The organism is Serratia bockelmannii, from assembly GCF_008011855.1.
Taxonomy (GTDB): Bacteria; Pseudomonadota; Gammaproteobacteria; order Enterobacterales; family Enterobacteriaceae; genus Serratia; species Serratia bockelmannii.
In genome coordinates this window covers 56144-113632 of the sequence record NZ_VOUX01000006.1, presented here as the reverse complement: position 1 = coordinate 113632, position 57489 = coordinate 56144, and the positions used below count along the sequence as shown (strand labels likewise).

53 protein-coding genes (2 of these 53 only partly in view) are annotated in these 57489 nt (G+C 60.6%); 26 read left to right on the top strand and 27 right to left on the bottom strand.

What is annotated here, in order from left to right; all coding sequences use genetic code 11:
- The 7 genes from FOT55_RS10670 to rpmH form a co-directional block, all read right to left on the bottom strand.
- Positions 1 to 71: the beginning of a 4'-phosphopantetheinyl transferase family protein gene (locus FOT55_RS10670; protein ID WP_147823461.1), read on the bottom strand. Its footprint begins 655 nt before the window's first position; only the first 71 of its 726 coding nucleotides appear in the window; its start codon is at positions 69 to 71; the stop codon falls past the left edge of the window.
- A 95-nt stretch (positions 72 to 166) separates the two neighbouring features.
- Positions 167 to 1480 carry a lysine N(6)-hydroxylase/L-ornithine N(5)-oxygenase family protein gene (locus FOT55_RS10665; protein ID WP_147823460.1) on the bottom strand — a complete coding sequence of 438 codons (1314 nt, stop codon included), beginning with the start codon at positions 1478 to 1480 and terminating at the stop codon, positions 167 to 169.
- A gap of 111 nt (positions 1481 to 1591) precedes the next feature.
- Positions 1592 to 2956 (bottom strand): tRNA uridine-5-carboxymethylaminomethyl(34) synthesis GTPase MnmE, encoded by a 1365-nt coding sequence (mnmE, locus tag FOT55_RS10660; protein ID WP_147823459.1) that lies wholly within the window; start codon positions 2954 to 2956, stop codon positions 1592 to 1594.
- Positions 2957 to 3052: 96 nt separating this feature from the next.
- Positions 3053 to 4690 carry a membrane protein insertase YidC gene (gene yidC, locus FOT55_RS10655; protein ID WP_025304756.1) on the bottom strand — a complete coding sequence of 546 codons (1638 nt, stop codon included), beginning with the start codon at positions 4688 to 4690 and terminating at the stop codon, positions 3053 to 3055.
- A 2-nt stretch (positions 4691 to 4692) separates the two neighbouring features.
- Complete coding sequence (gene yidD / locus FOT55_RS10650; RefSeq protein ID WP_004933881.1) at positions 4693 to 4950, bottom strand: membrane protein insertion efficiency factor YidD; 258 nt, start codon at positions 4948 to 4950, stop codon at positions 4693 to 4695.
- The gene (gene rnpA, locus FOT55_RS10645) at positions 4914 to 5273 is read right to left on the bottom strand and encodes a ribonuclease P protein component (protein WP_004933883.1); all 360 of its coding nucleotides are present in this window, start codon (positions 5271 to 5273) and stop codon (positions 4914 to 4916) included. The genes yidD and rnpA overlap by 37 nt, the downstream gene beginning before the upstream one ends.
- 17 nt (positions 5274 to 5290) lie before the next feature.
- Positions 5291 to 5431 (bottom strand): 50S ribosomal protein L34, encoded by a 141-nt coding sequence (rpmH, locus tag FOT55_RS10640; protein ID WP_000831330.1) that lies wholly within the window; start codon positions 5429 to 5431, stop codon positions 5291 to 5293.
- A 681-nt stretch (positions 5432 to 6112) separates the two neighbouring features.
- On the opposite strand from rpmH, the gene dnaA reads away from it, so the two are divergent.
- From dnaA to yidA, 5 genes are all read left to right on the top strand, one after another.
- Positions 6113 to 7507, top strand: coding sequence for a chromosomal replication initiator protein DnaA (gene dnaA, locus FOT55_RS10635; protein WP_071826153.1), 1395 nt, complete (start codon positions 6113 to 6115; stop codon positions 7505 to 7507).
- Between the two features lie 4 nt (positions 7508 to 7511).
- Positions 7512 to 8612 carry a DNA polymerase III subunit beta gene (gene dnaN, locus FOT55_RS10630; RefSeq protein ID WP_004933892.1) on the top strand — a complete coding sequence of 367 codons (1101 nt, stop codon included), beginning with the start codon at positions 7512 to 7514 and terminating at the stop codon, positions 8610 to 8612.
- A 45-nt stretch (positions 8613 to 8657) separates the two neighbouring features.
- Positions 8658 to 9743 (top strand): DNA replication/repair protein RecF, encoded by a 1086-nt coding sequence (recF, locus tag FOT55_RS10625; RefSeq protein ID WP_025304758.1) that lies wholly within the window; start codon positions 8658 to 8660, stop codon positions 9741 to 9743.
- 18 nt (positions 9744 to 9761) lie between these two features.
- Positions 9762 to 12176, top strand: a complete 2415-nt coding sequence (gyrB, locus tag FOT55_RS10620) for a DNA topoisomerase (ATP-hydrolyzing) subunit B (RefSeq protein WP_025304759.1) — start codon at positions 9762 to 9764, stop codon at positions 12174 to 12176.
- A gap of 125 nt (positions 12177 to 12301) precedes the next feature.
- Positions 12302 to 13117, top strand: coding sequence for a sugar-phosphatase (yidA, locus tag FOT55_RS10615; RefSeq protein ID WP_025304760.1), 816 nt, complete (start codon positions 12302 to 12304; stop codon positions 13115 to 13117).
- Between the two features lie 26 nt (positions 13118 to 13143).
- On the opposite strand, the gene FOT55_RS10610 is transcribed toward yidA, so the two are convergent.
- Complete coding sequence (locus FOT55_RS10610) at positions 13144 to 14085, bottom strand: ornithine cyclodeaminase family protein (protein WP_025304761.1); 942 nt, start codon at positions 14083 to 14085, stop codon at positions 13144 to 13146.
- Positions 14072 to 15040 (bottom strand): threonine/serine dehydratase, encoded by a 969-nt coding sequence (locus FOT55_RS10605; protein WP_089181466.1) that lies wholly within the window; start codon positions 15038 to 15040, stop codon positions 14072 to 14074. The genes FOT55_RS10610 and FOT55_RS10605 overlap by 14 nt, the downstream gene beginning before the upstream one ends.
- Positions 15041 to 15076: 36 nt before the next feature.
- Between FOT55_RS10605 and FOT55_RS10600 the strand changes: the two genes are divergently transcribed.
- Together FOT55_RS10600 and FOT55_RS10595 are read left to right on the top strand one after the other, a co-directional pair.
- Positions 15077 to 15478, top strand: a complete 402-nt coding sequence (locus FOT55_RS10600; RefSeq protein ID WP_147823458.1) for a hypothetical protein — start codon at positions 15077 to 15079, stop codon at positions 15476 to 15478.
- Between the two features lie 38 nt (positions 15479 to 15516).
- Positions 15517 to 16797: a DUF3748 domain-containing protein gene (locus tag FOT55_RS10595; RefSeq protein ID WP_147823457.1), complete on the top strand. Its 1281-nt coding sequence runs from the start codon at positions 15517 to 15519 to the stop codon at positions 16795 to 16797.
- A 30-nt stretch (positions 16798 to 16827) separates the two neighbouring features.
- Here FOT55_RS10595 and FOT55_RS10590 read toward each other — a convergent pair whose 3' ends face one another.
- Complete coding sequence (locus FOT55_RS10590) at positions 16828 to 17175, bottom strand: YceK/YidQ family lipoprotein (protein ID WP_016929593.1); 348 nt, start codon at positions 17173 to 17175, stop codon at positions 16828 to 16830.
- 309 nt (positions 17176 to 17484) lie between these two features.
- Between FOT55_RS10590 and ibpA the strand changes: the two genes are divergently transcribed.
- The 3 genes from ibpA (at position 17485) to FOT55_RS10575 (ending at position 20253) form a co-directional block, all read left to right on the top strand.
- Positions 17485 to 17898, top strand: a complete 414-nt coding sequence (gene ibpA / locus FOT55_RS10585; RefSeq protein ID WP_004933919.1) for a small heat shock chaperone IbpA — start codon at positions 17485 to 17487, stop codon at positions 17896 to 17898.
- A 100-nt stretch (positions 17899 to 17998) separates the two neighbouring features.
- The gene (gene ibpB, locus FOT55_RS10580; RefSeq protein WP_004933922.1) at positions 17999 to 18427 is read left to right on the top strand and encodes a small heat shock chaperone IbpB; all 429 of its coding nucleotides are present in this window, start codon (positions 17999 to 18001) and stop codon (positions 18425 to 18427) included.
- A 167-nt stretch (positions 18428 to 18594) separates the two neighbouring features.
- Entirely contained in the window at positions 18595 to 20253 is a 1659-nt protein-coding gene (locus FOT55_RS10575; protein WP_147823456.1) for a putative transporter, read from the top strand.
- Between the two features lie 10 nt (positions 20254 to 20263).
- Here the strand turns inward: FOT55_RS10575 and FOT55_RS10570 are convergent, their stop codons facing one another.
- The 4 genes from FOT55_RS10570 to FOT55_RS10555 form a co-directional block, all read right to left on the bottom strand.
- Positions 20264 to 20644, bottom strand: coding sequence for a type II toxin-antitoxin system VapC family toxin (locus FOT55_RS10570; RefSeq protein WP_025304766.1), 381 nt, complete (start codon positions 20642 to 20644; stop codon positions 20264 to 20266).
- Positions 20644 to 20865, bottom strand: a complete 222-nt coding sequence (locus FOT55_RS10565) for a ribbon-helix-helix domain-containing protein (RefSeq protein ID WP_025304767.1) — start codon at positions 20863 to 20865, stop codon at positions 20644 to 20646. The genes FOT55_RS10570 and FOT55_RS10565 overlap by 1 nt, the downstream gene beginning before the upstream one ends.
- Positions 20866 to 20938: 73 nt before the next feature.
- On the bottom strand, positions 20939 to 22189 hold the full coding sequence (locus tag FOT55_RS10560; RefSeq protein ID WP_147823455.1) for a valine--pyruvate transaminase: 1251 nt from the start codon (positions 22187 to 22189) through the stop codon (positions 20939 to 20941).
- 135 nt (positions 22190 to 22324) lie between these two features.
- Positions 22325 to 24388 (bottom strand): alpha-amylase, encoded by a 2064-nt coding sequence (locus tag FOT55_RS10555; RefSeq protein ID WP_147823454.1) that lies wholly within the window; start codon positions 24386 to 24388, stop codon positions 22325 to 22327.
- 196 nt (positions 24389 to 24584) lie between these two features.
- On the opposite strand from FOT55_RS10555, the gene FOT55_RS25420 reads away from it, so the two are divergent.
- On the top strand, positions 24585 to 24737 hold the full coding sequence (locus FOT55_RS25420; protein WP_162837931.1) for a hypothetical protein: 153 nt from the start codon (positions 24585 to 24587) through the stop codon (positions 24735 to 24737).
- 1 nt (position 24738) lies between these two features.
- On the opposite strand, the gene ghrB is transcribed toward FOT55_RS25420, so the two are convergent.
- The 8 genes from ghrB to FOT55_RS10515 all read right to left on the bottom strand — a co-directional run bounded on the left by ghrB (position 24739) and on the right by FOT55_RS10515 (position 32180).
- The gene (gene ghrB / locus FOT55_RS10550; protein ID WP_049204664.1) at positions 24739 to 25716 is read right to left on the bottom strand and encodes a glyoxylate/hydroxypyruvate reductase GhrB; all 978 of its coding nucleotides are present in this window, start codon (positions 25714 to 25716) and stop codon (positions 24739 to 24741) included.
- A gap of 73 nt (positions 25717 to 25789) precedes the next feature.
- Entirely contained in the window at positions 25790 to 27058 is a 1269-nt protein-coding gene (locus tag FOT55_RS10545; protein WP_033639091.1) for an MFS transporter, read from the bottom strand.
- A 140-nt stretch (positions 27059 to 27198) separates the two neighbouring features.
- Positions 27199 to 28164, bottom strand: coding sequence for a sugar kinase (locus tag FOT55_RS10540; protein ID WP_025304772.1), 966 nt, complete (start codon positions 28162 to 28164; stop codon positions 27199 to 27201).
- A 7-nt stretch (positions 28165 to 28171) separates the two neighbouring features.
- Complete coding sequence (locus tag FOT55_RS10535; protein WP_060434905.1) at positions 28172 to 28924, bottom strand: sugar phosphate isomerase/epimerase family protein; 753 nt, start codon at positions 28922 to 28924, stop codon at positions 28172 to 28174.
- A gap of 172 nt (positions 28925 to 29096) precedes the next feature.
- Positions 29097 to 30131, bottom strand: a complete 1035-nt coding sequence (locus FOT55_RS10530; RefSeq protein WP_025304774.1) for a LacI family DNA-binding transcriptional regulator — start codon at positions 30129 to 30131, stop codon at positions 29097 to 29099.
- Between the two features lie 124 nt (positions 30132 to 30255).
- A complete protein-coding gene (locus FOT55_RS10525) occupies positions 30256 to 30918 on the bottom strand; it encodes an OmpA family lipoprotein (RefSeq protein ID WP_016929583.1) in 663 nt (220 codons plus the stop codon).
- Between the two features lie 246 nt (positions 30919 to 31164).
- The gene (locus FOT55_RS10520) at positions 31165 to 31617 is read right to left on the bottom strand and encodes an N-acetyltransferase (protein ID WP_043140746.1); all 453 of its coding nucleotides are present in this window, start codon (positions 31615 to 31617) and stop codon (positions 31165 to 31167) included.
- The gene (locus FOT55_RS10515) at positions 31614 to 32180 is read right to left on the bottom strand and encodes a DNA-3-methyladenine glycosylase I (RefSeq protein WP_025304776.1); all 567 of its coding nucleotides are present in this window, start codon (positions 32178 to 32180) and stop codon (positions 31614 to 31616) included. Before FOT55_RS10515 ends, FOT55_RS10520 begins: the two co-directional genes overlap by 4 nt.
- Before the next feature lie 196 nt (positions 32181 to 32376).
- Here FOT55_RS10515 and FOT55_RS10510 point away from each other — a divergent pair, with 196 nt between their 5' ends.
- The 7 genes from FOT55_RS10510 (at position 32377) to FOT55_RS10480 (ending at position 43432) form a co-directional block, all read left to right on the top strand.
- Positions 32377 to 34365, top strand: coding sequence for an autotransporter outer membrane beta-barrel domain-containing protein (locus FOT55_RS10510; protein ID WP_147823453.1), 1989 nt, complete (start codon positions 32377 to 32379; stop codon positions 34363 to 34365).
- 733 nt (positions 34366 to 35098) lie between these two features.
- Entirely contained in the window at positions 35099 to 36016 is a 918-nt protein-coding gene (glyQ, locus tag FOT55_RS10505; RefSeq protein ID WP_043140757.1) for a glycine--tRNA ligase subunit alpha, read from the top strand.
- A 9-nt stretch (positions 36017 to 36025) separates the two neighbouring features.
- Positions 36026 to 38095, top strand: a complete 2070-nt coding sequence (glyS, locus tag FOT55_RS10500; RefSeq protein ID WP_049207117.1) for a glycine--tRNA ligase subunit beta — start codon at positions 36026 to 36028, stop codon at positions 38093 to 38095.
- A 308-nt stretch (positions 38096 to 38403) separates the two neighbouring features.
- The gene (locus tag FOT55_RS10495) at positions 38404 to 39123 is read left to right on the top strand and encodes a DUF3053 domain-containing protein (protein WP_147823452.1); all 720 of its coding nucleotides are present in this window, start codon (positions 38404 to 38406) and stop codon (positions 39121 to 39123) included.
- Positions 39124 to 39662: 539 nt separating this feature from the next.
- Entirely contained in the window at positions 39663 to 41582 is a 1920-nt protein-coding gene (locus FOT55_RS10490; RefSeq protein WP_025304781.1) for a PTS mannitol transporter subunit IICBA, read from the top strand.
- 58 nt (positions 41583 to 41640) lie between these two features.
- On the top strand, positions 41641 to 42786 hold the full coding sequence (locus FOT55_RS10485; RefSeq protein ID WP_049209024.1) for a mannitol-1-phosphate 5-dehydrogenase: 1146 nt from the start codon (positions 41641 to 41643) through the stop codon (positions 42784 to 42786).
- A 94-nt stretch (positions 42787 to 42880) separates the two neighbouring features.
- On the top strand, positions 42881 to 43432 hold the full coding sequence (locus tag FOT55_RS10480) for an MltR family transcriptional regulator (protein ID WP_016929575.1): 552 nt from the start codon (positions 42881 to 42883) through the stop codon (positions 43430 to 43432).
- On the opposite strand, the gene FOT55_RS10475 is transcribed toward FOT55_RS10480, so the two are convergent.
- Positions 43429 to 44037, bottom strand: a complete 609-nt coding sequence (locus tag FOT55_RS10475) for a LysE family translocator (RefSeq protein ID WP_025304783.1) — start codon at positions 44035 to 44037, stop codon at positions 43429 to 43431. The genes FOT55_RS10480 and FOT55_RS10475 overlap by 4 nt on opposite strands.
- Positions 44038 to 44179: 142 nt before the next feature.
- Between FOT55_RS10475 and FOT55_RS10470 the strand changes: the two genes are divergently transcribed.
- Both FOT55_RS10470 and FOT55_RS10465 read left to right on the top strand, forming a co-directional pair.
- Positions 44180 to 45646 (top strand): aminotransferase-like domain-containing protein, encoded by a 1467-nt coding sequence (locus tag FOT55_RS10470; protein WP_025304784.1) that lies wholly within the window; start codon positions 44180 to 44182, stop codon positions 45644 to 45646.
- A gap of 73 nt (positions 45647 to 45719) precedes the next feature.
- Complete coding sequence (locus FOT55_RS10465; protein ID WP_025304785.1) at positions 45720 to 46082, top strand: YibL family ribosome-associated protein; 363 nt, start codon at positions 45720 to 45722, stop codon at positions 46080 to 46082.
- Positions 46083 to 46093: 11 nt separating this feature from the next.
- Here the strand turns inward: FOT55_RS10465 and FOT55_RS10460 are convergent, their stop codons facing one another.
- The 4 genes from FOT55_RS10460 to sodA all read right to left on the bottom strand — a co-directional run bounded on the left by FOT55_RS10460 (position 46094) and on the right by sodA (position 50421).
- Positions 46094 to 46873: a class I SAM-dependent methyltransferase gene (locus FOT55_RS10460; RefSeq protein WP_043140768.1), complete on the bottom strand. Its 780-nt coding sequence runs from the start codon at positions 46871 to 46873 to the stop codon at positions 46094 to 46096.
- A 102-nt stretch (positions 46874 to 46975) separates the two neighbouring features.
- A complete protein-coding gene (yiiM, locus tag FOT55_RS10455) occupies positions 46976 to 47647 on the bottom strand; it encodes a 6-hydroxyaminopurine reductase (RefSeq protein ID WP_147823451.1) in 672 nt (223 codons plus the stop codon).
- Between the two features lie 99 nt (positions 47648 to 47746).
- Positions 47747 to 49675, bottom strand: coding sequence for a methyl-accepting chemotaxis protein (locus FOT55_RS10450; RefSeq protein ID WP_147823450.1), 1929 nt, complete (start codon positions 49673 to 49675; stop codon positions 47747 to 47749).
- Positions 49676 to 49800: 125 nt separating this feature from the next.
- Positions 49801 to 50421: a superoxide dismutase [Mn] gene (gene sodA, locus FOT55_RS10445; protein WP_004934003.1), complete on the bottom strand. Its 621-nt coding sequence runs from the start codon at positions 50419 to 50421 to the stop codon at positions 49801 to 49803.
- A 417-nt stretch (positions 50422 to 50838) separates the two neighbouring features.
- Here sodA and fdnG point away from each other — a divergent pair, with 417 nt between their 5' ends.
- The 6 genes from fdnG to FOT55_RS10415 form a co-directional block, all read left to right on the top strand.
- Entirely contained in the window at positions 50839 to 53886 is a 3048-nt protein-coding gene (gene fdnG / locus FOT55_RS10440) for a formate dehydrogenase-N subunit alpha (protein WP_141971798.1), read from the top strand.
- A 12-nt stretch (positions 53887 to 53898) separates the two neighbouring features.
- The gene (gene fdxH / locus FOT55_RS10435) at positions 53899 to 54801 is read left to right on the top strand and encodes a formate dehydrogenase subunit beta (protein WP_033649532.1); all 903 of its coding nucleotides are present in this window, start codon (positions 53899 to 53901) and stop codon (positions 54799 to 54801) included.
- Entirely contained in the window at positions 54798 to 55433 is a 636-nt protein-coding gene (gene fdoI, locus FOT55_RS10430) for a formate dehydrogenase cytochrome b556 subunit (RefSeq protein WP_004934017.1), read from the top strand. The genes fdxH and fdoI overlap by 4 nt, the downstream gene beginning before the upstream one ends.
- A complete protein-coding gene (gene fdhE, locus FOT55_RS10425; protein ID WP_025304790.1) occupies positions 55433 to 56362 on the top strand; it encodes a formate dehydrogenase accessory protein FdhE in 930 nt (309 codons plus the stop codon). The genes fdoI and fdhE overlap by 1 nt, the downstream gene beginning before the upstream one ends.
- A gap of 114 nt (positions 56363 to 56476) precedes the next feature.
- A complete protein-coding gene (locus FOT55_RS10420) occupies positions 56477 to 57124 on the top strand; it encodes a DcrB-related protein (protein WP_147823449.1) in 648 nt (215 codons plus the stop codon).
- 40 nt (positions 57125 to 57164) lie between these two features.
- Positions 57165 to 57489: the 5' portion of a glutathione S-transferase gene (locus tag FOT55_RS10415; RefSeq protein WP_025304792.1), read on the top strand. The gene runs 281 nt beyond the window's last position; the window shows 325 of its 606 coding nt (coding positions 1-325); its start codon is at positions 57165 to 57167; the stop codon falls past the right edge of the window.

The window sequence follows — 57489 nt, the reverse complement described above, 5'->3', positions numbered from 1 at the left end:
ACTTCGTCGGAGAGTCTCTGGGTATCCAGGACAGCGGAGGCCGGGGTCCATCGGGCAAAATGACACGCCATTGTTCACTCCATGACAGAGGGTCGCTAAGAACGCAGGGGTGTTAGATTAAGACTAAGTTGAGGATTTATCATCAAAAAACACTATGCGGATTATCCTATTTATTAACGATGGAAGAGGTATCGTCCGACGCGGCATCGCTCCACCATTGGATCATTGATGCGTTCGGTGCCAAATCAAAGTATGGCTTGCCCAGCAAGTGATTGAGGATGCGCGCTGAACGCCAGGCCATCAGGCTCAGCCCGCCTTCTGCGCTGCCGTGGCTGTGTATCCCGGCATTTACCGCATAAATTCGATTTTGCTCCGGCCCGAGCCATTCAAGATTAAAATTCGGCAGCAGCGGTAGATGCTGCTTCGAATCGAGCGGGATGCGCGGCACCAAGGGTTTCAGGTACGCGGGCAGAGAGGCGCGATAGCCGGTGGCGAGAATGACGATATCAGCCCTGAAACTTTCCCGGCGATTTTCCAGACCGTGAAGCGTGCGCAGATGAAAAGCCTCATCCATTGATTCGACGGTCAGTAGAGTACGATGGGGCAGTAAACGCACATTGCGTGTCTGGCGCATCACGTCAAAACGCATATAAAGCTCACGGTACAAGGTTCGCAGCGTATGATTGCTGATGCCGTCTGCCGGCAATTTCTGTGTTTTGATTTCACGTGCGCGGATCTCGGCCGGCAGCGTATAGAAATAGTCGACGTATTCAGGAGTGAAATATTCGTTGGTGAAGGGGGACTCGTCCAGCGGCTGAAAATTGGGACGACGCGAGAGCCAATCCAGCTGTGCCGGCTCGCCCCAGTGTCCCTGCAACGCGTTCAAAAAAACATCGGCGCCGCTTTGGCCGCCGCCCACCACCATAACCCGCTTGCCGCTGAAGTCTGGATTGCGCAGGGCTATTTCGGCGGCATTCATGCAGTTTTCACCCAGCGCCGGGTAAAATGCTTCCGGCAACCAAGGGTCATGTCCGGTACCCAGACAGATATTTTTCGCCCACAGGGTCTGGTTGTGGGTACATACCTTGAACAAACCTTTTTCATCGTCGAAATCAATACGCTCTACGGACTGTGAAAACTGTAGCCCGTCTAACCTTTCGCAGGCCCAACTCAGGTAGTCGGAGAATTCTTCCCGGCTGATAATTTGCTGCTCGGTGATTAAAAAACGATAAATTTTTTTCTGTTCGACCAAGTAATTAATAAATGAAAATTGGCTGCGTGGGCTGACGGCGGTAACCAGATCCTGAAGTACATAGGTTTGCATATAAGCTGAGGGCAACAGCATACCGGGGTGCCAACGGAAGCTGGCGTTACGATCGAGAAAGGTATAATTGACGGCGCCGCTTTCGGCGGCCAGAGCGGCCAGACTGAGATTGAAAGGCCCCAATCCCACGCCGATCAAGTCTAAAGGTTCGTTCATGTAAGCTTATCTCTCACGCAGCAAAATTGATGAGATAAGCTTAGGTGAGTTTTGATGCCGCCGGGAGAAGTAACATGCGGGCGCCGAGTAGGATACGGCGCTCGCAGTCGATTATTTCCCGATACAGAAGCTGGAGAAGATACGGCCCAGCAGATCGTCGGAGGTGAATTCGCCGGTGATTTCACTCAGGGCCAGCTGCGCCTGGCGCAGTTCCTCGGCCAGCAGCTCCCCCGCGTAAGCGCTCACTAACTGTTCTTTACCCTGCACCAGATGCTGTGCCGCCAGCTCCAGCGCCTGCAGGTGGCGACGGCGCGCCAGGAAGCCGCCTTCCATATTGCTGGTGAAGCCCATGCTCTGTTTAAGATGATCGCGCAGCACATCGACGCCTTCGCCGGTGCGGGCCGACAGGCGAATAAGTGAGTGGTTGTTCACTTCTGTCAGACCCAGCGCTTCACCGGTGATGTCGGCCTTGTTGCGCACCACGGTGATCGGCAGCGTGCCCGGCAGGCGCGCCATAAATTCCGGCCAGATCTCAGCCGGCTCGGTGGCGGCGGTGGTGGTGCCGTCAACCATAAACAGCACTCGGTCGGCCTGTTCAATCTCGTTCCACGCACGTTCGATGCCGATGCGTTCCACTTCGTCGCTGGCGTCGCGCAGGCCGGCGGTGTCGATGATGTGCAGCGGCATGCCGTCGATATGGATATGTTCGCGCAAGACGTCGCGAGTGGTGCCGGCGATATCGGTCACGATCGCCGCCTCGCGCCCGGCCAACGCATTGAGCAGGCTCGATTTACCTGCGTTGGGGCGCCCGGCGATCACCACCTTCATCCCTTCGCGCAGCAGGCTGCCCTGGCGCGCTTCGCCGCGCACGTTGTCCAGATCCGCCATTACGTCGTTGAGCTGCGCCTCGATTTTACCGTCGGACAGGAAGTCGATTTCTTCGTCCGGGAAGTCGATTGCCGCTTCCACGTAGATTCGCAGGTGAGTGAGCGCTTCCACGAGCTGGTGGATGCGGGTGGAAAACGCGCCCTGCAGCGAGTTCATCGCCGAACGTGCCGCCTGCTCGGAGCTGGCGTCGATCAGATCGGCAATCGCTTCGGCCTGCGCCAAATCGAGTTTGTCGTTGAGGAACGCGCGTTCGGAGAACTCGCCGGGCCGTGCGATGCGCACGTCAGGGAGCGCCAGCACGCGCTTGAGCAACAGATCGAGGATCACCGGCCCGCCGTGGCCCTGCAGTTCCAGCACGTCTTCGCCGGTAAAGGAGTTCGGCCCCGGGAACCACAGCGCGATGCCCTGATCGAGGGTGGCGCCCGTGGCGTCGCGGAACGGCAGATAGTCAGCGTAGCGCGGCTTCGGCAGCTTGCCGAGCAACGCCTGGGCGACGTCTTTGGCCTTGCTTCCGGAAATGCGCAGAATGCCGACGCCGCCGCGTCCCGGCGGGGTGGCTTGGGCAACGATGGTATCGGTGGTGCTCATAACGGTTCTCTCTGACGATTAAGATGCAAAAAGGCGGTCTAATGACCGCCTTTGGGGTGACTGCAAGGGTCGGCGCGCCGAACCCCTACAATACGCTTAGCTTTTTTTCTTGTCGCGGCTGTGCAGACCGCGTTTTTCCAGACCACGGTAAATCAGCTGCTGCTGCAGGATGGTCACCAGGTTACTGACGATGTAATACAGCACCAGACCGGACGGGAACCACAGGAAGAACACTGTGAAGATCACCGGCATGAAGGTCATGATTTTCTGCTGCATCGGGTCAGTCACGGTGGTTGGCGACATCTTCTGAATGAAGAACATCGTCACGCCCATCAGGATTGGCAGGATGTAGTACGGGTCTTGCGCCGACAGGTCATGGATCCATAGGGCGAACGGCGCGTGGCGCAGCTCGACCGAGCCCATCAGCATGTAGTACAGCGCCAGGAAGATCGGCATCTGAATGATCAGCGGCAGGCAGCCGCCGAGCGGGTTCACTTTCTCCGACTTGTACAGCGCCATCATCTCTTGGCTCATGCGCTGTTTGTCATCGCCGATGCGCTCGCGCATCGCCTGCAGCTTCGGCTGCAGCATGCGCATTTTCGCCATCGAGGTGTACTGCGCCTTGGTCAGCGGGTACATGATGCCGCGCACGATGAAGGTGATGATGATGATGGAGAAGCCCCAGTTACCGATAAAGCCGTGGATGAACTTCAGCAGTTTGAACAGCGGCTGGGAGATGAACCACAGCCAGCCGTAATCCACGGTCAGGTCCAGGTGCGGCGCCAACTGGGCCATCTGATCCTGCAGCTCCGGGCCGACCCACAGGGTCGCGTTCAGCTGCTGCTGAGCGCCAGGCTGCACCACGACCGGGGTAGATTTGAAGCCGATGGTGGACAGGTTGTCACCCGGTTTGGCGGTGTAGAAGGTGTTGTCACCCTTGGTCGCCGGTACCCACGCGGTGGCGAAGTACTGCTGCAGCATGGCGACCCAACCGTCTTTGGTGGTGACGCTCAGGTTTTCGTCTTTGTCGAACGCGTATTTCTGGTACTTGTCCTCGCTGGACGAGTACGCCGCGCCGCGGAAGGTGTGCAGCGCGAAGTTGCTGCTGCCGGTGTCGCGGTGCTTAGGCAATTCGGTGGTCTGCTTCAGCTGGCCGAACAGGGTCAGCTCCAGCGGCGTCGCGCCTTTGTTGTCGATGCTGTAATCCACGCCGACCGCATAGTGATTGCGTTTGAGCACGAAGGTCTTGGTGTAGATCGCGCCGTCTTTATCGGTGTAGGTCAGCGGGATGCGCAGCTCGTCCTGGCCTTCCGGCAGGGTGTAGCTGTCCTGCGCCGCCTGATACAGCGGGCGCTCGCCGTTGGCCGGGTTGTCCGGGCCGTTTTTACCGGTCAGGCCGCTTTGTGCCTGATAGACGAACGACGGAGTGGTTTCCAGCAGTTGGAACGGAGTCGATGAACCCAGGGTATCCGGGTAGGCCAACAGTTTAGCCTGCTCGATATCGCCACCACGGGTGTTGATGGTCAGTGACAGCACGTCGGTGTTCACGGTAATCAGCTTACCCTGACCACTGGCTGGCACGGCCTGGCTGGCGGCATCACCGGCTACTGCGTTCGAAGTCTGTTGCGTGGTCTGTGCGGCCGGCTGCGGAGCATTGTCCGTTTGCCATGCCTGCCAGATCATGAAAGACACGAACAGCAGAGCGATGAGGAGAAGATTGCGTTGCGAATCCATCGTTAGTGTTCTCTGTTATCGTCGGTTTTTGGCGGCACCGGATCATCGCCACCTGGGTTCAAAGGGTGGCATTTTAATACGCGTTTCAATGCTAACCAACTGCCTTTTATCATGCCAAACCTGCTTAATGCCTCAATTGCGTAATGAGAGCATGTCGGCTGGAAGCGACAACGAGGCCCTAGCAGCGGACTGATGACGAGCTGATAGGCCCGCACCAGCCCGATCAGGATGCGGGAGCCTGGCGACAGTGGCGACGCCATAATTTATCCAAAGCTTCCGTCAGCGCGCGGTTATCCAAATCCGCTATCCCCTTTTTGGCCACCACGACAAAATCCATCGCCGGTAATTCGTGCTGACGCAAGCGGAAGCTTTCGCGGGTTAGGCGTTTGATCCGATTACGCTCGTGCGCGCGTTTGACGTGTTTTTTGGCGACGGTAAGACCGATGCGGGGATGCCCCAGCTGGTTCAGGCGGCCGAGGATGGTGATTTGCGGCGTGCCAGCCCGTTGTGGCTGCTGGAAGACGAAAGTGAAATGAGTGGGAGTTAACAAACGTAACTCCCTGGGAAAAGCGAGCTTAACCACTCAGCGGGTTAGCTTTATTACTTAGAAACAGTCAGACGAGCACGGCCTTTCGCACGACGGCGGGCCAGAACTTGACGACCATTTTTGGTGGCCATACGAGCACGGAAACCGTGGCTACGGTTGCGCTTCAATACGGACGGTTGGAAAGTGCGTTTCATAGCGATTTCTACCTAAACTTAAAATAATTACTGATCAGTAAACGCGTTTGGCTACTCGGCGTGAAGATGACCGACGCCTCAATCGCAATACATAAAGAAGCGGGATTGTAATAATTGTACAGTCCTGAGTCAATTCGCATCGCGCCAGCCTACCTGGTTGTCTGCCAATAACGGAACAAAATCCGGTCTTGGCCCGTGGTCACCGCAGAATCCTGTCTGGCTAATGACGCACCATAAGGAACCAGGTATCACACGTAGGGCGAAGATTATACGGACTCGGGGTGAAATCGCAAGGATCCCCGTGAGATCCTTTGCGCGCGATCCCAGGATCCGACGTGGATAACAGGGTATAACCGGTTGACAATGTAAAAAACGCGGCGCAGCGGCCGGGATCTGCGCGGTCATTCGGCGTTGGCGGTGAAAAGATCGCCGCCGGCCGCGGCCTGTGGATAAAATGGATCTAATCTGTGAGGAAGGGGAGGATCTCTTGCTCGGATTGCGCTATGATCCGTCATTCCGATCGCGATCCCTCATGCCGGGATCGTGAGGGACACAAACCGTGAAAGGCGGTTCGCATCCCCCACAGGCAAACAGCCGATGCCGGGTATGTGTCAAAAATCATGAGTTATAAAAAGTTGCCCGTTTCTTTTCTTTATTGATCTTGTTCGAGTGGAGTCCGCCGTGTCACTTTCGCTTTGGCAGCAGTGTCTTGCCCGATTGCAGGATGAGTTACCTGCCACAGAATTTAGTATGTGGATTCGCCCATTGCAGGCGGAACTGAGTGACAACACCCTGGCGCTGTACGCGCCTAACCGTTTTGTGCTGGATTGGGTTCGCGATAAGTACTTAAACAACATCAATGGTCTGCTGAATGATTTCTGCGGCACGGACGCGCCTTTGCTGCGTTTTGAAGTCGGCAGCAAGCCGATCACGCAGGTGATCAGCCAGACCGTGACCGCCAGCGTCAGCAGCGCCCCTGCGGCCCCGGCGGCGCGTACGGCTGCACCTTTGCGCCCGAGCTGGGACAACGCGGCGGCGCAGCCCGAGCTCTCTTACCGCTCCAACGTCAATCCTAAACACACCTTCGACAACTTCGTCGAGGGTAAGTCCAACCAGCTGGCGCGCGCGGCGGCTCGCCAGGTGGCGGACAATCCGGGCGGCGCCTACAACCCTTTGTTCCTGTATGGCGGTACCGGCCTGGGTAAAACTCACCTGCTGCACGCGGTCGGCAACGGCATCATGGCGCGCAAGGCCAACGCCAAAGTGGTCTACATGCACTCGGAACGCTTCGTGCAGGACATGGTCAAAGCGTTGCAAAATAATGCCATCGAAGAGTTTAAGCGCTACTACCGTTCGGTCGACGCCTTACTTATCGATGACATCCAATTTTTCGCCAACAAGGAGCGTTCGCAGGAAGAGTTCTTCCATACCTTTAACGCCCTGTTGGAAGGCAATCAGCAGATCATCCTGACCTCGGATCGCTACCCTAAAGAGATCAACGGGGTGGAAGATCGCTTGAAGTCTCGCTTCGGTTGGGGGCTGACGGTGGCGATCGAGCCGCCGGAGCTGGAAACCCGCGTGGCGATCCTGATGAAAAAGGCCGACGAAAACGACATTCGCCTGCCGGGCGAAGTGGCGTTCTTCATCGCCAAGCGCCTGCGTTCCAACGTGCGTGAGCTCGAAGGGGCATTGAACCGCGTGATCGCCAACGCCAACTTTACCGGCCGGGCTATCACCATTGATTTCGTGCGCGAAGCGCTGCGCGATCTGCTGGCGCTGCAGGAAAAGCTGGTCACCATCGACAATATCCAAAAGACGGTGGCGGAGTATTACAAGATTAAAGTCGCGGATTTGCTGTCCAAGCGGCGTTCGCGATCCGTTGCCCGCCCGCGCCAGATGGCGATGGCGCTGGCGAAGGAACTCACCAACCACAGTCTGCCGGAAATCGGCGATGCGTTTGGTGGCCGCGACCATACCACGGTGTTGCACGCCTGCCGGAAGATCGAGCAGCTGCGTGAGGAAAGTCACGACATCAAAGAAGATTTCTCCAATTTAATCAGAACATTATCTTCATAGCGCTATGAAATTTATCGTTGAACGTGAGCATCTGCTAAAACCGCTGCAACAGGTGAGCAGCCCGCTGGGCGGCCGCCCGACCTTGCCGATCCTGGGCAACCTGCTGTTGCAGGTGACGGAAGGCTCCCTGCTGCTGACCGGCACCGATCTGGAGATGGAGATGGTGGCGCGCGTCGCCCTGTCCCAACCGCATGAGCCGGGCGCGACCACCGTGCCTGCGCGCAAATTCTTTGATATCTGCCGTGGCCTGCCGGAAGGGGCGGAGATCGCCGTCACGCTGGAGAGCGAGCGCATGCTGGTGCGGTCCGGCCGCAGCCGTTTCTCACTGTCTACGCTGCCCGCGGCGGACTTTCCGAACCTGGACGACTGGCAGAGCGAGGTGGAGTTCACCTTGCCGCAGGCGACGCTGAAGCGCCTGATCGAAGCTACCCAGTTCTCGATGGCCCATCAGGACGTGCGTTACTACCTGAACGGCATGCTGTTTGAAACCGAAGGCGAAGAGCTGCGCACCGTCGCGACCGACGGCCACCGCCTGGCGGTGTGCTCGATGCCGATCGGCCAGCAGCTGCCGTCGCATTCGGTGATCGTGCCGCGTAAAGGGGTGATGGAGCTGGTGCGCCTGCTGGACGGCGGCGATTCGCTGCTGCAGTTGCAGATCGGCAGCAACAACATCCGCGCCCACGTCGGCGATTTCATCTTCACGTCCAAGCTGGTTGACGGCCGTTTCCCGGACTATCGTCGCGTCTTGCCGAAGAACCCGGATAAAACGCTGGAAGCCGGCTGCGATCTGCTCAAGCAGGCGTTTGCCCGCGCGGCCATTCTCTCGAACGAGAAATTCCGCGGCGTGCGGCTGTACGTCAGCCAGAACCAGCTGAAGATCACCGCCAACAACCCGGAGCAGGAAGAGGCGGAAGAGATCCTCGACGTCAGCTACGACGGCGCGGAGATGGAGATCGGCTTCAACGTCAGCTACGTGCTGGACGTGTTGAACGCGCTCAAGTGTGAAGACGTGCGCCTGCTGTTGACCGACTCGGTCTCCAGCGTGCAGATCGAAGACGGCGCCAGCCAGGCGGCGGCCTACGTTGTCATGCCAATGCGGTTGTAGTCTCGTTACCTTGAATTACAGCACCGTCATCGGTAAAGAGATTGCATGGCTCTGACGCGTTTATTGATTAAAGACTTCCGCAATATCGAGGCGGCGGATTTGGCGCTAGCGCCGGGATTCAACTTCCTGGTTGGCGCCAACGGCAGCGGCAAGACCAGCGTGCTGGAAGCGGTGTATACGCTCGGCCACGGCCGCGCCTTTCGCAGCCTGCAGGCTGGTCGGGTGATTCGCCACGACCAACCGGAGTTCGTGTTGCATGGCCGCATCGAAGGTGCGGAGCGCGAGCTGTCGGTAGGATTGAGTAAGAGCCGTCAGGGTGACAGCAAAGTACGCATCGATGGCAGCGACGGCCACAAGGTGGCCGAGCTGGCGCAGCTGCTGCCCATGCAGCTGATCACCCCCGAAGGTTTTACCCTGCTGAACGGCGGGCCGAAATTCCGGCGCGCCTTCCTGGACTGGGGCTGTTTTCATAACGAACCCGGTTTTTTCACCGCCTGGAGCAACCTGAAACGGTTACTGAAGCAGCGCAATGCCGCGCTGCGCCAGGTGAGTCGCTATGCGCAGATCCGCGCTTGGGATCAGGAACTGATCCCGCTCGCGGAGCGCATCAGCGAATGGCGGGCGGAATACAGCGACGCGATCGCCGCGGATATCACCGCGACCTGTGCGCAGTTTCTGCCTGAATTCGGCCTGAGCTTCTCCTTCCAACGCGGCTGGGACAAAGAGAGCGACTACGGCGAGCTGCTGGAGCGCCAGTTTGAGCGCGACAGGGCGTTGACCTATACCGCGGTGGGGCCGCATAAAGCGGACTTTCGCATTCGTGCCGACGGCACGCCGGTAGAGGATTTGTTATCGCGCGGTCAGCTTAAGCTGCTGATGTGCGCGTTGCGCTTGGCGCAGGGTGAGTTTCTCACCCGGCAGAGCGGGCGGCGTTGCCTGTATCTGATTGATGATTTTGCCTCCGAGCTGGACACCGGCCGTCGCCGGTTGCTGGCCGATCGCCTGAAAGCCACCCAGGCCCAGGTTTTTGTCAGCGCAGTCAGCGCTGAACAAGTGACCGACATGGCCGGTGAAAAGGGCAAGATGTTCCGCGTGGAACAGGGTAAAATAGAGGTTCAACCACAGGACTAAAATGAGCGAGAAACGTTGATGTCGAATTCTTATGACTCCTCAAGTATCAAGGTATTAAAAGGGCTGGATGCGGTGCGCAAGCGCCCGGGCATGTATATCGGCGATACCGATGACGGCACCGGTCTGCACCACATGGTATTCGAGGTTGTGGACAACGCTATCGACGAAGCGCTCGCGGGCCACTGTAGTGACATTCAGGTCACCATCCATGCCGACAACTCGGTATCGGTGCAGGATGACGGCCGCGGCATTCCGACCGGCATTCACCCGGAAGAAGGGGTTTCAGCCGCAGAGGTCATCATGACCGTGCTGCACGCCGGCGGTAAATTCGACGACAACTCCTATAAAGTTTCCGGCGGCCTGCACGGCGTGGGCGTCTCGGTGGTTAACGCCCTGTCGGAGAAACTGGAGCTGGTGATCCGCCGCGAAGGCAAAGTGCACGAACAAACTTACAGCCACGGCGAGCCGCAGGCGCCGCTGAACGTGGTGGGCGAAACCGAGCAGACCGGCACCATGGTGCGCTTCTGGCCGAGCCACCAGACCTTCACCAATGTGACCGAGTTCGAGTATGACATTCTGGCCAAGCGTCTGCGCGAGCTGTCCTTCCTCAACTCCGGCGTGTCTATCCGCCTGAAGGACAAGCGTACCGACCGTGAAGACCACTTCCATTACGAAGGCGGCATCAAGGCGTTTGTCGAGTACCTGAACAAGAACAAAACCCCGATCCACCCGAACGTGTTCTACTTCTCGACCGTGAAAGACGACATCGGCGTGGAAGTGGCGCTGCAGTGGAACGACGGTTTCCAGGAAAACATCTACTGCTTCACCAACAACATCCCGCAGCGCGACGGCGGTACGCACCTGGTCGGTTTCCGTACCGCGATGACCCGTACGCTGAACAGCTACATGGAGAAGGAAGGCTACAGCAAGAAGGCCAAGGTCAGCGCCACCGGCGATGACGCACGTGAAGGCCTGATCGCCGTGGTCTCGGTGAAGGTGCCGGATCCGAAGTTCTCTTCTCAGACCAAGGACAAGCTGGTCTCTTCCGAGGTGAAAACCGCGGTTGAAACGCTGATGAACGAGAAGCTGGTGGATTACCTGATGGAGAATCCAGGCGACGCGAAAATCGTGGTCGGCAAAATCATCGACGCGGCGCGCGCGCGCGAAGCGGCGCGTAAAGCGCGTGAGATGACCCGCCGCAAAGGCGCACTGGATCTGGCCGGCCTGCCGGGCAAGCTGGCGGACTGCCAGGAACGCGACCCGGCGTTGTCCGAACTGTACCTGGTGGAAGGGGACTCCGCGGGCGGCTCTGCCAAGCAGGGGCGCAACCGCAAGAACCAGGCTATCTTGCCGCTGAAGGGGAAAATCCTCAACGTCGAGAAAGCGCGTTTCGACAAAATGCTCTCCTCGCAGGAAGTGGCGACGCTGATCACCGCGCTGGGTTGCGGCATCGGCCGCGACGAGTACAGCCCGGACAAGCTGCGTTATCACAGCATCATTATCATGACCGATGCCGACGTCGACGGTTCGCACATCCGTACGCTGCTGTTGACCTTCTTCTATCGCCAGATGCCGGAAATCATCGAGCGTGGCCACGTGTTCATCGCACAGCCGCCGCTGTACAAGGTGAAGAAAGGTAAGCAAGAGCAGTACATCAAAGATGACGAGGCGATGGATCAGTACCAGATCGCTATTGCGATGGACGGCGCTACGCTGCACACCAATGCCAGCGCACCGGCGCTGGGTGGCGAACAGCTGGAAAAACTGGTGGCTGAGCACTATGGCGTGCAGAAGCTGATCGGCCGCATGGAGCGCCGCTACCCGCGCGCGCTGCTGAACAGCCTGATCTATCAGCCGACGCTGAACGAAGGCGATCTCAGCGATGAAGCCAAGGTGAAAACCTGGATTGCTTCGCTGGTGCAGGCGCTGAACGACAAAGAGCAGCACGGCAGCAGCTATGACTTCGTTATCTTCGAGAACCGCGAGCGCCAGATGTTCGAGCCGGCGCTGCGCATCCGCACCCACGGCGTGGATACCGACTATAAGCTGGACTTCGACTTCATCCACGGCGGCGAATACCGCAAGATCTGTCAGCTGGGCGAGAAGCTGCGCGGGCTGGTCGAAGAGGGCGCGTTCATCGAGCGCGGCGAACGCCGCCAGCCGGTAGACAGCTTCGAGCAGGCGCTGGAGTGGCTGGTGAAAGAGTCGCGCCGCGGCCTGTCGGTGCAGCGTTATAAAGGTCTGGGCGAGATGAACCCGGAGCAGCTGTGGGAAACCACCATGGATCCTGAAAGCCGCCGTATGCTGCGCGTGACCGTCAAGGATGCCATCGCTGCCGATCAGCTGTTCACCACGCTGATGGGCGATGCGGTTGAACCGCGCCGCGCCTTTATCGAAGAAAACGCCCTGAAAGCGGCGAACATCGATATCTGATGCGTTAATGGCTGTGAAAATCCGCGCCGGGCGACCCGCGCGGATTTTTTTGCGCCTTTTTTGGCGCTGACAGCCGAGGCTGAAACGCGTTAGCATGGGGAAAAAACCACTGGGAGAAGCGTTGAATGGCTATTGAACTGATTGCGATCGACATGGACGGCACGTTGCTGGATCCGCAGCACCAAATCACGCCGGCGGTAAAGCAGGCTATCGCGGCGGCGCGGCGCAAAGGGGTGCACGTGGTGTTGGCCACCGGGCGGCCTTATGTCGGCGTGCAGGATTATCTGCGCCAGTTGGACATTCAGGGCCCCGGCGATTTCTGTATCACCTATAACGGCGCGCTGGTGCTGCGTGCGGTTGACGGCGCCTGCATTCTGCAAGAAACGCTGGGCTTTGAGGATTATCTGCACTTTGAGCAGATGGCGCGCGAGTTCGGCGTTCACTACCAGGCGTTTGATTTCGATACCCTGTATACCCCGAACAAGGATATCGGCAAGTACACCATACACGAGGCGGAAATGACCGGTATTCCGCTGAAATACCGCAGCGTGGAAGAGATGGATCGCCAGATGCGTTTCCCTAAAGTGATGATGATCGACGAGCCGGAGCTGTTGGACCGCGCTATCGCGCGCATCCCGGCGGAAACGCGCGAGCGTTATACCATCCTGAAAAGCGCGCCTTATTTCCTCGAGATCCTGCACAAGAACGTCGATAAGGGCGCCGGGGTGAGAATGCTGGCCGAGCATTTGGGCGTGGCGCGGGAAAACATCATGACGCTGGGGGATCAGGCCAACGATACGGCGATGATCGAATATGCCGGCGTCGGCGTAGCGATGGGCAACGCCATTCCCGAACTGAAAGCGGTGGCGCAGTTTGTCACCAGCGCCAATACAGAGGACGGCGTGGCGCGCGCTATCGAGAAGTTCGTGCTCAACGCCTGATAACGCGTGGGCGCTGCGGCGCCCCTTTATACTTTCGCCAACACCCCTTTGGCGATCTGCAGATCCTGAATCGCCAAGCCGGTGAGATCGGCGATGGTGATGTGCTGCGGCTCGCGTCGTACCCGCCCTCCCTGCGCCAAGACGGCGCCCATTTCGACGATTGGCGTTGAAATCAGCCTGTTTTGCCGATAAGCCGTCGCGATCTCACCATAGTCCGCGCACTGCGTCAGGGCATCGACCAGCAGCGCGTCTGCGTTGGCCACCAAATCGGTCGCCAGTTCCTGTTTGCCGGGCGCGTCGGCGCCCACGGCGGTGATGTGCGTGCCGGGCCGAATATCCGCCGCCTGCAATATCGGTTCGCGGCTGGGCGTGGTGGTCACGATCAGCCGACAGTGCGCTGCCAGTTCCGCCGCATTCTGCGTAACCCGCACCCGAAAACCCTCGGCTTCGGCATCGCGCCGATACGCCGCCAGCGCCTGTTCGTCTCGTCCCCACACCCATACGTCTCGGCAATCGGTCACCGGTTTCAGGCATTGCAGCTGCAGCCGCGCCTGCAGACCCGTGCCGACCATGCCGATCGCCTGAATATGCGGCGGCGCGCACAGCTCGGCGGCGATGCGGCCGGCCAGGGCGGTGCGCAACGCGGTCAGCCAACCTTCATCCTGCAGCAGCGCCTGCGGTTCGCCGGTCTGGGCGGAGAACGCCATCACCAGCCCCTGATTGCTCGGCAGGCCGTGTTCGGCGTTGCGATAGAAACCGGCGGAGATCTTGACCACGAACAGTTCGTCACCTTCCAGCCAGGCGGACTTGATGCAGCAGTCGCCGGCGGCACGCTCGAACAGGAAATGCTGCACCGGCGGTTGTTGCACTCGCTGTTGCGAGTAGGCGATAAAACCCTGCTTCAGCAGCGGCGTTATGGTCTCGGCGTCGAACGCGGCGAGGATTTGCTGCCGATTAAGGATGTGCATCGGCGATGGCCTTGAGGTATTTCTCCAGCACGATGTTCTTGCCGCACAGTACCACCGCCACCTTTTTACCCTGGTATTCCGGCGCCAGTTTGATCGCCGCCGCCAGCGCCACGCCGGCCGCGCCTTCGATAATCCAGCGATCGCTGGCGGCGATCCGGCGCATCGCGTGTTTGATCTCTGCCTCGCTAACCAGCACTTTGCGGTCGATCAGCTGTTGGCACAGCGGAAAGGTCACGGCGCCCGGCTCGACGCCGCCGGCGGTGCCGTCGGACAGGGTTTCTTGCTCTTCCACCGGGAAGATATGGCCCGCTTCCAACGCGCTGTACAGGCTGGTGGCGTTTTCCGGCCAGCAGGCGATAAGCTGCGTGTTCGGCGACAGTTGCCGCAGAACGGTGCCGATGCCGGCGATATAACCCCCGCCGCCGACCGCCACGAACACCGCGTCCAGATCGGTGAGTTGTTCAACCAGCTCCATGCCGCAGGTGCCCTGGCCGGCGATCACCTGCTCGTCGTTATACGGCGAGATATAGGTTTTTCCCTGTTCGCGTGCGGCCTGTTCCCCCGCCAGTTCGGCGTTCAGCGCATCGCCCGGCACCAATTCCACGGTGCCGCCCAGTGCACGAATGGTGTCGAGCTTGATGCTCGCGGCCGTCTCTGGCGCATAAACTGTGACGCCAACCCCCATCAGGTACCCCGCCAGGGCGACCGCTTGGCCGTGGTTGCCGGTTGAGGCGGCGATCACGCCGCGCCGGCGTTGCTCGTTATCCAGCAGCCGCAGCTTGTTGCTGGCGCCGCGAAATTTAAAGGAGCCGGTGTGCTGCAGATGATCGCATTTCAAATACAGCTCGCAGCCCAATTGCTGAGAAAGCAGTACGCTGCGCTCCAATGGCGTGACCCGAACCTGAGGGCGCAGTTGCTGATGGGCAGAAACAATGGCATCGAAGAGGGGATTCATACCGGCTCCAGAATATTTTGGACTTAAAAATCCATATTGTACTTTTTTGTATTGATTGTAAACCCTGCCATCCGACCGGCAGGTAAGCCGGCCAGCAAACGGCAATGGCCGGAGAAGAGCATCGGGTTGGCGGTGAAAGTAATCATTAACCTGTCGTTTAGCGACACGATTTTTTATTTATTTGCGTTAAGAAAGGCGCTGCCGCTGAATTATTTTGATCAAGTAAATGAGAATGAAAAAATAGCGCTCGCGGCATCTGCCTATACGGCATGGGCACCGCTGAGTTTCACTGCCTGGAATACGGCCGCCTACCCGGGCGTTTATTTCCTGCCGGCGCCGCCGAGCGGCTTAAATGATAAGACGCTGAAAAATAATTGCGCCAAAATGCCCCCGAGCGCCTCTCGCCGGCCATATGAAACGCTGCCGCCGATCCGGTAAGATGGCCGTTCAGTGCCAGCATGCGCAGGAGAGCCGCCATGAGCCATCGGGAAAAACAACTGACTTTCGACCCACGCGGGCATCAGTTAACCAATATCAACGTCTGGACGCCGGACAGCCAATGGCTGGCTTATGACGTGCGCCCGCGCGGCGCCTCTTTCACCGGCCTGAGCATCGAGCGGGTTAACGTCGCCAGCGGCGCGGTGGAAGTGGTTTATCGCGCCCAGCACAGCGCACACGTCGGCGTGGTCACGGTCAGCCCCGATGCGCCGGCGCGTTACGTCTTCATCCACGGCCCGGAACACCCGGACAGCGCCTGGCAGTATGATTTTCATCACCGCCGCGGGGTGATCGTCAGCGAACCGGATCGCGAGTTGGCCATTACCCTCGACGCGCTGGATATCACGGCGCCCTACACGCCCGGCGCGCTGCGCGGCGGCAGCCATGTGCACGTTTTCAGCCCGGACGGCAGCCGCCTCAGCTTTACCTACAACGATCACGTGATGCATGAATGCGATCCGGCGCGCGATCTGCGCAACGTCGGCGTGGCTGTGCCGCTGCACGGGGTCAATCCGCCGAAACAGCATCCCCGTGAGTATGACGGCAGCCACTATTGCGTGCTGGTCAGCGAGACCGTGCCGCAGCCGCAGCCGGGCAGCGATCAAATCAATCGCGCCTACGAAGAGGGCTGGATTGGCCGCGAAGGTTACCGTAAGGCCGACGGCCGCCGGCAGCGCTGGGCGCTGGCATTTATCGGCGATACGCTGTCCGCCGCCGGTGAGAAGCTGCCGGAGGTGTTTATCGTCGATCTGCCGGAGAACGACGCCGACTACGCCAGGGCGGGTGCTCTGCCGCTGCAGGGGACGGAAAGCGAGCTGCCGGCGCCGCCGCAGGGCGTCAGGCAGCGGCGGGTGACCTTTACCGGGGATCGTCGTTTTCCGGGCGTCGCCGGCGCGCCGCGCCATTGGCTGCGCAGCTCGCCGGACGGTAGCCAGATAGCTTTTCTGATGAAGGATGACGGCGGCGTGGTGCAACTGTGGACGGTGTCGCCGAACGGCGGTGAGCCGCGCCAGGTCAGCCGCGCCGAGCATGACATCCAGTCGGCGTTCAGCTGGCACCCGCAGGGCGGGGCGATAGCCCTGGTGTGTGACAACAGCGTGATGCTGTGTGAGGTTGCCAGCGGCCGCCTGCAGCGTTTAACGCAGCGCAGCCTGCAGCCGCCGTCGGGAGATGCCGTGGTGTTTTCGCCGGATGGCAAGAAAGTGGCGTTTATGCGCGAGATTGCCGGATTCAACCAGATCTTTGTGGTTGAGGCGTAAGGCGGGCCTGATGGCCCGCTGCGTGCGTGATCAGTGTGTGGCGGTGCTGTCGTTGCCTTCGCCGGGGTTGCCGGTTGCCGCCAGATTCTGCTGCTCGCTGCGCAGGATGCGCGCTTTTGGCGAGTCTGCGGTGGCGTCATTGCCTGAACGCAGATAGTCGTAAGGCAGCAGCACGGTATCCATTACTGCGGAGAACGGGAGATCCAGCGCCACCAGCGGCATCATCGCCCAGCTGGTGTTGTCGTCCTTCAGCATGTCCACGCTGGCGCGGGTGCCGGGATAGTAACCCTGATTCGGGCCGGTATGGCTCATCACGCTGGAGCAACCGCTGGTCGCCAACAACATGCAGCCCGTCGCTATCGCTTTCATCGTCGTCATTAATCCATCCTGCAGGGTTGCTGTGCCCCTAAATTAAGCTGATTTATAACATCCTGTTGCTGCTTTAAAAGAAGCAAAATCCCGCTCTGTGGCGGCTCTCTCACTTTAGTGTAAGTGGTAAAAAAACTTTCACCTAACCGAAATGCGCTTTTTTTGATCCTCGCCTGTTGAATTGATGAAAGCAACCCCCATTTTATCATCAGAGCCGGATTGAGAATTTGCCGTAAGGGAATTCTGGCTTAATTAGCCTGTCCAGAGTGGAAGGCGTATTTATTTCAACCTCGCTGAAGTGCCTTAGGAGGCTGTTTTATGCGTAATTTTGATCTTTCCCCGCTATACCGTTCCGCCATTGGTTTCGATCGCCTGTTCAACGCGCTGGAGGCCGGCCAGAGTCAGGGTAACGGCGGCTATCCCCCTTATAATGTCGAGCTGGTGGACGAAAATCATTATCGCATCGCCATTGCGGTAGCCGGGTTTGCCGAGCAGGAGCTGGAGATCACCACGCAAGATAATCTGCTGATTGTTCGCGGTGCGCACAATAACGAACCGGCAGAAAAAACCTACTTATATCAGGGCATCGCCGAGCGTAATTTCGAGCGTAAATTCCAGCTGGCCGAACATATCCAAATTAAAGGTGCCAAACTGGAGAATGGCCTGTTGTATATCGACATGCAACGCATCGTGCCGGAAACATTAAAACCGCGCCGTATCGAAATTAAATAAATTTCTGTTTTTCCGGCAGGTACGCTGCCGGTAAATAATACCTAGCCTGCCGTCAGGGGGCTGAATAAACACATCTCGCTTAATGAAAGGAGTTGTTCCTATGCGTAATTACGATTTATCCCCGCTTCTGCGTCAATGGATTGGTTTTGATAAATTGGCCAGTTCAATGGGCGGCCAGGAACCTCAGGGGTTCCCGCCGTATAACATCGAGAAAAGTGATGACAATCATTACCGCATTTCTCTGGCGCTGGCCGGTTTCCGGCAGAGCGAACTGAATATCGAAGTGGAAGGGCCGCGGCTGACCGTCAGCGGTAAACCCACGCCGCCGGAAAAACAGGTCGAATACCTGCACCAGGGCCTGGTGTGCAAAGAGTTTCAGTTGACCTTCACCCTGGCGGAGCATCTGCAGGTGTCCGAGGCCAAATTTGAAAACGGCCTGCTGCACATCGATCTGGTGCGTCAGGTGCCGGAAGCCTTGCAGCCTCAGCGCATCGCCATCGGTGCGACGCCGGAGCTGGAAGCGAAATAACCGACTGAAAAACGGTCATCATCATACGGGGGAGATCCAGACGGGTCTCCCCCGTTGCGTTATGTGGCGCACGCCACAGTCCCCCCGACGGTCCGATGTCATAATCCTTGTTAACTGTGTGTCTTTGTCCGCAAATTCCCGATTCAACTTTGGCAAGGAAGTGACCTATGAGCGATATCGCCCTGACCGTCAGCATGTTGGCGCTGGCGGCCGTCATTGGGCTGTGGATGGGGAACTGGAAGCTGTACGGCGTCGGGCTGGGCATCGGCGGCGTGCTGTTCGGCGGTATCCTGGTCGGGCACTTTGCCCAGAGCGGGCAAATCAGCCTGAACGGGGACATGCTGCACTTTATCCAGGAGTTTGGCCTGATCCTGTTCGTCTACACCATCGGCATCCAGGTCGGCCCCGGTTTCTTCTCTTCGCTGCGCGTCTCCGGTCTGCGCCTCAACGCCTTCGCGGTGCTGCTGGTGCTGACCGGCGGTGTCGTGGCGGCGGCGGTGCACAAGCTGTTCGACGTGCCGCTGCCGATCATCCTCGGCGTGTTCTCCGGCGCGGTCACCAACACCCCGGCGCTGGGCGCCGGTCAACAAATCCTGACCGATCTCGGTTCCGATCCGGCGTTGGTGGACGGCATGGGGATGGGCTACGCCATGGCCTACCCGTTCGGCATTTGCGGCATCTTGCTGGTGATGTGGCTGATCCGATTGGTTTTCCGCATCAACATCGATCGCGAGGCGCAGGCGTTTGAAAACGGCCTGGGCAATCAGCGCGAGCTGCTGCACGCCATGAACGTGGCGGTGCGTAACCCCAACCTGCAGGGCATGGCGATCAAAAGCGTACCGCTGCTCAACGGTGAAGCGATCGTCTGTTCGCGCCTCAAGCGCGGGGAGCTGCTGATGGTGCCGGCGCCCCACGAACGGCTGGAGCTTGGCGACTATCTGCACCTGGTGGGCAAACGGGAAGATCTGGAAAATGCCCGGCTGGTGATCGGCGAAGAGGTGGACGCTTCGCTGTCGACGCGCGGCACCGCGCTGCAGGTGGTGAGGGCGGTGGTGACCAACGAGCAGGTGCTGGGCAAGAAAATCCGCGAGCTGAACCTGAAGCAGAAGTATGACGTGGTGATTTCACGCCTCAACCGCGCCGGCGTGGAGCTGGTGGCCGGCAGCAACGTGACGCTGCAGTTCGGCGACATTCTCAACCTGGTCGGCCGGCCGGAGGCCATCGACGCGGTGACGGCAATCGTCGGCAACGCCCAACAAAAACTGCAGCAGGTGCAGATGCTGCCGGTCTTTATCGGCATCGGTCTCGGGGTGCTGCTGGGCTCCATTCCGCTGTTCGTGCCCGGCTTCCCGGCGGCATTGCGGCTGGGGCTGGCCGGCGGGCCGTTGGTGGCGGCGCTGATCCTGGGGCGCATCGGCAGTATCGGCAAGCTGTATTGGTTTATGCCGCCGAGCGCCAACCTGGCGCTGCGCGAACTGGGCATCGTGCTGTTTCTGGCGGTGGTCGGTTTGAAATCGGGCGGCAATTTTATCGATACGTTGCTGCACGGCGAGGGGCTGACATGGATTGGTTATGGCGCGTTAATCACCGCCATTCCGCTGCTGAGCGTCGGTATTCTGGCACGCACGGTGGGCAAGATGAACTACCTGACGCTGTCCGGCATGCTGGCGGGATCGATGACCGATCCGCCGGCGCTGGCCTTCGCCAACGGTCTGCATCCCACCAGCGGCGCCGCCGCGCTGTCTTACGCCACCGTGTATCCGTTGGCGATGTTCCTGCGCATCATGTCGCCGCAGCTGCTGGCGGTGCTGTTCTGGACGTTGTAGTGCGGATCGTCTACAGCCGATAAGGCATCAACACGCCATTGTCAGTGCCGAAATCTTTGGGGTTGCGGGAGATGAGCATCCGGAATCCCACCTGCGCTGTGGCCCAGATAATGGCGTCTGGCAGTTTCACATGCTGTGAGTGGCGCAGTTCTACGGCGCGTTCAGCGACTTCATCGGTAATAGGCAGCAGCAGAAATTGCCCTAAAAACTGACGTGTTTTCAGCTCCAGTGCCGGACCCTGTTTTTTAGCACCTACCATCACTTCCATCCAGGTGATGGCGCTGATGGCCGGATTGATGTGATACTCGACCAGAACGTCCCTGGCTTGAGGAATGCCGTTGAGATAATCGATCAGGATATTGGTGTCGAATAACGCCCGTTGAGCCACCATTATTCCCACTCCTCGCGCTGACGATTTTCGTACTCCACGCCATCTCCCATCGCCCCGGACCAGAGCCCGAAAGCGTTGCTGGGATCTTCCACGTGGTTCTCCGTCAGATAGCGGGAGACTGCTTGACGAATGATCTCGGCCCGCGGAACGTGGCGGATATTTTTCAGATTATCGAGCTGCCGCAGGTCTTCTTCAGGTAAATCGATCACGATGCGAGTCATCGTTGGCCCTCCAAAAAAGATATACGATATATGCATCGTATATCTTTGTCGGTCAATTTTCAATCAGTCGGCGTTAGCCTTTCTGATGTGCGCGCTCGATCTCTTCCGCCAGAATAGCCACGCCGCGCTCGATTTTCTCCGGATCGGGCACGTAGTTCATGCGCATGCACTGGTGGGTGTGCGGCCAGTCGTGCTCCAACCCCGGGAAGAAGTAGTGGCCCGGCACCATCAGCACGCCGCGCTTTTTCAGGCGCTGATACAGCACTTCGGTGGTGATCGGCAGATCCTTGAACCACAGCCAGAGGAAGATAGCCCCTTCCGGTTTGTGGATCAGGCAGCGCTCCGGCGACAGGTAGCGGCGAATAATCTCGATGGTGTGCTCGACGCGCTGTTTGTAGAACGGGCGAATGACCTCGTTCGACAGGCGCAGCAGATCGCCGCGCGCGATCATTTCCGTCGCCATCGCCGGCCCCATGCTGCCTGGCGACAGGCTGATGATGCCGTTCATGTTGGTTAGCGCGGTGATCACCTTCTCGTCGGCGATCACGATGCCGCAGCGCGAGCCCGGCAGGCCGAGCTTGGACAGGCTCATGCACAGGATGGTGTTCGGGTTCCACAGCGGCGTGGCGTCGCTGAAGATGATGCCGGGGAACGGCACGCCGTAGGCGTTGTCGATCACCAGCGGAATATCACGCTGCTGCGCCAGCAGGTCGAGCTTCATCAGCTCTTCGTCGGTGATCACGTTGCCGGTCGGGTTGGTCGGCCGTGAAACGCAGATCATGCCGATGTCATCGCCGATGGTGAGATGTTCGAAATCGACGTGATACTTGAACTGGCCGTCCGGCAGCAGCTCGATGTTCGGTTTGGCGGAGACGAACAGCCCTTCGTCCAGCCCGGCGTCGGCATAGCCGATATATTCCGGCGCCAATGGGAACAGCACGCGGCGGCGCGAACCGTCGGCGTAGCGGCCGGCGAACAGGTTGAACAAGTAGAAAAACGCGCTTTGGCTGCCGTTAGTCAGTGCAATATTCTGTGGCGAAATCTCCCAGCCGAGCTCGTCGCGCAGCAGATTGGCCAGCGCTTTCAGCAGCGCGTCCTTGCCTTGCGGGCCGTCGTAGTTGCACAGCGCCTCGGTCAGTTTGCCCTGGTCGAGCATCTCCTGGCACAGCTGTGTGAAGTAGGCTTCCATCTCTGGGATCTGCGCCGGATTGCCGCCGCCGAGCATGATGGCACCGGGGGTGCGCAGGCCTTCGTTCAGGTCGTCCATCAAACGGGTAATGCCCGCATAACGAGTAAATTTTTCGCCGAAAAGTGAGAAAGTCATAGGTGCAGCAGTACTGTTTCTTAGCAGGTAATCACCCACCATACCGCCAGACAAATCCCGCTGCAATGCGGCCGACAAATCGGCCAATGGGCACAAACTTCGCTCATTGGCCGATTAGCAGCATATTACGCTGGATTATTGTGACCGTTCGCCGGCCCACACCACCATCACCTTATCGTCGCCGAGCCGGCGGCTGAAGGCATAATAGGCGGCGTGCGCCTGCGGGGTTTGCACGCCGCCGCCGATCGCCGGGTGGCGAGCGCGGAACTGCCCCAACCGTTGCCAGTGGGCCAGCAGCGGGGCTTTTTCCCCCTGTAGCTCACGCCAGTTCATGTCGGAACGGGTACCCTGCAGCGGATCGGAACCGGTTGGGCCGAGCGGGCGGCCGCTTTCATCGCCGTAGTAAATCTGCACCGCGCCCGGCGCCAGCAACAGCAGGTTCGCCGCCCGCTGTTGGCGAGGCAGCGAGCCTTTGGCGTCGCTGGCGAAGAACAGCCGGGTGTCGTGCGAAGAGAGGTAGCTCAGCACGTTGAAATCCTGCAGCCGCTCGGCCATCTGCCGGTAGGTGGCATCGATGTCAGCAAAGCAGCCCAGCGCCTGCGACGCCTGGTCCTGGAAATCGAAGTTGATCATCGCGTCGAAGCCGTTTTGGTAATAGTCGCTTTTCATCACCCCGTGGCCCCAGGCCTCGCCAGTCATCCAAAACGGCGCATCATCCAACGCCTGCTGCGGATGCTCCGCTTTCCATGCCGCCAATGCCGCCGTGGCGCGCTGTTTCAACAGCGCCAGCGTCGGTTTTTCCACGTGCTTGGCGGTATCGACGCGAAAACCGTCGATGCCGTAATCGCGCACCCACTGGCTGAGCCAGACGGTCAGGTAATCGCGGGTGGTGGCGCCGGGCATGTCGCGCGCGGCGGTGTCGGGTTTGTGGCGATAGAACAGCGGCAGGCCGCTGGCGCCGGGCGCTTCGGTTTTGATATCCGGCAGGAAGGCCAGTGACATCGTCAGATCGTCATAGCCCGGCGCGTCATAGTCGCCGATGTCGGTGCGGATCCAATTTTTCCCCCACCATGGGCGCCAGCCCGCCTTGTCGCTGAAGTTGATGTAGTCGTTGAAGCTGTGCCAGTTTTGCCCTGGCCCGGGGCGCCAGTCGCTCCAGTTTTTCCCCAGGGTTTTCTCCACCTCTGCGCCTTGCAGATACAGCGAGCCGAAGTGGAACGTCTGCATATCCGCCAGCGTGGCGTAGCCGACGTGGTTCACCACCACGTCGAACAGAATGCGAATGCCGCGGCGATGCGCCTGCTCGACCAGCGTGCGCAGCTCCTGTTCGGTGCCCATGTTGGCGTCGAGGCGAGTCCAGTCCAGCGCGTAATAGCCGTGATAGGCGTAATGCGGGAAATCACCTTGGGTGCCGCCGCCGACCCAGCCGTGGATCTGCTCCAGCGGCGAGCTGATCCACAAGGCGTTGACGCCGAGCTGCTGCAGATAATCCAGCTTCTGCGTCAGGCCGGCCAGATCGCCGCCGTGAAAGGTGCCTATTTCCTGCAGGCCGTCGCTGCGGCGCCCGTAGCTGTGGTCATTGGCCGGGTTGCCGTTCTCAAAGCGATCGGTCAGCACGAAGTAGACCGTGGCGTTATGCCAGCTGAACGCCGCCGGTTTCGCCGTGGCGGCGGATTCCAGCAGCAACAGGCCGCCGCTGGCGGGGGCGGGCTGCAGCGTGATTTTTCCCTGGCTCACCTGCGCCGTTTGGCCGGAATAGAAATCGCGCAGCGTTTCGCCTTCGGTGAAGGTGGAGGTGACGTCGACCGTGACCGGCTTACCGTTCCAGCGCGGGCAGCTGCGGACGGCAACGGCGGCGCTTTCCGGCACGCTGCTCAGGCTGAGCTGCAGCGTCGGCGTGCCGCTGCGCGTATCGACGCGCACCTGATAGTCGCCGGCGCGGAACTGCCGCCAGCTGACCGGCGGGTTGGCGCCGCACGGGTGCAGCGACAGCGTCTGGTTAAGTTTTATCGCCTCCGCCGGTTGCCAGCAGTGGTTATCCTGATACAGGCGCAGCGGCAGCTGGCCTTTGGGCAGCGTGGCCTGGCTGGTGAACAGCCCGGCGGCCGTTTCGTCGAGGGCCGGGAAACCCGGCAGTGTCCAGCTGGCCAGCGCCGAAGGCGACAGCAGCATCAATAAGGGCAGGGGTAACAGTTTCATGGCTCTCCTTACGCGCGGCAGGAAGCGTTTTTCTCGCAGGGTAGCGCCCAGTGTGGCAAACGACGGAAAAATGGCCTCCTCCCTGCGGGGGTTTTTCGAGGAGGAGAGGAAGGGCGGAGCGTTTTCGGATTGATTCGGCTTGGCTTTGTGCGCGCGCTGCGGCAGATTAAACGGTGAACATCAAAGGAGGTTAGCGATGACGGACAAAAACTGGCGAGAAGAGATCGTTCAGGCAATTCAGGATGCCGAATTGCAGCACTTCGCCGAAGAACATCAGCTGCAGGCGCTGTTCGCGCCGCAGCAGGAAGAGCAACACGGCCGGTTATCCTCAGACCACCGGCCGCGCTGAGTTATTTCCGCAACAGCTGCGGGTTGACGCAGTTTTCTTTCACCGTGCCGGTCAACGCGGCGATCAAATTATCCACCGCGCAGGCGGCCATGCCGTAGCGCGTTTCATGGGTGGCGGAGCCGATGTGCGGCAACGCCACCACGTTCGGCATGCTGAGCAGCGGCGAGTTGGCCGGCAGCGGCTCTTTCTCGAACACATCCAACCCGGCGGCGTGGATCACGCCGTTTTGCAGCGCTTCGATCAGCGCCTGCTCATCCACTACCGGCCCGCGGCCGGCGTTGATCAGAATGCCGCTTTTCTTCATTTTCGCCAGCTGTTCGCGGCCGATCATGTGGAAGGTTTGTTCGGTCAGCGGCAGCGTGATGCAAACGAAATCCGACTCGGCCAGCAGGGTATCCAGATCGCAGCGACGGGCGTTGAAGCGTTGCTCCGCCTCTTCGTGCGTGCGGCGGGCGTTGTAGAGCACCGGCATGCCGAAGCCGAAGTGCGCGCGCTGCGCCAGCGCCAGGCCGATGCGGCCCATGCCGAGGATGCCGATGGTTTTGTGGTGCACGTCGACGCCGAACCAGTCCGGCCCAATGCTGCCGCGCCATTCGCCGGCCTTCACCCGCTCCGCCACTTCCACCACCCGGCGCGCGGTCGCCAGCACCAGGCTCATGATGGTGTCGGCGACGGTTTCGGTCAGCACCGTCGGGGTGTGCATCAACAGCACGTTATGGGCGTTGAGCGCCTCGACGTCGAAGTTGTCGTAGCCGACGGAAACGGTCGAGGCCGCGCGCAGTTTGGGCGCCTGCTGCAGGAAGGCTTCGTCAATTTTACCGCCGGAACCGATGATCCCTTCGGCCTGCTGCAACGCCTGGCGCAGTTCGTCGCGGTTCTCCGGCTGCAGGCCGTTGAAGGCGTGCACGGTGAAGTGCTGTTCCAGACGTTCAAGCAGATCGGCGGGCAGGCTTTTGTACAATACGATAGAAGGCTTCATCACGAACTCCAGCTGGGCCAAAGGGGGCATGGTGCCCCCCCGGTTGGGTTAACAGATAAAAAGTATAACCGGATCAAGCCAATTGCGGCTGGATCTCGTTGCGGGCGGGCTTGACGATCAGCGTCAGCACCACCGCCACCACCAGTGCGATGGCCATGAACATATAGGAAGCCGCCGGGCTGCCGGTGGCGCCATTCAGATAGCCGACGAACCACGAACCGAAGAACGAACCCAGCGCGCCCATGCTGTTGATCAGCGCCATAGCGCCGCCGGCGACGTTTTTCGGCAGCATTTCCGGAATGATGGCGAAGAACGGCCCGTAGGGGGCGTACATCGCGGCGCCGGCGACCACCAGCAGGCCGTAGGAGATCCAGAAATGGTTGGCGCCGACGGCGTAAGAACCGAAGAACGCCAGCGCGCCGATCAGCAGCAGCGGCCAGACAAACAGCTTGCGGTTTTGCATTTTGTCCGACGCCCAGGAGACCACGATCATGGCGATGGTCGCCGCCAGGTAAGGCACCGCCGACAGCCAGCCGGCCTCCACCATGCCCATCTGCATGCCGCTGCGCAGGATGGAAGGCAGCCACAGCACGAAGCCGTACACGCCGATGCTCCAGGCGAAGTACTGCACGCACAGCAGGATCACGTTGCGTGAGCGGAAGGCTTCGCCGTAGTTGCGCACGGCCTTGATGCCTTTTTGCTCTTCGTCCAGCTGCTGCTGCAGCGCCTGTTTCTCATCGGCGCTCAGCCAGCCGGCCTGCGCCGGTTTGTCTTTCGCCAGCACCCACCAGCAGAACGCCCAGATAACCGCCGGAATGCCCTCGATGATGAACATTTCACGCCAGCCGAAGGCGTGGATCAGGTAACCGGACACCACCGACATCCACAGCACCGTCACCGGGTTGCCGAGGATCAGGAAGGTATTGGCGCGTGACCGCTCCGATTTGGTGAACCAGTTGCTGATGTAGATCAGCATCGCCGGCATCACCGCCGCTTCCACCACGCCGAGGATAAAGCGGATGGCGGCCAGCATCGGAATATTGCTGACCACGCCGGTCAGCGAGGCGCAGCCGCCCCACAGGATCAGGCACCAGAAGATCAGTTTTTTGACGCTGCGACGTTCGGCGTAGATGGCGCCGGGAATTTGGAAGAAGAAATAACCGAGGAAAAACAGCGCGCCCAGCAGCGAGGCCATGCCTTTGGTGATGCCGAGATCTTCATTGATGCCGGCGGCAGAGGCGAAGCTGAAGTTGGCGCGATCGAGATAGGCCAGGCTGTAGGTGATAAACACGATGGGCATGATGTACCACCAGCGTTTGGCCGCGACAGTCGCTTTGTTCATGTTCAGTATCCTTCAGTGGTGTTGCATCCCCTTCGCCCGGCACGCTGGGCGTGAAAGACGAAGGGGCAGATGCTCTCCCGACGCGTCCCGGTTGTAGGGCCAGAGGCTGACGTCATGCGGAGAAGTCGTTTTTTTTATTGTTATTCGGCCAGCGCCGCACGGGTCGGCAGGCCTTCGCTGTCGCCGATGGCCTGGATCGCCAGCGAGCCGATTTTGTTGCCGCGCTGCACTGCCTGTATTAGCGTTTTGCCTTCCAGCAGGGCGCTGAGGGTGCCGACGGCAAAGCCGTCACCGGCGCCGACGGTATCCACTACGTTGTCGACCTTGACCGCGGCCACTGCCGCTTTATCGCCGGCGGCGGTTTTAAACCAGGCGCCGTCCGGGCCGGTTTTGATGATCACCGCCTGCACGCCGCGCTCCAGATAGAAATCGGCGATGCCTTCCGGTGTCGACTGGCCGGTGAGGATCTGTCCCTCTTTCAACCCCGGCAGAACCCAGTCGGCGGCGAACGCCAGCTGGTTCAGCTGCTCGATCATCACCTCGCGGCTGGGCCACAGCACCGGGCGCAGATTGGGATCGAACGAAATGGTTTTACCCATGGCACGCATCTCGCGCGCCGCATGGTGGCACAGCGCCAGCGACTCGCTGGACAGCGCCGCCGCCACGCCGCTCAGGTGCAGGTGGCGCGCGGAACCGAAATACTCGCGGTTGAAATCGGCAATCGACAGGTGGCTGGCCGCCGAGCCCTTGCGGAAATACTCCACACTGGGATCGGTACCATCGGTGGTTTTGGATTTCACCTGAAAACCGGTGGGGTAGTGGCCGTCGACCGTCACCTGCCGGTAATTGATGCCTTCTTTTTTCAACTGCTGCAGGGTGAAGCGCCCGAACGAATCGTTGCCGACGCGGCTGACCCAGCCGACGTTCATACCCAGACGCGCCAGGCCGATCGCCACGTTCAGTTCGGCGCCGGCGATGCGTTTGGTGAAGGTTTCCACCTCCGCCAGATCGCCGGTTTGTGCCGCCACGAACATCGCCATGGCTTCACCCAGCGTGACCACATCCAGGGGCGCCTGCTGCGCCGTTGTTGCCGTTAACGTTGTCATCATGGGGTTACTCCGCACGCAAGATATTGACGTAATGGCGGGTGACGGCTTCCAGGTCATCGCCCTGCAACGGGAATTCGATACCGCGCGGCACATCGTGCGGCAGGCGGGCCAGCAGGTCGCGCCAGCTGCCGTCGGTCTCGTCCAGCGCGACGGCGCGCCAGCCGCGCGGGCCTTGGGTGGCGGCTTTGACGTGCACGTAACCGACGTGGCGGGCCAGGCGTTCGGCGGCGGCGAAGGCGTCTTGCCCCACCCACAGCCAGTTGGCCATATCGAAGGTCATGCTGACCGGCAGGTGGCTATCTTCCGCGGCGTGGAAAAAGGCGTTCAGCATCGACAAAATGCCGCAGTCCGGCGTTTGGTCGTTCTCGACCACCAGCTTGACCGGGTGTTGCTCCAGCGCCACTTTCAACTCGGTAAAATCGAAGCCGGGGCGGAAATGGCCGAGGGAGAGCTTCAGCTGGCGCGCGTTCAGCGCCTGCGCTTCCGCCAGCAGCGCCGACAGGTTGGGGTTCAGCGTATGTTGCGGTGTGAACAGCGCCTCAGGGGCGGAATAGACGGCGAACAGCTGCTGGCGATCGATCTCTTGCGCCAGCGCCGGCAGGCTGTCTAGTTCACCGGCGGTGAACAGTTCGCGGCGGATCTCCACTCCGTCGGCGCCCGCGCCGGCGATGATGGGCAACAGCGCGCGCTGGCCGCCGTGTTGTTTGACGGTATCGGTGCCGTAGGCGCCGGTGACCACGATGATTTCTGTTTTCATTTTGACTCCTGAGGCGGCATTGTCGCCGCCGCTGCTGTTACCGGTACGTTAAATGGAACCGGTTCCAGCGAAAAGCGACAGAGTGTAAAAATATGATCGCAATCACGAAGCTGAGCAAAAAACAGCCGATTCAGATAGAGGCGGGGCAGTCAACGGCCCCGGAGAAGGTGGATTAGCGGGTGGTGGAGCCGCGGACGATCAGCTCGCCGGAGAACATCTGCTCGCCGCTGGGGGTGGCCAGGCCCTGAATGCGCTGCACCAGCCGCTCCAGCGCCGCGTGTCCCATTTGGTAGGTAGGTTGTTTCAGCGTGGTGATGCCGACGCCCGCCAGCTCCGCCCACTCCAGCTCGTCAAAGCCCAGCAGGCCGATGTCGTTGCCCCACTGGATGCCGAGCCGACGCATGGCGCGCGCCACCTGCAGCGTCAGGGCGCCGTTGGCGGAGATCACCGCTTTGCGCATGCCGCGATGGCGGCCGCTGAAATCGCTCAGCACCTGCTCCAGCTTCTGCCGATCGTTGAGCGGCGTTTCGGCCTGCTCCGCCAACAGCGCGGGGTGCTGCGCCATGGTATGTCTGAAGGCGTGCAGGCGTTCGAGACGGGTATTGACCGTACCGAGCGGCTCGCTGAGGAACAGGATCGCTTCGAAACCTTGTTGCAGCAGGTGTTCGGTGGCGACGGTGGCGGCTTCGCGGTTGTTCAGGCCCACCACGTCGCAGGCGAAGTCGGGGATTTTTCGATCGATCAGCACCATCGGCAGCATCGACTGTTGCAGCGTGGATAATGCTTCCTCGCGCATGCCGACCGCGTTGACCACGATGCCTTCTACCCGGTAACTGCTGAGCAGCTGCAGGTAGTGCTGTTCCTGATTGACTTCGTTGTTGGTGTTACACACCAGCAGGGTAAAACCGTGTTGACGGCAGGCGGCCTCGATGCCGCGCATCACGTCCACCGAATAGGGGTTGGTGATATCGGCGAGGATCAGGCCGATCAGGCGGGTCTGGCCGCCCTTCAGGCTGCGCGCCATCTGGCTTGGCCGGTAGTCGAGCTGCTGGATAGCCTGTTCGATGCGCTGTTTGAGATCGTCGGAAAGCAGGTGCTGTTCACCATTCAGATAGCGCGACACGCTGGTCTTGCCGGTTTTGGCGATGCTGGCCACATCGCTGATGGTAGCGCGTCCTGAGGTGCGCGTTGCCTTGCCTGTGCTCACAGCCGATCCCTCCTGCGGTTAATTGCCAAGGAGACTACCATACCCGATGTGCGAGCGGGAATGTTGAAGGATAAGGAGAAAGTCGGGAGGTAGAGGCGGGGCACCGGTGGCGCCCCGCACGGGATTACTGCAGCGGGCTGAGGGTGATCTCGACGCGGCGGTTTTGCGCCTTGCCTTCCGCGGTGCTGTTGGAGGCGATCGGGTTGTCCGGGCCGGCACCGGTGGTGCGGATACGGTTCGCCGCCACGCCCTGGGTGATCAGCGCGCTGGCTACGCCGTCGGCGCGCTGCTGCGACAGGTTCATGTTGAGCGAGCGGGAGCCGGTGCTGTCGGTGTAGCCGACCACGTTGACCGCGGTTTTCGGATACTCTTTCAGCACCATGGCGACGCCGGTCAGGGTGTTGGCGCCCGCCGGTTTCAGCGTGGCGCTGCTGCTGTCGAAGGTCACATTATTCGGCATGTTCAGCACGATGTTGTCGCCCTGGCGGGTGACGCTGACGCCGGTACCTTTCATCTTGTCGCGCAGTTTGGCTTCCTGCACGTCCATGTAATAGCCTGCGCCGCCGCCGAGGGCTGCACCGGCCGCTGCGCCGATCAGCGCGCCCTTGCCGCGATCTTTCTTGGAAGAGGACAGCACGCCGACGCCGGCGCCCAGTGCGGCACCGAGGCCCGCGCCGATGCCGGATTTACCGACTTCGGATTCGCCGGTGTAAGGGTTGGTGGTACAGGCCGACAGCGTGAGCGCGACGCTCACTGCGCCGGCAATAATTGCAATGCGTTTTTTCATGTTCTTGTCCTTAATGGCATCAATTCTGTACGCGCCGGCCCAACACGGGGGCGCAAAAAGTAGGCGACGCAGGTGGGGCCCGCATCACCGCGCTACTATGACGCGTTGGCTCGCCGGCAGTTCCGGAGAAAAACGTGACAAATGATGAGCGCGGGTAAGTGCTGGGGGAGTTATGCGATAAAACGCCGGGCGGCGCCATGCAGCGGATTCCTAATTGCGCGCCGCCAGGGCGCGAATGCGCCTTTTTTAACCGTAACCGGTTGAATTCTCGATTGCCGGCCAGTTCATGATCAGCGTATAGGCTTGGGTTTCGTCGTTAAACAGACGTTGCGTCACCTGAAAACCGTGCTTGTGGTAGAACGCGCAGGCTCGCAGGTTCTGCTGATACACCTCCAGGCTGAGCCGGCGGTAGCGCTGCTGCACGTGCGTCATCAGCGCCTGGGCGACGCCGCGGCCGTGATACGCCCGATCGACGAACAGCGCGCCGATGAACTGCTCGTCCAGCACGCTGATAAAGCCGACGATCTCGTCGTTATGCCAGCAGGCCCAGCTTTGCGCGCGCGGCAGGTAGTTTTCCCGCACCAGTGCGGCGCTCTCATGCCAGTATTTTTCCGCCACGAACGGATGGGCGGCGATGGTGCTGGGCAGCCACAGCGCCATCAGCCGTTCGATATCCTCTGGGCCACAGGGGCGGATCACCGTGGCTTTGGGTAGCACATGCACCCCGTGAGATGATCGTTCACCAGCCCGCTGGCCTGCATGAAGGCGTAACAGATCGTGGAGCCGATAAACTTGAAGCCGCGCTTTTTCAACGCTTTGGACATGGCGTCGGACTGCTCGGTTTTAGCCGGCACCTGGCTCAGCGCCTGCCAGCGGTTGAGCTGCGGCCGGCCGCCGACGAAGTCCCAGATGAAGGTAACGAAATTCTCGCCGGACGCCTCCATCGCCAGATAGGCTTTGGCGTTGGTGATGATGGCTTCTATCTTGCCGCGGTGGCGGATAATGCCGCTGTCCTGCAGCAGATTTTCCACGTCCTGCTCGGTCATGGCGGCGACCCGCTGCGGATCGAAACCATGGAAAGCACGCCGGTAATTCTCGCGCTTTTTCAGGACGGTGATCCAGGAAAGGCCGGCCTGCTGCCCCTCCAGGCACAGCATTTCAAACAGCTCGCGCGCGTCGGTGGTGGGCGCGCCCCATTCCTTGTCGTGATACTCGAGATACAACGGATCGGCCGTCACCCAACCGCAACGTTCGTCTGCCATCCTGACTGTCCTTATGCTGTGTTTATGAACAGTAATCATCGCTCGAAGCGCCGAACTTGGCAAGCCTCTGATTGTTTTGTCATCAGCCCGCTTGACGTGGTGAAAAAGCCGACAATAGTTACTACATGGCCGGTGGAAAACCGGCCAACGATAAAAACGACATTGCCTTCATTTGCAGGCTCTCAGGAGTCGATTCATGCCTCTAAAAATAACGTGCATGCCCCGCCCGGCGGCGCTTGCAGTGGCGTTGCTTTGCAGTATGACCCTTCCGGCTCAGGCGTACGATCAACTGTACGTCTTTGGCGATAGCCTGAGCGATACCGGCAACAACGGCCGGTTCACCTATGACGGCAACCAGCACCTGCTGTACGACGAAGCGTTGGCGCAACGCATCGGCGCGGCGCTGGTGGCCTCGGACAACGGCGGTGAAAACTACGCCGCCGGCGGCGCCGTGGCGGTGCCGGGCCTGAACCCGGTCGACAACACCCAGGATCAGGTGCAGCGCTACCTGAATCGGGTTAACGGCCAGGCCGATGGCGACGGTTTGTATATTCACTGGATCGGCGGTAACGATTTGGCGGCGGCGGCGCTGAATGCCGCTACCGCGCCCGGCGTGGCCTATAACAGTGCCGCGGCCGCCGCCGCGCAGGTGCATTCGCTGCTGAACGCCGGTGCCGGCACGGTGATCGTGCCGACGGTGCCGAACATCGGCTCCACGCCGCAGCTGATGGAACTGATCATTCAGCAGGCGCTGCCGCCGGTACAGGGGGCGGCGATCCAGGCGGCCTATGCCACGCTTAATTCGGTGGCAACCCCGGACAACGCTTCGCGCACGCAGGCGATCCACGCGGCGTTGGCCGCCGCGGCGAAGCAGGGCAGCGCCATTCCTCAGGTGCAGCAGGCGATCGCCGCGCAGCTTATCGCGGCGTATGACAGCCTGAGCGCGCAGGCCGCTCAACTGACCGATTTCTATAATCAAAGTGAAGACCGTCTGCTGGCGCAGGGGGGCGGCAATATCGTGCGGGTGGACGTCAACAAGCTGTTCGCCGAAGCGATCGCCAATCCGGCGCAGTTCGGCTTCGCCAACACGGCCGGCATGGCTTGCCCGGCGGGCGTTTCCTCGGCGGTTTGCCGTTCCGACATGCCCGGCTTCGACGCCGGCCAGTCCTATCTGTTCTCCGACCATTTCCACCCCAGCCCGCAGGCGCACCTGCTGATTGCGGATTATATTCAGGCGGTATTGGATGGCCCGGCGCAGGTGGTGGCGCTGAATCAGGCGACGGCGGCGATGGCGCGTGACAGCCGCGCCACGCTCGACAGCCGTTTCCAGCAGCTGCGCAACGGCGACAACCCGCAGGGCTCGCTGGGCGTGTTCGGCGGCTACGCCGGCCAGCACTACGACTATGCCGATAATCGGGCGGCGGGGGACGGCAACGCCACCACCCACAACCTGACCGTCGGCGTGGACTATCAACTGACCGACAGCTGGTTGATCGGTGCGTTGATCGCCGGTTCCAACGACGATCAGCATCCTTCCAGCCGTTTTGATTACAAGGCGCGCGGGCTGCTGCTGTCAGCCTTCAGTTCGCTGGCGCTATTCGAGCAGGGCTGGGTCAACGCCGATCTGCACTATGCGACGATGGATTATGACGACATCCGCCGCAGCATGCGGCTGGGGCCGCTGACGCGTACCGAAACTGGTTCGACCACCGGCAAGCAGTGGGGCGCGCGCGTGACCGCCGGCTATGACTTCCCGATCGCCTCTTACCTGACCACCGGGCCGGTCGCGCAGTTCGCCTGGGATTACAGCCGCGTTTCCGGCTACGGTGAAGATGGCGATGACAGCACCGCCATGCGCTTCAACGATCAAACCTATCACTCGCAGATCGGCGCGCTGGGTTGGCGGCTGGATACGCAATTCGGCGTGTTTAACCCTTATGCGGAAGTGAGTTATCAGCATCAGTTCGGCGACGACGTCTACCGCGCCGGCGGTGGCCTGAAATCGACGCAAACCTCGTTCACCCGCGACAGTGCGGGCCAGGACAAAAACTGGGTGGATGTCACGCTGGGGGCCAACATGCCGTTGACGGACAGGGTATCGGCCTTCGCCACCGTTTCGCAAACCGGCGGGCTGAGCAGCGGCGAGCAGTTTATGTATAACGTCGGCGTCAGTGCGCGTTTTTGAATTGGCCATCGGCGCACTCAACGGCGCAGGATAAGCCATAAGGTCTGATAAGGGATTTAAGCGGAGGGCGGCCTGGGGGTGAATTATACGGGCCGCAATGACGTTGGCGGAAATACAAAAAAAAACTGATCCTATGAAAGGATCAGGTAGCCACTTGGCCAACACCAGGGAAAATTTTATTTATTATTGTATAACCAAAGATTAACTGTCAATTTGTTTCTGTGGCCCGTTTGCGCCGTATTTCATCCCTGACCTTCCCTCCATGCCCGGCGCCCCGGTCCGCCGCACGTTATCGCCTTATTTTTTGACGTTCATAAGAAATAATCTGGCACTTGATCACATTATCTCTCGGTAAGGGGAGTTTTTTAGTTGATAAAATTAACAAAAATAACATTGTCGCAACTTTATATCGTGGCAAATATAAAGATACACGCACGGAAATCAGCCTGAATTTGACCGGCGAGGGGAGAAATAGCGTTCAGCTAATTGACTATTTAAACGGCGGTGAGTGATATTTTTGTTTAGATACTCTAATGTTTTTGCCGGGTGTGTCTTTCTGGACGGCGAGGCGACCGGCCGGCGCGTTGTCCTTCCCTCGGTGCCCGCCGCGTGAAAATCCAGCGCTTCTCACCCCGATTCGCACTTGTTGCCGGATTCTGGCTGTATATCTTACGGTCAAAGGGTATACTGGCGCATTCCATCTAAATCCACTTGTATCGCGTGCGAATTCAACATGCAAAAGTTTGATACCAAGACCTTCCAGGGCCTGATCCTGACACTGCAGGATTATTGGGCGCGCCAGGGCTGCACCATCGTTCAACCATTGGACATGGAAGTCGGCGCGGGAACCTCACACCCGATGACGTGCCTGCGCGCACTGGGGCCGGAGCCGATGGCGACCGCCTATGTGCAGCCATCCCGTCGCCCGACCGACGGCCGCTACGGCGAAAACCCGAACCGTCTGCAGCACTACTACCAGTTCCAGGTGGTGATTAAGCCATCGCCGGACAACATTCAGGAACTCTACCTGGGCTCGCTGAAAGAGCTGGGTCTGGATCCGACCATCCACGACATTCGCTTCGTGGAAGACAACTGGGAAAACCCGACGCTCGGCGCCTGGGGCCTGGGTTGGGAAGTGTGGCTGAACGGCATGGAAGTGACGCAGTTCACCTACTTCCAGCAGGTCGGCGGCCTGGAGTGCAAGCCGGTGACCGGCGAGATCACCTATGGTCTGGAGCGTCTGGCGATGTACATCCAGGGCGTGGACAGCGTATACGATCTGGTGTGGAGCAACGGCCCGCTGGGCGTCACCACCTACGGCGACGTGTTCCACCAGAACGAAGTGGAGCAATCCACCTACAACTTCGAATACGCCGACGTCGACTTCCTGTTCTCCTGCTTCGAGCAGTACGAGAAAGAAGCCCAATCGCTGCTGGCGCTGGAAAAGCCGCTGCCGCTGCCGGCCTACGAACGCATCCTGAAGGCAGGCCATACCTTCAACCTGCTGGACGCGCGCAAGGCGATTTCGGTGACCGAGCGTCAACGCTACATTCTGCGCATCCGCACGCTGACCAAAGCCGTTGCCGAAGCCTACTACGCTTCCCGCGAAGCGCTGGGCTTCCCGATGTGCAACAAGAAGAACGAGAACTAAGAGGCAGCCATGACTCAACAGACTTTCCTGGTGGAAATCGGCACGGAAGAGCTGCCGCCGAAGGCGCTTCGTTCCCTGGCGGAATCTTTCGCCGCCAACTTCACCGCCGAGCTGGACAACGCCGGCCTGGAACACGGTGACGTGAGCTGGTTCGCCGCACCGCGCCGCCTGGCGCTGAAAGTGGCCAACCTGAGCGCGGCACAGGCCGATCGCGAAATTGAAAAACGCGGCCCGGCGATCGCCCAGGCGTTCGACGCCGAAGGTAAACCGAGCAAAGCGGCCGAAGGCTGGGCGCGCGGCTGCGGCATCACCGTCGATCAGGCTGAACGCCTGGTGACCGACAAGGGCGAGTGGTTGATGTACCGCGCCCACGTCAAAGGTCAGTCGGCGCAACAACTGCTGGCCGGCATGGTCAGCACCGCGCTCGGCAAGCTGCCGATCCCGAAACTGATGCGCTGGGGCGATTCCGACGTGCAGTTCGTGCGTCCGGTGCACACCGTCACGATGCTGCTGGGCGCCGATCTGATCCCAGGCACCGTGCTGGGCATCGAATCCGCGCGCACCGTGCGCGGCCACCGCTTCATGGGCGAAGCCGAGTTCACCCTCGACAATGCCGACCAATACCCGCAGATCCTGCTGGAGCGCGGCAAAGTGGTCGCCGACTACGAAGCGCGTAAAGCCCTCATCAAGCGCGATGCCGAACTGGCGGCGCAGAAGATTGGCGGCAAGGCCGATCTGAGTGAAAGCCTGCTGGAAGAAGTGGCTTCGCTGGTGGAATGGCCGGTGGTGCTGACCGCCAAATTCGAAGAGAAATTCCTGGCGGTGCCGGCGGAAGCGCTGGTGTACACCATGAAGGGCGACCAGAAGTATTTCCCGGTGTACGACGCCGCGGGCAAACTGCTGCCGAACTTTATCTTCGTAGCCAACATCGAGTCGAAAGACCCGCAGCAGATCATCTCCGGTAACGAGAAGGTGGTGCGTCCGCGTCTGGCCGACGCCGAGTTCTTCTTCAACACCGACCGCAAGAAGCGTCTGGAAGACAACCTGCCGCGCCTGGAAACCGTGCTGTTCCAACAGCAGCTGGGCACCCTGCGCGACAAGACCGACCGCATTCAGGCGCTGGCGGGCTGGGTTGCCGGCCAGATCGGCGCTGACGTCAACCACGCCACCCGCGCGGGCCTGCTGTCGAAGTGCGACCTGATGACCAACATGGTGTTCGAATTCACCGACACCCAGGGCGTGATGGGCATGCACTACGCGCGCCACGACGGTGAGGCGGAAGACGTCGCCGTTGCGCTGAACGAGCAGTATCAGCCGCGCTACGCCGGCGATGCGCTGCCGCAGTCGCTGGTGGCCTGTTCCCTGGCGATCGCCGACAAGATGGACACCCTGGCCGGCATCTTCGGCATCGGTCAGCATCCGAAGGGCGATAAAGACCCGTTTGCGCTGCGCCGTGCCGCGCTGGGCGTGTTGCGTATCATCGTCGAGAAAAACCTGCCGCTGGATCTGCAGACACTGACCGAAGAGGCCGTGCGCCTGTACGGCAGCAAGCTGACCAATGCCAAGGTGGTCGACGAGGTGGTGGAATTCATGCTGGGCCGCTTCCGCGCCTGGTATCAGGAAGAAGGCCACGCGGTCGATACCATTCAGGCGGTGTTGGCGCGCCGTCCGACCAAGCCGGCCGACTTCGACGCGCGCGTCAAGGCGGTATCCCACTTCCGCACGCTGGACGAGGCGGCGGCGCTGGCTGCGGCCAACAAACGCGTCTCCAACATTCTGGCGAAGTCTACCGAAACGCTGAACGACAGCGTGCGCGCCTCGGTGCTGAAGGACGCGGCGGAGATCCAGCTGGCGACTCACCTGGTGGTGCTGCGCGACAAGCTGCAGCCGTACTTCGCGGCGGGCAACTACCAGGAAGCGCTGGTGGAACTGGCCGCGCTGCGTGAGCCGGTGGATGCGTTCTTCGACAACGTGATGGTAATGGCGGACGATGCGGAAGTGCGCGTAAACCGCCTGACGCTGCTGAGCAAATTGCGTGAACTGTTCCTGCAGGTGGCGGATATCTCCGTACTGCAGTAAGCGATTCTCTGCTGTGAAAAGGCGCCTGCGGGCGCCTTTTTTATTTCCGTTTCCTGGGTGCGAAGGCAAGGTCGCCTGGCGACTTGGGGGGGCTACTTGGGGAAATTGAAGCGTCCGGTCGCCGACGGCAATGAACCTCAGTGCGTTTTGCGCACGATTTTCAACCGCATCCGGCCGGGGCAATGCTCATCGCAAACGGAATCGCGTATCGGAACGCCGCCAGTTGATCTATTCTTATAGGCGCACGGAGTGCGCAAAAAGGGGCGGAGTCCAATGAAAAAGCAGGTTTATAACAGGAGTTATGTCACATGGCGGTAGGGATCCAGAGCAGAGGTTTCGCGCGTTGGTTGGCACCGGTATTGGCATTGTTGGTGGTCATGCAATTGACCGCCTGCGGCGATAAAGAGCCGGAACAGCGCAAAGCATTTATCGATTACTTACAGAATACCGTGATGCGCAGCGGGGCGAATATCCCCACGTTGAGCGAAGATCAGAAGCAGAAGTTCGGCAACTATGCCGGCGATTACGCGATTTTGGTCGGTTTTTCGCAGCAGTTGTCCAAATCGGTCGGCGCCAGCCTGACCCCGGCGCTGGATCAGATTAACCAGATCCGCACCGCGCAGGACTACCTGAACAAACGCGACGCGCTGCAGCAATCGGTCGGGGCGTTGAACCTGCTGGGCCAGCAGATCCAGTCTGCCAAATCGCAGGCGGATACTGCCCACGCGGCGCTGAAACAGCCTGACGATCTGAAGGCGGTGTACAACCAGGCCTATGACAAAATCGTCACCGCACCGGCCAACGCCTTGATGCCGGCGATCCCGATCACCGCCAGCTTTGTGCAGGATCTGGTGCAGGTCGGCGATTTCCTGCAGAGCCAGGGCAATCAGGTCAGCTTCAACAACAACGGTGTGCAGTTCCGCACCGCGCAGCAGGTGGCGCAGTACAACACCATGATGTCGAATCTGGTGGCCAAACAGCAGAACCTGATGAATGCGCAGAAGACCATTCAAAGCGTGACGCAATAACGCGTCCAGGCGCGAAACAGGCCGGCATTGCCGGCCTGTTTTATTTCCCCTCAGCGTTTCCAATAGCTTGCTGGTTTATTGAGCAGGCTTCTGTACTACACTTCAATTAATCCATTCATTCGGCAATGTAGTTTTCTTTCATTCATCACTTCGCTAGTTCCCGGCGGGATGAGTGCTCACAGGGAAGATCAAACAGAGCGTTGCGATCGGCGCTGCAGCTAAAAATAAATTGTGACTAATGTCACAATTCAAAAACAAAACGTCAATTTAAAAATGTGATCATAGTCACTTTATTGGGAGTTTTGTGGCGACTTTTTTCTCACTGTGCTTTTTTTACACGTCATAAATGTGATCTTTATCACTATAAATGAGGGTTTGTTGGGGTGTTGTATGTGACTTGTATCACAAAAAATTCGTGAAGTTCGCGTGACAAAAACAGCGTGATAGAGTCCGTTTCGCATACAGCGGCAACACGGCTGGATCGTCACAACAATAATCACGCGCTCTATTGTCAGCGCGTAACAATAGGGGTGTGTTTTATGTTTTCACCAGACATCAAGGTTAAAGTGCAAAACTTTGGCCGCTTCCTGAGCAACATGGTGATGCCCAACATCGGCGCCTTTATCGCCTGGGGGATTATCACCGCGCTATTCATTCCAACCGGCTGGCTGCCGAATGAAACCTTAGCCAAGCTGGTCGGCCCGATGATCACCTACCTGCTGCCGCTGCTGATCGGTTATACCGGCGGGCGGCTGGTGGGCGGCGATCGCGGCGGCGTGGTCGGTGCCATCACCACCATGGGCGTCATCGTCGGTGCCGACATGCCGATGTTCCTCGGCTCGATGATCGCCGGCCCGCTGGGTGGCTGGGCTATCAAGCATTTCGACCGCTGGGTGGACGGTAAGATCAAAAGCGGCTTTGAAATGCTGGTGAACAACTTCTCCGCCGGCATCATCGGCATGCTGCTGGCGATCCTGGCCTTCCTGGGCATCGGGCCGCTGGTGGAGGTGCTCTCCAAGCTGCTGGCGGCGGGCGTGCACGTGATGGTGAAGAACAACCTGCTGCCACTGGCGTCCATCTTCGTTGAACCGGCGAAAATCCTGTTCCTGAACAACGCCATCAACCACGGCATCTTCTCGCCGCTGGGTATCCAGCAGGCCACGGAAGCCGGTAAGTCGGTATTCTTCCTGATTGAAGCCAACCCAGGCCCGGGCATGGGCGTGCTGATGGCCTACATGTTCTTCGGCCGCGGCAGCGCCAAGCAATCCGCCGGCGGTGCGGCGATCATTCACTTCCTGGGCGGCATCCACGAAATCTACTTCCCTTACGTGCTGATGAATCCACGTCTGCTGCTGGCGGTGATCCTGGGCGGCATGACCGGCGTATTCACCCTGACGATGCTGAACGGCGGCCTGGTTTCTCCAGCTTCCCCGGGTTCGATCCTGGCGGTGCTGGCGATGACGCCGAAAGGCGCCTACTTCGCCAACATTGCGGCGGTGTGCGCAGCCTTTGCCGTCTCCTTCGTGGTGTCCGCTTTCCTGCTGAAAACCTCCAAAGTGAAAGAGGATGACGATCTGGAAGCCGCGACCCGCCGCATGCAAGAGATGAAATCGCAGTCCAAAGGCGGCGCAGCGGCGCCAGCGTCGGTCGACGGCGATCTGAGCACCGTGCGCAAAATCATCGTCGCCTGCGATGCGGGCATGGGTTCCAGCGCCATGGGCGCCGGGGTGTTGCGCAAGAAAGTGGCGGACGCCGGGCTGAAGAACATCTCGGTGACTAACAGCGCCATCAACAGCCTGCCGGACGATGTGGATCTGGTCATCACGCACCGCGATCTGACGGAGCGCGCGATGCGCCACGCGCCGCAGGCCCAGCACATCTCGCTGACCAACTTCCTCGACAGCAAGCTGTACAGCGATCTGGTCGACCGTTTGGTAGCGGTCAACAAAACCACCGACAACCAGCAGAAGGTGCTGGGCGCGCTGGACGACAGCTTCGAAGCCGGGGAACCGAACCTGTTCAAGCTGAGCGAAAGCAATGTGTTCCTCAACCTGCAGGCTAGCGACAAAGAGCAGGCGATCCGTTTCGCCGGCGAGCAGCTGGTGAAAGGCGGCTACGTCGAGGCGGAGTACGTGCCGGCGATGCTGGAGCGCGAAAAGCTCACCTCCACCTACCTGGGCGAGTCGATCGCCGTGCCGCACGGCACCATCGAGGCCAAAGACCGGGTGCTGCGCACCGGCGTGGTGTTCTGCCAGTACCCGCAGGGCGTGCGCTTCGGCGATGAAGAGGATGAAGTGGCTCGCCTGGTGATCGGCATCGCCGCGCGCAACAACGAGCATATTCAGGTGATCACCAGCCTGACCAACGCGCTGGATGACGAGAGCGTGATTGAGCGGCTGGCGAATACCACCAGCGTCCAGGAAGTGCTGGACCTGCTCGGCGGCAAAAAAGCTGGATAACAGAATCATTTTAAAGGGTGCAGCGTGCTGCACCCTTCGACATTAAGAAGGTAGAGTTATGAAAGCATTACATTTTGGCGCAGGGAATATCGGCCGCGGTTTTATCGGCAAGCTGCTGGCGGACGCCGGGGTTGAACTGACCTTCGCCGACGTCAATCAAACGGTGCTGGATCTGCTGAACAGCCGTAAAAGCTACGCGGTGCACGTGGTGGGCGAGCAAGAACGCGTGGAGCGCGTCAACAACGTTAGCGCCGTCAACAGCGGCAGTGAGGCGGCGGTGGCGCTGATCGCCGAAGCGGATCTGGTGACCACCGCCGTTGGCCCGCAAATTCTCGCCAAAATCGCCGGCACGATCGCCAAAGGGCTGGTGCTGCGTCATCAGCAGGGCAATGTGCAACCGCTGAACATCATCGCCTGCGAGAACATGGTGCGCGGCACCAGCCAGCTGAAACAGCATGTGTTCGCCGCGCTGCCGCAGGATGAGCAGGCATGGGCTGAGCAGCATGTCGGCTTCGTCGATTCGGCGGTCGATCGCATTGTGCCGCCGGCGGACAGCAACGACCCGTTGGAAGTGACGGTGGAAACCTTCAGCGAATGGATCGTCGATCAGACCCAGTTCAAAGGCCAGCCTCCGGCGATCGCCGGCATGGAGTTGACCGATAACCTGATGGCGTTCGTCGAGCGCAAGCTGTTCACCCTCAACACCGGTCACGCCATCACCGCCTACCTCGGCCAACAGGCCGGGCTGCAAACCATTCGTGACGCCATTCTCGACCCGGCGATCCGCCGCGTGGTGAAAGGGGCGATGGAAGAGAGCGGCGCGGTGCTGATCAAACGCTACGGCTTCGACGCCGACAAGCACGCCGCCTACATCAACAAAATCCTCGGCCGCTTCGAAAACCCGTATCTGCACGACGACGTCGAGCGCGTGGGCCGTCAGCCGCTGCGCAAACTGAGCGCTGGCGATCGCCTGATCAAACCGCTGCTGGGTACGCTGGAATACGGCCTGCCGCATGCCAACCTGATCCAGGGCATCGCCGCCGCCATGAGCTACCGTAGCGAACAGGATCCGCAGGCGCTGGAGTTGGCGGAACTGCTGAACACGCTCGGGCCGAAAGCCGCGCTGGCGCAAATTTCCGGCCTGCCGGCGGAAAGCGAGGTTGTAGAAGAGGCCGTTGCTGTGTATAACGCCATGCACAAGTAGAATCGTGATGATGAACACCCGAGCGCAGCTTGCTGCGCTCCTGCAACCCGAGTTCGGCATCGACGGCCCTCCCCACGCCTTTCGAAAAGCGACGATGGAAGAAGCACAGGCATTTGAAAACCAGGTTCTGGAAAAGCTGAACGCGGGCAAAACGGTGCGCAGCTTCCTGATCGCAGCGGTAGAGCTGCTGGCGGAAGCGCTCAACGTGCTGGTGGTGCAGGTATTCCGCAAGGATGACTACGCGGTGAAATATGCCGTCGAACCGCTATTGTCCGGCAGCGGCCCGCTGGGGGAGCTGTCGGTGCGCCTGAAGCTGATGTACGGCCTGGGGGTGATTTCCCGCCACGAATATGAAGATGCCGAGCTGCTGATGGCGATGCGCGAAGAGCTGAACCACGACGGGTCGGAATACCGCTTCGTCGATGACGAAATTCTCGGGCCGTTCGGCGAGCTGCACTGCGTGGCCGCGCTGCCGCCGGTGCCGACCTTCCTGCAGCCGGGCGAGGCGGATGAAGCGCTGATCGCCATGCAGCGCCAGCGCTATCAGCAGATGGTGCGCTCCACCATGGTGCTGTCCATTACCGATCTGATCGCCGGCATCGGCGCCAAACAACCTTCCCGACTCTCTCCTCTCGGCCGCGGCTAAGCAAAGGCCGCGCGCCATTCGTCGAACAGCAACCACAGCGCGGTGGCGGCCATCAGTCCGGACATCACGCCGTTGAAGGCGCGCAGTTTCCAGGTCACTCGCAGCGCGTTGCGCAACCGGTCGCCCAGCACCGCCCACAGCAGCACGCACGGCAGGTTCAGCAGCGCGAAACCGGCGATGACCGACAGCGTATGGACGAAGGTGGCGCCTTCGCGCGGGGTGAACAGGATCGCCACGTTGATCACCATCAGCCAGGCTTTGGGGTTGACCGCCTGAAACAGTGCACCGTTGAGCAGGCTCATCGGCTGCGCCTGCTCTTTGGCGTCCGGCGAGGCCGCCTGAAACAGCTTCCATGACAGCCACAGCAGATAGGCGCAGCCGATCACCGCCAGCGGGAGGCGGATGACGCCGGCCCAGCTCAACGCCAGCGCCAGCAGCGGGATAATGATCGCCAGCTGTACCGCACAACCGACACAGATGCCAAACAGCATCGGCAGGGTGCGGCGCAGGCCGAAGTTGACGCCCGACGAGGCCAGCAGCAGGTTGTTGGGGCCGGGGGTGATCGACATGACGGTGACGTAGCTGACAAAGGCGGAGTCCAGCATGGCAGGTTCCTTGAAAATGACGGTGATAACGAGAGGATCAGCATAATCGCTGCAATGGGATGGTGACAGAACCACAAATCGGATATTGTCATGGTTACAGTTGTGCAAAATGTAAACTGTACCCATTACCTGGAGAGAAACTGTGACCTTGCTCGATGAAACCCCGGATACCCGCTACCTGCAGCTGGCGGACACATTGGCCGAGGCCATTCGCCGCGGCACGCTGCTGCCCGGTGACCGCTTGCCTTCGGTGCGGCGCTGTGCGCAAACGCATCGCGTCAGCATCAATACCGTGGTGTCGGCTTACCGCACGCTGGAGGATCGCGGGCTGATCGAAGCGCGACCGCAGTCGGGGTTTTATGTCCGCAGCACGCTGCCGGCGCTGAAGATGGCCTCGGCGCCCAGCGGCCGCATCGAGCCGCCGGCGGACGACGTGCTGGCGCTGATCGATACGGTATTCGCCGCCCAGCAGAATCCGGCCTTCACTAACATTGCGCTGGCCTGCCCGCAGACCAGCGACTTCTATCCCGGCGGCAAGCTGGGGCGTATGTTGTCTTCTCAGCTGCGCCGCCAGCCGGATCTGATCGGGCAGTATCCGTTGCCGCCCGGCAGCCTACGGCTGCGCCAGCAGATCGCCCGCCGCTCGATGACGCTGGGCATGTTGCTGGAGCCGGGCGACGTAGTGCTGACCCATGGCTGCATGGAGGCGCTGCAGCTGGCGCTGCGCGTCACCACCAAACCGGGTGACTGCGTCGGGCTGGAGTCGCCAACCTATTTCTATCTGCTGCCGCTGCTGGCCAGCCTGGGGCTGAAAGCGCTGGAAATCCCCACCGATCCGCAGCTGGGGCTGTCGCTGGACGCGCTCGAGTTGCTATTGAACGAGAAGCGGCTGAACGCGGTGATCGCCATGCCGACGGTGCAAAACCCGCTGGGTTGCACCATGCCGCTGGCGGCGAAAAAGCGGCTGGCGCGGCTGATGAACGATCATCAGGTGCCGTTGATTGAAGACGGGCTGTATGCCGAGATCCAGTTCGGCGGCGCGCTGTCGCCGGCGGTGAAGGCGTTCGATCGCGACGGCTGGGTGCTGTTTTGCTCCAGCTTCACCAAAACGCTGGCGCCGGATTTTCGCGTCGGCTGGATCTGCGGCGGCCGTTTTCACGAGGCGTTGCGCAAGCTGAAGGCGGTGTCGTCGATGTCCGAGTCGCAGCTGCTGTCGGAAACGCTGGCGACCTTCCTGGAGAGCGGAGGCTACGATCACCATTTGCGCAACCTGCGCAAGCGCTATGCGGCGCAGGTCGACGAGGCGCGGGCGCTGATCGCCCGGCATTTCCCACGCGGCACGCTGGCCACGCAGCCGGCGGGCGGCTTCGTGTTCTGGGTCGAATTCCCTCCCGGCGTGGACAGCGTGGCGCTGTTCCACCAGCTGTTGGAGGAGCAGATCTGTTTGACGCCGGGCACCCTGTATTCCCCCAGCGGGCGCTACCGCAATGCGCTGCGGCTCTCCTGCTGCTACCCGTTCAACGCGCGCTACACCCAGGCGTTGGCCCGGCTCGGCGCCAAGGCCTGCGAGATGAGCGGCCTGCCGCCCGGTATTGCGCAGGACGGGTAACGGCGCGCGCCTTTTGCTACAATGCCGGTATCATTGATTAGCGTGCCATTTTGGGCACAACGGGCCAGAGACCATGAAAGAGAAAGAAAAGGCAGAGATCAAGCGCCTGAGCGACCTGCTGGACGCCTTGAACCACAAAGACGCCACCGTGATCCAACAGGGCAACCCTGAGTTGATCGCGCAGCACACCAAAGAAAAAGAGAAACTGGCGACGGAGATCGAGCGCCTGAAAGACGTGCGTGGCGAGAAGCTGAGCGCCGAAGCGCAGAAGCTGAGCAAGCTGCCGTTCAGCCGCGAGATCACCAAGAAAGAGCAGGCCGATATGGGCGCGCTGAAGAAAAGCGCGCGCGGGCTGATTGTGGTGCACCCGATGACCGCGCTGGGCCGCGAGATGGGCCTGAAAGCGGTCACCGGTTACGCCAAGAAAGCGTTCTGAACCCCCGGGCGTCAGACCTTGGTGGTGAAATACGCCTTGGTCTGATAGGGCACGGTGACCGTGTCCTGGCCCTGCAACTCCTCTTCTTCCGCCACTAGCTGGCGCAACCGATCGATAACCTGCTCCTGTTGCGCCTGTGGCAGTGCGGCGATAAAGCTGGTTGAACGTACCCGGTTGTAGATCACGTCCTCCACCGCGCCGCGGTGGCCCAGCATAAAGACCTGCTCCTGCAGCGGTTCAAAGCCTTTGAACGGGAAGAATTTGCGCCATTCGCCGGTATAGAAACGCGGCGCATCCCCTTCGTGGCTGTCGACGATCTGATTCAGTTTACGCACCCAACCGACGCGCGCATCGCGCATGTTCCACACCAGACCGAGTTTGCCGCCGGGCTTGAGAATACGCTGGATTTCCGCCAGCGCCTGCGGCGTGGCGAACCAGTGGAAGGACTGGGCGCACACCACGGCATCGACCGACTCGTCCGGTAGCGGGATCGCGTCGGCGGTGCCCGCCAGCGTTTTCACCTGCGGCAGCGCCGCCGACAATTTTTCCAGCATTTGCGGCACCGGTTCGACGGCGATCACCTGCGCGCCGGTTTCCAGCAGGCGCGGAGTGAACTTGCCGGTACCGGCGCCGAGATCGATGACCGTCATGCCGGCGTGCAGGCCGATAGACTCACGCAGCCAGGCGGCGATTTCCGGCGGGTAATCCGGCCGGCCTTTCACATAGCGATCGGCGTTGGCCTGATAGCCCTCGGCGGCGGCGTGATGAATCGAATGGGTCGGGGTGGTCATATACCTGGCTCCTGGCTGAAAAACACGCGGCTACAGTATAGGCGGAAGAAGAGGGTTAACGCGGCATTCGGCGCACGTTTTTCATCTTTTCCGCCCGCGATTTCAACGGCCGAGCAGGCGACGGTTGAAGTCCTCGAGGCGCCCTTCGGCAAGCCGCGTGAGCATGGTCTTGCTCCAGCTGGCGGAGAGGCCGGCCACCGCCAACAGGCGGCGATATTGTTCCGCGTCGAACGGCATGTGCCAGGCGATGGCGATGGCTTCGGCGACCGACACGTCGCTGCTGCGCGCCGCCAGCTCCAGCGGACGATCGCCGCTGACCGCACCCGGCGAGACCACCCGATACAGCCAGCCGCAGCGGCCGCTTTGCTGCATCAGCACCGAAATATCCTCGATGGCGAAGTGGTAGTTGAGCTTGAAGCACGGCGAGCGCGGCTGGGTGACCTGGATCAGCGCTTCGCCCCAGCGGAAGATGTCGCCCATAAACACATTGTGTTCGGTCAGTCCTTCGGTGGAGATATTCTCGCCGAAGGCCGGGGCGCAAAACTGCTCGGCCTGCGCCGGAAACTGTTCGCGCCACTGGGCATAATGCTCGCGCGGGTAGTGGCACAGCGCGCGGTCCGGCCCGCCGTGGTAGCTTTTCTCGGCTTGCTCGTCGCCTTCCAGGCCGAGCGGCGTGAGCCGGATGGCGCCATCCACCTGGCGTTTGGCGATGGCGCTGGGGCGCCCGCCTTCATAGGGTTGAATATTGCCGATGTAAACGTCTGGGTGATGCATGTGCGCCTCCGTGTCTCGCGTCGAGGGCTCAGCATAGCCTGAGTTGTGCCGGGGGGACATAACAACCCGCCCGAAAGTCATCGGGCGGGCGGCGGGGCGTCAGAAGGTGGTCCAGTTCTCTTCCGCGGCGGCGTTGGCGGCCGCGGGTTTTACCGCCGGCGCTTTCGGCGCGGCGGCTTTCACGGCGGCGGGTTCGGTCTGCTCCGCCAAACGGAACACCGAGACGCTCTGCAGCAGCATATCGGCCTGTTCTTCCAGCGAATCGGCGGCGGCGGCGGACTCTTCCACCAGCGCGGCGTTCTGCTGGGTGGTGTGGTCCATTTCGACGATCGCTTGGCCAATCTGGGCGATGCCGCGCGTCTGCTCATCGGAGGCGGCGGCGATCTCGGCCATGATGTCGCGCACGTGGGTGACCGAACGGACGATCTGTTCCATGGTGTTGCCGGTGCTTTCCACCAGTTCGGTGCCGGTTTTCACCCGGCTGACCGACTCGGCGATCAGCCCTTCGATCTCCTTGGCCGCTTGGGCGCTGCGGCTCGCTAGGCTGCGCACTTCGCTGGCGACCACCGAGAAGCCGCGTCCCTGTTCGCCGGCGCGCGCCGCTTCCACCGCGGCGTTGAGCGCCAGGATGTTGGTCTGGAAGGCAATACCGTTGATCAGGGTGGTAATTTCAGCGATACGCTGCGAACTGCTGGAGATATCGCGCATGGTGCTGACCACGTTCTCCACCAGCTTGCCGCCCTGTTGCGCGGTCTGCGAAGCGTCGGTGGCCAGCTGATTGGCGTGATGGGCATTGTCGGCGTTTTGTTTCACCGTGGCGGTCAGCTGTTCCATGCTGGCCGCGGTTTCTTCAACCGCCGCCGCCTGCTGTTCGGTGCGGGAGGAGAGATCGGTGTTGCCGGCGGCGATTTCCGCGGAGGCGGTGGAGACCTGGCTGACCCCCATCTGGATCTTCTCAATCATAGTGCGCAGATTTTGGCTCATCGCCGCCACCGCGTTCAGCAGTTGTCCCAGCTCGTCGCGGCGGGTACTGGTCTGCGCCTGGCGCAGATCGCCGCTGGCGATGCGTTCCGCCATCGCCAGCGTGCTGTGCAGCGGACGGGTGATCTGCAGCGTGATACGCCAGGCGATAAGTATCCCGGCGATGATGGCGATCAGGGTGGTGATGCCCATCTGCAGCTGCGCCAGGTTGATGTTGCTGCGCGTCTGCGCCAGTTCGTCCTGCATAAAGGCGTTCACCAGCGTGCCGATCGCTTGTGCGCGTTCGCCGAGCTGCCGGCTGATCTGCTGTTCGTGCTCATAGGCCGGCAGGTAGGCCGCGATGCGGTTTTTGTAATCGTCCAGCGCGGCCAGCAGCGGTTGCAGCTGCGGGCGTTGCGCGTCGCTGACCCGGCGGCTCAGGGCATTGGCCGCGTCACGCGCATCGTCAATGGCCGCCATCAGCGGCGCTTCGGTTTCCTTGTTCAGGCTCAGCAGCAGGCCGCGCGCGCCGTAGCGCACCTGGGTCAGCTTCTGGTTCAGCTGAATGAAGGCCAGCTGCAGATCGCCGTTGGTCAGCTGGCGCTCCACCTGGCTCAGGCTGGCCTGCACTTCCGACATGTTCCAGCTTTGGCGCACCGCGTCTTTCGCCGTGACCGCCTGCTCAAAGACTTTTTGCTGCTGCTGATATTCTCCGATCAGCGTCACCAGGCGCTGCAGATCCTTGCGGCTTTGGGCATCCCAGTCCAGCGCCTGCCCCTGGTCTATCAGTTTGACGGCGTTATCGATATTGGCGCGATTGTTCTGCAGATACTCCGGCTGGTAGGTCTGGCCGTACATGGCGCGGTTGTATTTGGCCTGGTTGATCTCCTCGTTCAGCCGGTTGCTGAAGTCGATGCGATCGGCGCGGGATTCGATGATGTGCAGGTATTGCGCCCCGGTGCCGGCGATGACGACCGCCAACAGCAGCAACAGCGCGAAGCCGAGGCCGAGCTTTTTACCTACGGTGAGATGAGTGAACTTTCCTGCTAATGCTTGCAATGCCGCCATAGCGTTTTTCCTTCTCCGGGCGAACGTCAATTGAACAAACCATCGGCAAGAAGTGGTCAAACTTTAGCGGATTTCAGGCAAAAAAATACCCGCCGGCGGCGGGCATCTTCATCAACGGGGGCGAATTACTTCTTCGCGGCGAAGCGTGCGGCGGCTTCGTCCCAGTTGACCACGTTCCAGAACGCCTTGATGTAGTCAGGGCGTTTGTTCTGGTATTTCAGGTAGTAAGCGTGTTCCCACACGTCCAGGCCGATGATTGGGAAACCGGAAGCGCCGGCGACGGCTTCGCCCATCAGCGGGCTGTCCTGGTTGGCGGTAGACACCACGGCCAGCTTGCCGTCTTTCAGCACCAGCCAGGCCCAACCGGAACCGAAGCGGGTGGCTGCGGCTTTCTCGAACTCTTCCTGGAATTTCTCAACGCTGCCGAAATCGCGCTCGATGGCCGCTTTCAGATCGCCGCCCAGCGTGGTGCCGGTTTTCAGGTTTTTCCAGAAGAAGCTGTGGTTGGCGTGGCCGCCGGCGTTGTTGCGCATGAAGGTGCGTTTGTCGGCAGGCACTTTATCCAGATCCTGGATCAGCTCTTCAACGCTGTATTTGGCCAGCTCAGGGTAGGCTTCCAGCACGGTGTTGGCATTGTTGACGTAGGTCTGGTGGTGTTTGGTGTGATGGATTTCCATCGTCTGCTTGTCGAAATGCGGTTCCAGTGCGTCGTAAGCGTACGGCAGGGATGGCAGTGAATAACTCATAATCATCATCTCCAGTGGTGTATGGGCGGCGCAAAGGGCGAGCACCGCGTAAGCAGTCGGATCATTATAGTTAATTAAATGATATTGAAAATGATTATCAATGCCCTGTGAAGTGTGTGGTTAATGTACAAATCGATGCGCTAACATACTGATAGGAGAGGGCGGCGGGTGGCCGCGTCAAGCCATCGCCCCGGCACGTGGGTTACTCTCTATACTGTAGAGAGCGCCAAGGTCGAAATGTATCGAAATGTGCCAATGCGTTCACTGAATGAGCACGAGTGTGTAACAACCACAAGCACGCTGTGGTAATATGGCCGGCGTTCGTAGCAAGCATAACAACAGTGACATTCGCGTTTGCCGCGCTAGCGGGGCAGGCGCATTTGAACAATGTGACAATCGAGAGTAAAGGAGACCCCCATGCAGGTCAGCAGAAGGCAGTTCTTTAAGATCTGCGCTGGCGGTATGGCAGGAACGACGGTGGCCGCGCTGGGCTTTGCCCCCGAAGTGGCGTTGGCGGAAACCCGGCAGTACAAACTGCTGCGCGCCCGTGAGACCCGTAATACCTGTACGTATTGTTCCGTCGGCTGTGGGCTGTTGATGTACAGCCTTGGTGATGGCGCCAAGAACGCCAAAGAAAGCATTTTCCATATCGAAGGGGATCCGGATCACCCGGTAAACCGCGGCGCGCTTTGCCCGAAAGGTGCCGGCCTGGTTGACTTCATCCACAGCGAAAGCCGCCTCAAGTACCCGGAATACCGGGCGCCAGGGTCGGACAAATGGCAACGCATCAGCTGGGACGACGCCTTTACCCGCATCGCCAAGCTGGTGAAAGAAGACCGCGATGCCAACTTCATCAAAACCAACGACCAGGGCGTTACCGTCAACCGTTGGCTGACCACCGGCATGCTGTGCGCCTCGGCCGCCAGCAACGAAACCGGTTTTCTGTCGCAAAAATTTAGTCGCGCTCTCGGCATGCTTGCCGTAGACAACCAGGCGCGTGTCTGACACGGACCAACGGTAGCAAGTCTTGCTCCAACATTTGGTCGCGGTGCGATGACCAACCACTGGGTTGATATCAAGAACGCGAATTTGATTATCGTCATGGGCGGTAATGCGGCGGAAGCGCATCCGGTGGGGTTCCGCTGGGCGATGGAAGCCAAAATACACAACAATGCCAAGCTGATCGTGATCGATCCGCGCTTTACCCGAACCGCATCGGTGGCGGACTTCTACACGCCGATCCGCTCCGGGACCGACATCGCTTTCCTGTCGGGCGTGTTGCTGTATCTGATGACCAACAACAAGTTTAACCGCGAGTACGTCGAGGCCTACACCAACGCCAGCCTGCTGGTGCGGGAAGACTTTGCCTTCGAAGACGGCTTGTTCAGCGGCTACGACGCGGAAAACCGCAAGTACGACAAAACCACCTGGAACTACCAGTTCGACGAGAACGGCTTCGCCAAGCGCGACGTCACGCTGCAGGATCCGCGCTGCGTGTGGAACATGCTGAAGCAGCACGTGAGCCGCTACACGCCTGACGTGGTGACCAACATCTGCGGCACGCCGAAGGACGATTTCCTCAAGGTGTGCGAATACATCGCCGAAACCTGCGTCGCGGATAAAACCGCTTCGTTCCTGTACGCCCTGGGCTGGACTCAGCACTCGGTCGGCGCGCAGAACATCCGTACCATGGCGATGATCCAGCTGCTGCTCGGCAACATGGGCATGGCGGGCGGCGGCGTCAACGCGCTGCGCGGCCACTCCAACATCCAGGGTCTGACCGATCTCGGCCTGCTGTCGCAGAGCCTGCCGGGCTACATGACGCTGCCGTCGGAGAAACAGACCGATCTCGACACCTACCTGAAGGCCAACACGCCGAAGGCGCTGCTGCCAGGCCAGGTAAACTACTGGGGCAACTACCCGAAATTCTTCGTCAGCATGATGAAGACCTTCTACGGCGATAAGGCGCAGAAGGACAACAGCTGGGGCTTTGACTGGTTGCCGAAGTGGGACAAAGGCTACGACGTGCTGCAGTACTTCGAGATGATGGCGCAGGGCAAGGTCAACGGCTACTTCTGCCAGGGCTTTAACCCGGTGGCGTCGTTCCCGAACAAAAACAAGGTAGTGGCTTCGCTGTCCAAGCTGAAGTTCCTGGTGACCATCGATCCGTTGAACACCGAGACCTCCAACTTCTGGCAGAACCACGGCGAGTTCAACGAGGTGGATCCTTCGCAGATCCAGACCGAAGTGTTCCGCCTGCCGTCCACCTGCTTCGCCGAAGAGAACGGTTCGATCGTCAACTCCGGCCGCTGGCTGCAGTGGCACTGGAAAGGCGCGGACGCCCCGGGCGAAGCGCTGAACGACGGCGAGATCCTGGCGGGCATCTTCAGTCGCCTGCGCGAGATGTATGCGCGCGACGGCGGTGCGGTGCCTGAACAGGTGCTGAACATGACCTGGGACTACCTGACGCCGGACAACCCGGCGCCGGAAGAGGTGGCGCAGGAGAACAACGGCAAGGCGCTGGCGGATCTGCTGGATGCCGACGGCAAAGTGCTGGTGAAAAAAGGCGAGTTGCTCAGCTCGTTTGCGCAGCTGCGCGACGACGGCACCACCGCCAGCGGTTGCTGGATCTTCGCCGGCAGCTGGACGCCGGCCGGCAACCAGATGGCGCGGCGCGACAACGCCGATCCGTCCGGCCTCGGCAATACGCTGGGCTGGGCCTGGGCATGGCCGCTCAACCGCCGCATTCTGTACAACCGCGCCTCGGCGGACCCGCAGGGGAAACCGTGGGATCCGAAACGCCAACTGCTGGAGTGGGACGGCGCCAAGTGGGTCGGGGCCGATATCCCGGACTACAGCACCGCCGCGCCGGGCAGCGACGTCGGGCCGTTCATCATGCAGCCGGAAGGCATGGGCCGCCTGTTCGCCACCGACAAGATGGCGGAAGGGCCGTTCCCTGAACACTACGAGCCGTTCGAAACGCCGCTCGGCACCAACCCGCTGCACCCGAATGTGGTGTCCAACCCGGCGGCGCGCGTGTTCAAGGACGATCTGGCGGCGATGGGCAAATCCGACAAGTTCCCGTACGTCGGCACCACCTATCGTCTGACCGAGCACTTCCACTACTGGACCAAGCACGCGCGGCTGAACGCCATCGCGCAGCCGGAGCAGTTCGTGGAGATCGGCGAAAAGCTGGCGGAGAAGAAGGGCATCAAGCAGGGCGATACCGTGAAGGTCAGCTCCAACCGCGGCTACATCAAGGCCAAGGCGGTGGTGACCAAACGTATTCGCACGCTGCAGGTGCACGGCCAGGAAGTCGACACCATCGGCATCCCGATCCACTGGGGTTACGAAGGGGTGGCGAAGAAAGGCTTTATCGCCAACACGCTGACGCCGTTCGTCGGCGACGCCAATACGCAAACGCCGGAGTTCAAGGCGTTCCTGGTCAACGTGGAAAAGGTGTAACGGAGACGAATTATGGCCATGCAATCTCAAGACATCATTCGTAAATCCGCCACCAATGGCTTCACGCCGGCGCCGCGCGCCCGTGACCACCAGGAAGAAGTGGCCAAACTGATCGATGTCACCACCTGTATCGGCTGCAAGGCCTGTCAGGTGGCCTGTTCCGAATGGAACGACATCCGCGACGAAGTGGGGCACAACGTCGGGGTGTACGATAACCCCGCCGATCTGACCGCCAAGTCGTGGACGGTGATGCGCTTCTCCGAGGTGGAGGAAAACGGCAAGCTGGAATGGCTGATCCGCAAGGATGGCTGCATGCACTGCGCCGATCCGGGCTGCCTGAAGGCCTGCCCGTCGGAAGGCGCGATCATTCAGTACGCCAACGGCATCGTCGACTTCCAATCCGAGCACTGCATCGGCTGCGGCTACTGCATCGCCGGCTGCCCGTTCGACGTGCCGCGCATGAACAAGGACGACAACCGGGTGTACAAGTGCACCCTGTGCGTCGACCGCGTGGACGTCGGCCAGGAACCGGCCTGCGTGAAAACCTGCCCGACCGGCGCCATTCACTTCGGTACCAAGGAAGCGATGAAGCAGGTGGCGGCGGATCGCGTCAGCGAGCTGAACACCCGCGGCTACCAGAACGCCGGTCTGTACGATCCGGCAGGGGTGGGCGGCACGCACGTGATGTACGTGTTGCACCACGCCGACAAACCGCAGCTGTACCACGGTTTGCCGGACAACCCGAGCATCAGCCCGGCGGTGACCTTCTGGAAGGGCGTGTGGAAACCCCTGGCGGCCATCGGTTTTGCCGCCACCTTCGCGGCCAGCGTGTTCCACTATGTCGGCGTCGGGCCTAACCGCGTCGACGATGAGGATGAGCACGACGAGTCGCATGACGAGGAGACGCGCAAATGAGAAAGGAAAAGCCCATTCAGCGTTACAGCGCACCGGAGCGCATCAACCACTGGATCGTGGCGTTTTGCTTCGTGTTCGCCGCCATCAGCGGGCTGGGGTTCTTCTTCCCCTCCTTCAACTGGCTGATGAACATCTTCGGGACGCCGCAGCTGGCGCGCATTCTGCACCCGTTTGTCGGGGTGATCATGTTTGCCGCGTTCCTGCTGATGTTCCTGCGCTACTGGAAGCATAACCTGATCAACCGGGAAGATATCGTCTGGGCCAAGAACATCCACAAAATCGCCATGAACGAGGAAGTGGGTGACACCGGGCGCTATAATTTCGGCCAGAAGTGCGTGTTCTGGGCGGCGATTATTAGCCTGGTGCTGCTGCTGGCCAGTGGCGTGGTGATCTGGCGGCCGTATTTCGCGCCGTCGTTCTCCATCCCGCTGATCCGCATCGCGCTGCTAGTGCATTCGCTGGCCGCGGTCGGCCTTATCATCGTGATTATGGTGCACATTTACGCCGCATTGTGGGTAAAAGGCACCATTACCGCGATGGTGGAAGGCTGGGTGCCGGCGGCCTGGGCCAAGAAACATCATCCGCGCTGGTACCGTGAGGTCCGCGAGAAACGACAGGAAGATAAACCCTGATGAGTATCCGCATCGTTCCTAAAGAGCAGTTAGGGGCACAGCGTGAGAAGTCCACAACGGCGGAGAACATCCCGCCGTTACTTTTCGCCAACCTGAAAAGCCTGTACAGCCGCCGCGCCGACCGTCTGCGTCAGCTGGCGGTCGACAACCCGCTGGGCGACTACCTTAACTTCGCCGCCGAACTGGCGCAGGCGCAGCAGCATGCGCTGCACGATAATCCGCTGGCGCTCGATCTGAGCGAAGCGTTGGCGCAGGGCGCCGCCAGCGGCAAACCGCCGCTCGATCTGAGCGTGTTCCCGCGCAGCGAGCACTGGCGCAAGCTGCTGACGTCGCTGATCGCCGAGCTGCGCCCGCAGGCGCCGGAGCACATTCTGGCGGTGCTGGACAACCTGGAGAAGGCCTCGGCGCACGAGCTGGAGCTGATGGCCGACGCCTTGCTCAACCGCGAGTTCGGCAAGGTGGGCAGCGAGAAGGCGCCGTTCCTCTGGGCCGCGCTGTCGCTCTATTGGGCGCAGATGGCCAGCCTGATCCCCGGCAAGGCGCGCGCCGAATACGGCGAGCAGCGCCAGTTCTGCCCGGTGTGCGGCAGCATCCCGGTTTCCAGCATGGTGCATATCGGCACCGTTAACGGCCTGCGCTACCTGCACTGCAACCTGTGCGAAAGCGAATGGCACGTGGTGCGGGTGAAGTGCAGCAACTGCGAGCAGACCCGCGATCTCAACTACTGGTCGCTGGACAGCGAGCAGGCGGCGGTGAAGGCGGAAAGCTGCGGCGACTGCGGCACTTACCTGAAGATCCTCTATCAGGAAAAAGACCCGCAGGTTGAAGCGGTGGCCGACGATCTGGCTTCGCTGGTGCTGGACGCCCGCATGGAAGAGGAAGGCTTCGGCCGCAGCAGCATCAATCCGTTCCTGTTCCCGGCGGAGTAACCGCCCGGCCCCGTTCGCGCGGGGCCGGACCCGCAATTTAAGAACGGGCTTCTGGCATTCGCCCGGGCGAGTTGCTACGTTTAGGCCATGACGCGCCAAGCGAAAGGAACCACGATGTTAAACACCCTGGCAAAACTGACCGCGGTCGCCGTGCTGGCGATGGGGCTGGCGGCCTGCGACAACAAGGACGACACCAAACCGGCGGTGCCGCCACCGGATACCAAACCGACCGTGACGCAGCCCGCGCCACCGCCGCCTGCGCCGGTAGAAACCCCGCCCGCGCCGCCGGGGCTGAACGTGTCGCTGCAGAAGGGCAAAATCACCTTCGAGTTGCCGTCAGGCTTTAGCGATCAAACGCTGAACAGCGGCATCGTCAATGACAGTACCTCCACTATCCAGCGCTTCCTCGATGGCAAGTCGCGCCAGAGCGCGGTTTCGTCCGAAGTGATCCCGCCGGACGGCATGAAGATCAATACCAGCGACAAAATGCTGAAAGAGCTGACGCAGAGCGCCATCACGGTGCTGGCCGAGCGCTATCAGAATATCCAGACCACCAAAGAAGAGAACTTCACCGTCGGCAAACAGAAGTTTCGCCGGGTGGATACCGAGCAGACCGTCAACGGGCAAAAGGTGGTTTCCACCCTGGTGTTGACGGTGTTCAACAAGCGAGTAGTGACGCTGCAAATGCTGTCGCCGGCCAAAACGCCGGAAGTGCATCAGGCGCTGGTGCAGCGGATTATCGATACTCTGGCGGTGAAGTAAGGGCATTGCGCTGCGGCCAGGACGAAGCGGAGGAGACCGGATGAAGCTTATCGGCAGTTACACCAGCCCCTTTGTGCGCAAGATTTCCGTGATGCTGCTGGAGAAGGGGATCGCGTTTGAATTCGTCAACGATCCGCCGTATGAGCCCGGCAGCCGGGTGAAGGAACTGAACCCGCTCGGCAAAGTACCGGTGCTGATCGCCGATGATGGCGAGGTGTTTTACGACTCGCCGATCGTGGCCGAATACCTCGAACTGCTGACGGTGGAGCCGGCGTTTTTGCCGGCCGATCGCGCCACCGCGCTGCGCGTCCGCCGGGTGGCGGCACTGGCGGACGGCGTGACTGAAGCGGCGGCGACGCTGTTCC

Bases quoted from the DNA above. Each gene is read 5' to 3' on its own strand.
- FOT55_RS10665 (WP_147823460.1), bottom strand. From the start codon at position 1,480: ATGAACGAACCTTTAGACTTGATCGGCGTGGGATTGGGGCCTTTCAAT.
- mnmE (WP_147823459.1), bottom strand. From the start codon at position 2,956: ATGAGCACCACCGATACCATCGTTGCCCAAGCCACCCCGCCGGGACGC.
- yidC (WP_025304756.1), bottom strand. From the start codon at position 4,690: ATGGATTCGCAACGCAATCTTCTCCTCATCGCTCTGCTGTTCGTGTCT.
- yidD (WP_004933881.1), bottom strand. From the start codon at position 4,950: ATGGCGTCGCCACTGTCGCCAGGCTCCCGCATCCTGATCGGGCTGGTG.
- rpmH (WP_000831330.1), bottom strand. From the start codon at position 5,431: ATGAAACGCACTTTCCAACCGTCCGTATTGAAGCGCAACCGTAGCCAC.
- dnaN (WP_004933892.1), top strand. From the start codon at position 7,512: ATGAAATTTATCGTTGAACGTGAGCATCTGCTAAAACCGCTGCAACAG.
- recF (WP_025304758.1), top strand. From the start codon at position 8,658: ATGGCTCTGACGCGTTTATTGATTAAAGACTTCCGCAATATCGAGGCG.
- gyrB (WP_025304759.1), top strand. From the start codon at position 9,762: ATGTCGAATTCTTATGACTCCTCAAGTATCAAGGTATTAAAAGGGCTG.
- yidA (WP_025304760.1), top strand. From the start codon at position 12,302: ATGGCTATTGAACTGATTGCGATCGACATGGACGGCACGTTGCTGGAT.
- FOT55_RS10610 (WP_025304761.1), bottom strand. From the start codon at position 14,085: ATGCACATCCTTAATCGGCAGCAAATCCTCGCCGCGTTCGACGCCGAG.
- FOT55_RS10605 (WP_089181466.1), bottom strand. From the start codon at position 15,040: ATGAATCCCCTCTTCGATGCCATTGTTTCTGCCCATCAGCAACTGCGC.
- FOT55_RS10595 (WP_147823457.1), top strand. From the start codon at position 15,517: ATGAGCCATCGGGAAAAACAACTGACTTTCGACCCACGCGGGCATCAG.
- FOT55_RS10590 (WP_016929593.1), bottom strand. From the start codon at position 17,175: ATGACGACGATGAAAGCGATAGCGACGGGCTGCATGTTGTTGGCGACC.
- ibpA (WP_004933919.1), top strand. From the start codon at position 17,485: ATGCGTAATTTTGATCTTTCCCCGCTATACCGTTCCGCCATTGGTTTC.
- ibpB (WP_004933922.1), top strand. From the start codon at position 17,999: ATGCGTAATTACGATTTATCCCCGCTTCTGCGTCAATGGATTGGTTTT.
- FOT55_RS10575 (WP_147823456.1), top strand. From the start codon at position 18,595: ATGAGCGATATCGCCCTGACCGTCAGCATGTTGGCGCTGGCGGCCGTC.
- FOT55_RS10570 (WP_025304766.1), bottom strand. From the start codon at position 20,644: ATGGTGGCTCAACGGGCGTTATTCGACACCAATATCCTGATCGATTAT.
- FOT55_RS10565 (WP_025304767.1), bottom strand. From the start codon at position 20,865: ATGACTCGCATCGTGATCGATTTACCTGAAGAAGACCTGCGGCAGCTC.
- FOT55_RS10560 (WP_147823455.1), bottom strand. From the start codon at position 22,189: ATGACTTTCTCACTTTTCGGCGAAAAATTTACTCGTTATGCGGGCATT.
- FOT55_RS10555 (WP_147823454.1), bottom strand. From the start codon at position 24,388: ATGAAACTGTTACCCCTGCCCTTATTGATGCTGCTGTCGCCTTCGGCG.
- FOT55_RS25420 (WP_162837931.1), top strand. From the start codon at position 24,585: ATGACGGACAAAAACTGGCGAGAAGAGATCGTTCAGGCAATTCAGGAT.
- ghrB (WP_049204664.1), bottom strand. From the start codon at position 25,716: ATGAAGCCTTCTATCGTATTGTACAAAAGCCTGCCCGCCGATCTGCTT.
- FOT55_RS10545 (WP_033639091.1), bottom strand. From the start codon at position 27,058: ATGAACAAAGCGACTGTCGCGGCCAAACGCTGGTGGTACATCATGCCC.
- FOT55_RS10540 (WP_025304772.1), bottom strand. From the start codon at position 28,164: ATGACAACGTTAACGGCAACAACGGCGCAGCAGGCGCCCCTGGATGTG.
- FOT55_RS10535 (WP_060434905.1), bottom strand. From the start codon at position 28,924: ATGAAAACAGAAATCATCGTGGTCACCGGCGCCTACGGCACCGATACC.
- FOT55_RS10525 (WP_016929583.1), bottom strand. From the start codon at position 30,918: ATGAAAAAACGCATTGCAATTATTGCCGGCGCAGTGAGCGTCGCGCTC.
- FOT55_RS10515 (WP_025304776.1), bottom strand. From the start codon at position 32,180: ATGGCAGACGAACGTTGCGGTTGGGTGACGGCCGATCCGTTGTATCTC.
- FOT55_RS10510 (WP_147823453.1), top strand. From the start codon at position 32,377: ATGCCTCTAAAAATAACGTGCATGCCCCGCCCGGCGGCGCTTGCAGTG.
- glyQ (WP_043140757.1), top strand. From the start codon at position 35,099: ATGCAAAAGTTTGATACCAAGACCTTCCAGGGCCTGATCCTGACACTG.
- glyS (WP_049207117.1), top strand. From the start codon at position 36,026: ATGACTCAACAGACTTTCCTGGTGGAAATCGGCACGGAAGAGCTGCCG.
- FOT55_RS10495 (WP_147823452.1), top strand. From the start codon at position 38,404: ATGGCGGTAGGGATCCAGAGCAGAGGTTTCGCGCGTTGGTTGGCACCG.
- FOT55_RS10490 (WP_025304781.1), top strand. From the start codon at position 39,663: ATGTTTTCACCAGACATCAAGGTTAAAGTGCAAAACTTTGGCCGCTTC.
- FOT55_RS10485 (WP_049209024.1), top strand. From the start codon at position 41,641: ATGAAAGCATTACATTTTGGCGCAGGGAATATCGGCCGCGGTTTTATC.
- FOT55_RS10480 (WP_016929575.1), top strand. From the start codon at position 42,881: ATGGAAGAAGCACAGGCATTTGAAAACCAGGTTCTGGAAAAGCTGAAC.
- FOT55_RS10475 (WP_025304783.1), bottom strand. From the start codon at position 44,037: ATGCTGGACTCCGCCTTTGTCAGCTACGTCACCGTCATGTCGATCACC.
- FOT55_RS10465 (WP_025304785.1), top strand. From the start codon at position 45,720: ATGAAAGAGAAAGAAAAGGCAGAGATCAAGCGCCTGAGCGACCTGCTG.
- FOT55_RS10460 (WP_043140768.1), bottom strand. From the start codon at position 46,873: ATGACCACCCCGACCCATTCGATTCATCACGCCGCCGCCGAGGGCTAT.
- yiiM (WP_147823451.1), bottom strand. From the start codon at position 47,647: ATGCATCACCCAGACGTTTACATCGGCAATATTCAACCCTATGAAGGC.
- FOT55_RS10450 (WP_147823450.1), bottom strand. From the start codon at position 49,675: ATGGCGGCATTGCAAGCATTAGCAGGAAAGTTCACTCATCTCACCGTA.
- sodA (WP_004934003.1), bottom strand. From the start codon at position 50,421: ATGAGTTATTCACTGCCATCCCTGCCGTACGCTTACGACGCACTGGAA.
- fdxH (WP_033649532.1), top strand. From the start codon at position 53,899: ATGGCCATGCAATCTCAAGACATCATTCGTAAATCCGCCACCAATGGC.
- fdoI (WP_004934017.1), top strand. From the start codon at position 54,798: ATGAGAAAGGAAAAGCCCATTCAGCGTTACAGCGCACCGGAGCGCATC.
- fdhE (WP_025304790.1), top strand. From the start codon at position 55,433: ATGAGTATCCGCATCGTTCCTAAAGAGCAGTTAGGGGCACAGCGTGAG.
- FOT55_RS10420 (WP_147823449.1), top strand. From the start codon at position 56,477: ATGTTAAACACCCTGGCAAAACTGACCGCGGTCGCCGTGCTGGCGATG.